Below are 57,671 nucleotides of genomic sequence, written 5' to 3'. Positions count from 1 at the left end.
CTATAGGCTATGGTCAATACCGGCCGGTGGCGGATAACAATCTTCCAGAAGGTCGTGCCCGGAATCGCCGGGTGAAAATAGTGATTTTGTCAGAAGATATGCAATCGCCGGGTGATGAGAGTGAAAAGGCGTTACCAGCATTGCCACAGGCCAATATTGATCTTGATGCACCGCCGAAGGTGGACCAGTTGCTGACTACGCGTGAGCAAGCGAAGCCGACACCGACGCGGGAGGATCAAATGAAATCGGTGATGGATCAGCTTAAGGCCACTGATTCAATGAAAAAGATCGAAGAGCGGGCTCCGCAAACGCCTGCCCAACAAGCTCCGGTAAAGAGTAGATAGCGATGAAAGTGATCGCCATTGCCAATCAAAAGGGGGGTGTGGGTAAAACCACAACAGCGGTTTCGCTGGGTGGTTTGCTGGCAAGGGCGGGGCAACGCACTTTACTGGTGGATATCGACCCGCATGGTTCTTTGACCTCTTATTTTCGCTATAGCCCGGACGATCTGGAAAAGAGTGTATATACTTTATTTCAGGATACTCACATCAGTCCGCAAAGCGTGATTCTGCCAACGCGCTTTGATCGGTTGCGATTGTTGCCAGCGTCAATGGCGTTGGCAACATTGGATCGACAGCTGGGGACCAAGAGCGGAATGGGCTTGGTCATTAAAAAGGCGCTGACTCAACTCAGTGACCAGTTTGATTACGCAGTCATTGATTGCCCGCCGATGTTAGGCGTCTTGATGGTCAATGCCCTGGCGGCGTGTGATCAACTGGTGATTCCAGTGCAAACAGAGTTCCTGGCATTAAAAGGATTAGAGCGGATGGTAAATACATTGACGATGATCACGCGTTCGCGCAGTGTCAAGCTGCCTTACTTGATCGTGCCAACGTTATTTGATCGGCGGACACGTGCTTCGACAGATGCGTTGCAGACATTGCGTGAGCGTTATGCGCCGGATTTATGGAACTCAGTGATTCCTGTAGATACGCAATTCCGGGAGGCCAGCAAGGCCGGTATTCCATTACCGATGATGGAGCCGGGTGCACGCGGAGTTGTTGCCTATCAGCAGTTGCTGGAAGCCCTGAAACTGAATGAGAAAAATGTGACCCGAGCGGTAGCGATATGACGGTGCTTGAAAAACAGGCGGTTGGACAATTGCTTGCGCAGGATCTGGCGCTCAAGGTTTATATCGATGCTTTGCTGGATGATGTTACTGAAGTCGCCATTACGTCTATACCCGCCTTGCAGGTGGTTGAGAGCCAAATGGTTCCGGTGGCTTCATCGCAAGTCGTAGTTGGGCAAAAATCAGAAACTAACGCAGTGGAAGTGGAATTGACGTATCCCGCATGGGCGGACAGTCAATTCGATTGCGTCTTATATAAGGTAGCCGGGGCGCTGACGTTGGCGGTGCCCTTGATCGAACTGAATGGTATTGTGAGATGGAATAATCAAGTGACCGCCTTGCCAGGACGTCAGGATTGGTTTCTTGGGTTGATGCCGGTGCGGGGGCGGCAGGTAAAGGTGATTGATGTGGCCCGCCTCGTGATCCCCGAGCGTCATCGGGCGCGTGAGGCCTTGGCGCAGTCACGTCCCTTCACACACATCATCCTGGTGGGCAATGGCGAATGGGGACTGGCCTGTGAAAGTATGGGTAAGGTCCTAAAATTGACACGTGACAAGATACGCTGGAGAAGGGATAGGAGCCAGCGGCCATGGCTGGCCGGGATGTTGATCGACCAAATGTGCGCCCTGCTGGATGTCGAGCGCCTTATCGGATTAGTGAGTCCGGGTACAACTAAAGAAACTCGTCGCGGAGACGACATATGATCTGTAGGGACTGGTCTCAGAGATCGGTCTGCGCTGTTTGTGGGGGGGTAGCTACCTCTAAGGATTGTGGGAGCACACGTTAATGAGCATAAATCATCAGTCGCAGGCACAAGCACAGGATAGTGAAGTAACTCAATGGGTTACCTTTCGCCTGGGGGAAGAAACCTTCGGTATTAATGTCATGCAGGTACAGGAAGTGTTGCGCATGACGGAAATTGCGCCTGTCCCCGGTGCGCCGGATTATGTACTCGGGATTATTAACCTTCGCGGAAATGTGGTTACGGTAGTGGATACCCGCAAGCGCTTTGGGTTGGATCAAAAAGAATCAGATGACTCCACCCGGATTGTGATTATTGAGGCCGGGGAGCAGGTAGTGGGCATCCTGGTCGACAGCGTGGCGGAAGTGGTTTATCTCAAGCAGAACGAGATCGAGAGTGCACCGAGAGTCGGCAACAATGAGAGTTCGCGCTATATTCAAGGGGTCGCTAATCGCGATGACGGTTTGTTGATTCTGGTGGATATTGATAAATTGTTGACTGACGAAGAATGGAAGGAGTTTTCCAGTCTGTAGGGACGATTCATGAATCGCGCTTATCACTTAAGTACCACGTAGGGATACTAATGTTTAATGGCCGAGATTGATAATACACCTCCCGTTGGACCCACTTGGCCCCAGAGACCGTTACGACCCATTGATGACAAGGAAAAGTCGCAGCAGCCACCGCGACAACCCCCAAAAAAGCAACCACCCAAAAAAGACCAAGGGCCGCGCGATGATGGTCAAACGGGGATCGATGAATATGCATAGCACAGGATTTTTGCGATGGATACGATAAGTGCCATCATTGTATTTTCGTTAATTGGAGTGTTGTTGCTGGGCGGGATGATCCTGATTCGGCGGCAGCGACGGTTGAATCGTGAATTAAATTCGGCATGCCTGCGCATCAAGGTGATTGAAAACGAATTGCGGGCTTTGTATGCCGGTGCGGCGGGTGTGGGTACACATCTGGCGCGAGTGGAGTCCAAGTTGGGTAATCTCTCCTATCGTCAGGATCAAATGGATGTGCACGATCCCTCGGTACAGACCTACAATCAGGCCATTGAAATGGCTCAGCGCGGTGCGTCAGTTACTGATCTGATGAAACGCTGCCATTTGCTGCGCGAAGAGGCGGAGTTGCTGGTGCGGTTGCATGGAACATCGGTAGCAGAAGAACTGGTCTGACAGCTTGTTGAAAACGTACTGAGGATTCATGAATCGCCCCTACAATTTCTTTCCCGCCCATCTTTGAATACCTGATCAATGTATTCGAGAGTCTTTTAAGCTCTGTCTGGCGGTATGACGGATACCCGCCCCGAAAGATAATAGGCAAAGGCAATCACTTCTGCGACCGCCCGGTATAACACCTCCGGAATCTCTTCGTCTAATTCAATTTGCGACAAAACACGCGCCAGTTCCGCATTTTCCTGCAAGGGAATGTCGTGTTTGGCCGCAAGGGCGATGATTTCCGCGGCAACGGCACCTTCCCCCTTGGCGGTGACACGGGGTGTGGTGTAACCATCCCATTGCAGGGCGACAGCGGTAGGAACAGGTTGTTCGTCCGATTTTTTCATACGCTGATATCCAGTGACATAGTCTTGGGGCGTGTCTTGAGCGCGGGTGGTGTACCACAAAAGCATTGCAATGCTTTGGGTTCGATGCCTGCATGGCGGAGGCGTTGTCCGAGTTCATCGAGATGTTGATGAATGAGTTTCGTGGTTCCTTGGCGTTCAGCCCAGAATGTTGCAGACACTGCTTCGTCTTCCATGCCCAGCCGGGCATAGGCGGGCCCCAGCTCTTTGAGATCAAAGGCAACGGTGACAGCCCAGCGCTTCTTGTGACGTCGTTTTTTTTCGGAAGCTGCCTCGCCCTCAATAAAAAACTGAAATACATTGACCTGTTCCTGATGGCGAATGGGGAGCTCAAAACTCCATAACAGGGTGGGTTGATCGGGTTGCGGCAGCGAGTTGAGTTGCTGGAGTTGTAAACGTGCCAGACTGCCTTCGCTCTGACGGCCTAATTCATGCATCACCTGTAGCAAGTTACTGAGTTGCTGCATGCTGGCCTCGGCCGCAGGTTCAGCCTTGGGTGTCAAGTGTTGTGGTGGCGGTAAGGCTGCTGCAATGGATGATGGCAAGGGTGGTAAAGCAGTGGTCGTAACATTGGGAGATGCCGCCACGGTGGGTTGGCGTGAGGATGCCGCTTGATTCTGGGTGGTGACATTGAGTAAACGCAGTAACAGCGCCTTGATGTCGCGATCAAACTCCTCAGGGTTTTCACGGCGCTGGGGGTCAACAAGTTTGTGTTCCAACAATAAACCGGAATTGGCAATCGCTGTTTTTAATACGTTGGGTTGAGTAATCTGCTCACTCTTGGTCAACTTATTGAGCAGATCGCGTGCGGCCGCTACTACCGGAGCGGGGAGTAACCGCACCTGCTCGCCTTGTTGAGTCGCAATCGCACTCAGGTTTGCCAGCAATGGCGCCATCCCCGTTTGGCGCGGCAAGGCCTCGCGCAGGGCATGTTGCATCACGGGTGTTTCAGGCGCGGGAAGCAGGATACTGAGGATCGGTTTGGGTCTTAATTGAGTGACCTGTAGTTCCAGGCGTTGACCAGAGGTGAGATGAATAGGGGTCTCGGCCGGAAGCGTTTGCTGGTTGATTTGGAGTAATACAATTTGCGGGCTTAATGGCCGGACAACGGTGGCTTGCAGAATTTGGCCCACGCGCCAGCTATCAACCAGTGTCGTCAATAGTTTCAAGGGCAGAGGGGGCGGTAAGCCGTTGATTTCCATTTTATATATAAAGCATTGGCGGAATATGCCGATAATTCAAGGTATAAGCAGTATAAGACAGGGGCTGGCGGTCGGCTAGTCTGATTGGAAGTGAATCGTGGCAGCGTTATAGTCGAGCTTATGAGCCATCAACTGTGGTACACGCGACGCAACGATGACGTGCGGGGGCCTTTCCCCCAGCGGGTAATTGCCCAGTATTTATTGATCGGTCGCTTACATGATAGCGATGAAGTCAGTCTCGATCGCAAGAGTTGGCAAAAGATTAACGAAGTTGAGGAACTGATCCCCGAAGTGATGAAGGCGGATCTTACTGATCCGATTGCACAGGATCGGCTGGAAGCGGCTCGTCGTGCTGCTGATGAACGATCCCTGGATCGCCGGCAGCAACAGGATAATCCAGATCAGAATCGTCGTGGCACAGATCGCCGTGAGTTTGAATCGCCGGAAGAGGTTACCTATCGCAAAGCCAGATTGGAACGGATGCTGGAGGCGAGGCGTGATCAACCGTCCATGATGTTAGTGATTCCATTTCTCGGAGTGGTATTGGGGGTGATGATATGGGTGATCTGGGAGTACAAGCCGGAGACTCAATTTAGCAATGCGGCGGATTGTGCAGCAGCGCCGGGGCCTAAGGTTAACTGGAACAATTGTTTCATGCAGGGTATCGATCTTCAGCAGATCAATATGCGTGGTGCAGAGGCAATGAATGCTAATTTTTCGGGGAGTAATTTTAGCGGTGTTGTTCTTGCGGATGCCGATCTTTCCTACACCAATCTGAGCATGTCGGAGATGGTTCAGTCTGATTTTCGTTTTGCAAAACTTGTCGGGGCTGCGTTTCAGGGGAGCAATCTGCAAGGTGCGGATTTGAGTGGTAGCGATTTGTCCTACGCCGATTTTTGGGGGGCCGATCTTAGCGGCGCCAAGCTGGAAGGTGCCAAACTCGATCGTGCCATTTGGGTGGATCGGACGATCTGCGCGATGGGTTCGGTGGGCAGGTGTATCCCTGGCGGAAAATTTCCCACGCAGTAGTCAATCACTAAAAGAAAACGTCGTATAGCGTTCAGCCCGCAGGGTTGGCGACCAGTAATCTGCCGGTAAGCCTGCCTTTAATTTCAGTTGCTGGAAAAATTCTTCTGCTGCAGGGAGTGATGCCCATACCGCAGGTAAAAATGTGCCACGGTAGCCATTCTCGCTCAGAATCAAACCATCAATTCCAGGTCGTAATTGACGTAATAAATCGGCTTCAGATCTGAAACTCATCACTGTTGCCGGGCTAAGAACTGAAATGTGGATATCCAGTAGCGAATAGTCCCGTGAACTCACGGGTGCAAAGCGTGGATCGCGGAACGCGGCATTAAAGGCATTTTGAGCGACATCCTGTACCAGGGGCTGGCGCGCTTCCAGTGTGCCGATGCAGCCGCGTAGTTCGCCTTGAATTCTGAGTGTGATAAAACTCGCGCCCTGGGATTGAACTGTGGCTGGATACTGGCTCAGGCTAATTCTTAAAGATTGCTGCTGATCCAATCCGAGTTTTATCGATGTATGGGCTACCGCCAGTAGTTGCAGCTGCGAAGGGCGATCAAGCTGAAATATATGTTCAGTGGTGAGGTTCGAAGACATAGGCGCCATATCCTACGACCTGATCTCGAGGGTCGGCCGTGTCACCAGAGCTTCGTAAATCAATAGTGCGTGCTTGTAAACCATGTTCTTGTGCGGCTAACAATAAACCATTGATGCCATTGCGGCCACAGGCATCATCGTAGAGTATTGTCTCAGGCTTTAGCTGTTCGATGGCTTTTGAAGTCGCCTGATCCATATGTCTGGCGGTATTGTAATCATGATAATGGCTCAGATCAGAACTAATCAAAATCAAGGTCTCATCTCCATCCCAGAGTACATCCAATACTTCGGCAACATCCTGCGGCGAGGCCTCGCCCACGACCAGGGGTACGAGTGTGAAATCATTGAGCACAGTTTGTAGAAACGGCAATTGTACTTCCAGGCTGTGTTCGAGGGTGTGGGCCTGATCCATCAATTTGACTTGAGGTAACTCCAGGAGGCGAGTAATCGCCACTTTATCGAGCGCAATCTGCCCCAGTGGCGTGTTAAATGCGTCGGCGCTGCTGGCGGCGAGGCCAAACAGTGGAACGCGATGTGAAGGGCCGAGTAACACTACACGGCGGATGTTATTTCGCGCGGGCCACAACAGTCGATATGCGCTGGCCGCCACCGGGCCGGAATAAATATAGCCAGCATGCGGCACAATCATGGCCTTGGGGACAGGGGCTGTTTCCTGTGCGGGTTTTAATGGCGCCAGGAAGTTGTTTAACATCGATCGTAGTTCCGCCGCATCGGCGGGATAAAACGTGCCTGCAACGGCTGGATTGCGTAATCGAGTCATGGTTATCTCCTGTTATATAACCAGAAACGTACTATGATTATAAGCTTACTGTTGATAATAAACAGCCTGTCGTCATGACTTGAAGTTAGAGGGGAGGGCCCCTATCTTTAAACAAAGAGGTGTCGATATGAATTCCCCCGCATTCAAATCGGTAGTACCCACCCATTATTGGCATCTGCTCGACGATGGCCGGGTGCAGTGTGATGTCTGCCCTCGTTATTGCAAGATGCATGATGGGCAGCAAGGCTTATGTTTTGTACGCGCTAATCAAAACAATCAAATCGTGCTCACGACTTATGGCCGTTCGTCAGGCTATTGTATTGATCCGATCGAAAAGAAGCCGCTCAATCAATTTTTACCCGGTACGCCGATTCTGTCGTTTGGCACGGCAGGTTGCAATCTTGCCTGTAAGTTTTGTCAGAATTGGGATATGAGCAAGGCGCGGGAGATGGATATCCTCGCCGACCAGGCACCGCCGGAAGTGATCGCTAAAGCAGCAAAAAAACTGGGCTGTAGCAGTGTCGCCTATACCTATAACGATCCAGTCGTCTTCATGGAATACGCCATTGATGTCGCCAAGGCTTGCCGTGAACTGGATATAAAATCTGTTGCAGTGACGGCCGGTTATATCAATGAAGCACCGCGTAAAGAGTTTTTCAGCTACATGGATGCCGCTAACGTCGATCTCAAAGCCTTCACCGAGGATTTTTATCACAAAATCTGCGGCGGCCATTTGCAAACGGTGCTCGATACCTTAGTCTATCTTAAGCATGAAACTAAGGTGTGGATTGAACTGACGACGCTACTGATTCCCGGCAAAAACGATTCCGAACAGGAAATCGACGCCATGACGAAGTGGGTGGTTAAGAACCTCGGTTCCGATGTGCCGATGCACTTTACCGCTTTCCACCCCGACTGGAAAATGATGGATGTTCCACCGACACCTCCAGCTGAATTAACGCGTTCCCGCACTATCGCCATGAACAATGGCGTGCACTATGCTTACACAGGTAACGTTCACGATAAATCCGGCAATAGCACGTATTGCCATCACTGCGGCAAGATGCTGATTGGCCGTGACTGGTATGTATTATCCGACTGGCATTTGACCGCCGATGGTCACTGCGAATACTGTGGCACAGCCTGTGCTGGAGTATTTCAGGAAAAGGCGGGTACCTGGGGGGCGAAGCGGATGCCGGTGAGGTTGAAGGATTTTGCCGTGAGCTGAATTAATTAACTGAGCCACTGCTGTCCCATTAATTCCCTCTCCCTCAGGGAGAGGGTTGGGGTGAGGGGATCTAATAAACTAACGCTATTAGTTCATCCCTTCATCCTAGGTTTACAACTCAATCCCCTTCTGTGCCTTTATACCTTTCTGAAATGCATGTTTGATTGCACCCATTTCGGTTACGGTATCCGCTAATTCGATAAGTTCTGGCGGTGCCGCGCGACCGGTGATTACCACGTGCTGGTGAACGGGTCTACTGCGCAACGCAGACAGCACATCATCAATGGCGATGTATCCATATTTTAAAGCGATTGTCAGTTCATCAAGCACGACGAGATGGATGTTGCTGTCTGTTAAAAAACGCATGGCCTGTGCCCAGGCCTGTTGCGCAGCCTGCGTGTCACGTTCCCGGTCTTGTGTTTCCCAAGTAAAGCCAGCGCCCATCACATAAAATTCGATATTGGGCTGATGCTTGAAAAAGGCCTCTTCCCCAGTTTCATAAGCACCCTTGATGAATTGCACCACACCGACGCGCATGCCATGCCCCAAAGCGCGGGCGACCATGCCAAAGGCGGAGGAGCTTTTGCCTTTGCCGTTACCGGTATTGACGACCAACACACCGCGCTCGATGGTTGCCGTCGCGATTTTGGAATCGACATGCTCTTTTTTACGTTGCATGCGCTGGCGATGGCGTTCGTCTTTGGAGGAAGAGTCATTCATGGTAAAGTAGTTTATCATCCACAGTGTAATTATCTAGTGCAGTTATCCGATGAGCAAAGCCAAAACAATTTATTCCTGTAGCGCCTGTGGCGCACAGCAGCCGAAATGGGCCGGGCAGTGCCCGGACTGCCTGGAATGGAACACCATGGTGGAGGCCATCGCCGCCCCGGTGTCCAAAGTTAACCCTCGGTTTGCCGGGTATGCCGGTGAATCGGCGGCGGTCACCGTGCAGCGTCTGGGGGAGGTGCAGCTCGATGCCGTGCAGCGGACCCCTACCGGCCAGGGCGAGCTGGACCGGGTGCTGGGCGGTGGTCTGGTGCCGGGGTCGGTGATCCTGATCGGCGGTGATCCTGGCATCGGCAAATCGACTTTGTTATTGCAGACGGTAGCACTACTCAGCGAGCAGATGAATACCTTGTATGTGACCGGTGAAGAGTCGCTGCAACAGGTGAGCATGCGCGCCCACCGCCTGAATCTGCAAGCGGATCAGGTGCGGTTGCTGGCGGAAACCGGTGTCGAAGCCATCATCAATCACGCCAATCGAGAAAAGCCGCAAGTAATGGTGATCGATTCGATACAAACGATTTACACCGAACAATTGCAATCAGCGCCCGGTTCAGTGGCGCAGGTGCGTGAGAGCGCGGCGAAACTGGTGCGTTTTGCCAAGCAAACGGGTACGGCGCTGTTTCTGGTGGGCCATGTCACCAAAGAAGGCACCTTGGCAGGGCCGCGTGTGCTGGAGCACATGGTCGATACGGTGCTCTATTTTGAGGGTGACACCAGCAGTCAGTTCCGCGTTGTGCGTGCGATTAAAAATCGTTTTGGTGCGGTGAATGAACTCGGTGTGTTCGCGATGACCGATAAAGGTCTGCGCGAAGTGACCAATCCCTCGGCCATCTTTTTATCGCGACATCAGGAACAAGTCACCGGCAGCGCGATTATGGTCACGCGTGAAGGCAGTCGGCCGTTGTTGGTGGAGGTGCAGGCCTTGGTGGCCGAGAGCCACATGGCCAATCCACGTCGCGTAACATTAGGGCTGGATCAAAATCGGTTGTCGATGTTGTTGGCAGTGTTGCAGCGGCATGGGGGCATCACCACTTACGATCAAGATGTGTTCATCAACGTCGTGGGTGGCGTGCGCGTCACGGAAACCGCTGCCGATTTACCGCTAATCCTGGCCGCATTGTCGAGTCTGCGGAATCGGCCTTTGGCGCAGGATTTAGTAATCTTTGGTGAAGTCGGTCTGGCCGGAGAAATTCGACCGGTGCAGGGTGGCCTGGAGCGCTTAAAAGAAGCCGCTAAACACGGATTCAAGCGTGCAATTGTCCCCAAGGCCAATGTCCCGAAGCGTGGATTGGAAGATTTGGAAATCGTCGCCGTGCAGCGTTTGGGTGATGCGATTGATGCGATGTAGTCACAGTAACTTCATTTGCTATTGATGCGGCATGAATATGTTTGAAATTGCTCCCTCTCCCCAACCCTCTCCCGCAGCGCGGGAGAGGGAGTATCCGTGCCGATCAAAGTTAAAACTTCATCAGGCTGGATCAATAGTATCTATCTTAAACAATTTGGGTGCGGTTCCCATAGTGCATATCACCCCCTCTCCCGCTTGGCGGGAGAGGGATGGGGAGAGGGCCAATCATTACAAAGTTTTTTCACCCTCTCCCTAACCCTCCCCTCAAGAGGGGGAGGGAATGAGAATGGGATAGTTTTTATTTGATTTTTTACCGGTTGAAAACATGAACATACTGCTCGCGCCCATGGAAGGCGTGATTGATCACCACATGCGTGAGCTGCTGACCGCGCAGGGCGGTTACCACCGCTGTGTCACCGAGTTTGTGCGGGTGACCGATCAGCTGTTGCCAGGGCGGGTGTTTCGTAGATTATGCCCTGAGCTGGCAAATGGTGGCCGCACACGCGCCGGTACACCGGTCGTCGTTCAATTATTAGGTGGCATTCCCGAGGCCATGGCGGCCAACGCGCAACGCGCAGCGGCCATGGGTGCACCTGGTATCGATATCAATTTCGGGTGTCCCTCGAAATTCGTGAATCGTAACGCGGGTGGCGCGGTGTTGCTCAAAGAGCCGCAGCGCATCCATGATATTGTCCACGCTGTGCGCAATGCCGTGGCAGCAGAAATCCCGGTCACCGCCAAAATTCGATTGGGTTATGACAATACCGATCTGGCGCTGGACAATGCCCATGCCGTGCAGGCAGCGGGTGCCGATTGCATTACCGTGCATGCTCGTACCAAGACGGATGGTTACAAGCCACCGGCACGATGGGAATGGTTGGCGTGCATCAATGAAGCTTTGACTATTCCAGTGATCGCCAATGGCGATATCAACAGTGTGGAAGATTATCAGCGTTGTCGCGAGATCAGCGGTTGTGAACATGTGATGATCGGTCGCGGTGCGATTGCATGCCCCAATCTGGCGCACCAAATACAATCTTATCAGCAAAATCTGCCATACGCGGCGATGCGTTGGTCAGAGGTGCATAGCTTGATATTGAGCTTAGCCACGGCAATGCAAGAAAATGTCGAAAGCCGTTATATTGTGGCGCGCATTAAGCAATGGTTGAAGATGTTAAAGGGTCAGTACCCAGAGGCGCAACGTTGTTTTGAGTGGGTGCGCGTCGTTGATAATTATGCGGATATGGAATGTTTTCTGCGTGGTGAGCAGTGCCTTAAATAATGTGCGCGTGGCCCCTTATCCCATCGATCCGTGCTGCCCAACTTTTGCACGGCTCATGCGGAATAACTGCTCCCCATGATCAGCGAAACACTGATCACGGGGGCAGGTTGGCGGATGGAATGATAGAATCAGGTCGTACTTGTTTCAGTAACTTTACGTCGGCCGTAGACCAATCCCATTAATCCACTGCCGAGCAGGAATACGGTGCCAGGTTCGGGAACTGTATAGTCATTGCTGGTGCCAGTGAGAACCATATTGTCACCAACAGTAAATGTCTCATTGACATAAATTGTCTGGTAGCCTGCCAAACTGTTTGATCCCGCATGGCTCCCATTGGTGCTGGTTAGTGTGGTGATCAGGTTTGTCATGTTCAGATCACTAAAAATTTCCTTGATTACAGTTGTGTCAGGCGGGTGTCCGCCAAGTACGGTCGAATCTAGGCCTACGTCGAGAAATTTTTCATCCGCAAGTTGAATCGAATATTTAAGGTTATATTTACCCACTCCTAGACCACCCAAGTTCGGGTTTACCGGCGTAAAATCAATCGTAGCACTATAGTAATCTTTTCCACCGAGTTCTATTTCGCTCAGCACTACTTTTGCTGGGTCGAGGACAGCATCATAGGCGAGCAGAGTCCAGAGCGAGTCGTTGTCGGCATCCACCACCGGGCTATCAATGCCCCATTGCGTTATGGTGTTGTTGTAAAACACTACTGCTTGTGCTTGTCCCGCCATTGCCAACCCTAATATCAAGGCAGAGGCTGTTCCGATTTTCTTGAACTTAATAGTCATGATTGTTTCTCCTTAAATCAGCCGATTTAAAGTAGATGGCCAGAATTCCTTGTGTTCCCTCCTTAGAACCTTGCCACCACTCCATGGAAACAGACGACTTGCAATCTGATTCTCGTAGTTGATAAGGCATGAATTGTGCCGTAAATATATTTCCAATGTTTATCAACATGTTAAAAGTATATGTACGCTTTCAATTCCGCGGTACTGTAAAAGTTTTCGACAGATGTGAAGGACTGTGCGGGGTTAGTTGGTTGCGTTTAACAAGTATGTGTTTGTAAAATAGAAGTTTTTATAGATTAAACCATGCGTGTAGTGATGTAAAAAATTCCGACACTACTCAGAATGTTGTAGTGTGTTGCGAGAGCGACTTTATTTATTCATTCAACGCCTGCAAAATTGGCTTAATACTGCCAAAATTTGAAAGGGTCGGGGCAAGTAGTCCGGATGAAGTAAAACGTAATCAGGAGTTCACTGGGCGCTCATTATCCCTACCTGAATTAAATCTGATCAGATTTTATTTCCAGTGTAACGCGCCCAACTCGCGTTCCAGCAGCGTTGAATCACCCAGATTCAGTTCAACCAGACGTCGCAGGTGGCTGACACTTTCAATATCGATGTTGATGATGCGGAAGCCAACATGTTCTTTTTCACTATGGGCGACGGCGACATCGGCACTGATCAAGTTGCCGCCGTTGGCGAAGATGACTTCGAGCTTGAAGTGTTCACCCATTGCAGCATCCCAGTGGGCGGGGGTTTTGATGAGTACGCCGTTAAGCGAGATATCCAATAGGTGGCTGCGCCATTCCTTGCCGTTTTGAATCAGGACGGCATCGGCATCAAAGGCGATGCGGCTGAAACGGCGTTTGTTGTCATCTTGTTGTTTAGTCACGCGCTTAGACTCCCAATGGGTTGAACAAACTTGAATTTAGCTTAGCAGTTTTTCCAATATCCGTTCATAAATATCGGACAAATCATCCAGATCTGCAATGCTTACACATTCATTAAGCTTATGAATTGTGGCATTTAGTGGGCCGAGTTCGACGACCTGGGCGCCGGTGGGTGCGATAAAGCGGCCATCGGAGGTGCCGCCGGAGGTTGAAAGCTCGGTCTCAAGTCCTTTGACGGAACGAATCGCGCTCCGGATGGCGTCAACCAAGTCACCGGGTGGGGTGAGGAAGGGGTTGCCCGAGAGCGACCAGTCGATCTGGTAATCAAGGCCATGGCGGTCACACACGTCATGTACGCGGCGCTGCAAGCCTGCGGCGGTAGATTCGGTCGAGAAGCGGAAGTTGAATACTACCTCCAGTTCGCCGGGGATGACATTGGTGGCGCCAGTGCCAGCCTTGACGTTCGAAATCTGGAACGAGGTCGGCGGGAAAAATTCATTGCCGCGATCCCATTCAATGGTGGCGAGTTCGGCCAAGGCCGGGGCCGCCAGATGCACCGGGTTTTTGGCCAAGTGGGGATAGGCGATATGACCTTGCACACCGCGCACCTTGAGAATGCCATTCAGCGAGCCACGACGGCCATTTTTTATTACATCGCCGAGCTGATTGACGCAGGTGGGTTCACCCACCAGGCACCATGTCATTTTTTCCTTACGTGCTTCCAGCCACTCGACGACCTTTACCGTGCCATTGATGCTCGGGCCTTCCTCGTCGCTGGTGATCAGAAAGCCGATCGAGCCTTTATGCTTGGGGTGCTTGGCAACAAAACGCTCACAAGCGGTCACCATTGCCGCCAGACTACCTTTCATGTCGGCCGCGCCACGGCCATAAAGGTGACCATTGTGAATGTGTGGCTGGAAGGGCGGCGAATCCCACTTCTCCAGCGGGCCTGTCGGCACCACGTCAGTGTGGCCGGCAAAGACGAACAATGGGCCGCTTTTGCCGCGCCGTGCCCAGAAGTTATCGACATTTTCAAAGCGCAAGGGCTGGCAGTCAAAGCCGATCGTTTGCAGACGACTCATCATGAGCGCCTGGCAGCCTGCATCCTCGGGTGTGAGGGAGGGGCGGCTGATTAAATCTTTGGCTAAATCGACAGTGGCAGACACATGAAACCTTTCATTGATTAATAGGGCCCAGCTATGGTTGATGCTCAAGGCACGTTAAACTGATTTTACCTGTCTTGGGCGCTCACGGCTAATGAGAATGAAGTTCTCAGTGCGGATGATGATCATTGTTTTGCAATGGGCGCTAAGTTTCCCGTTGCTGGCGGCCGATCGTTACCTGACGGTCTATGCGGGCAAATATACGGATGACCGCCTGGGTGAGGTTTTGTTGAGCAGGCCGATTACCTATGAGGATTCATACCTTGGGGTAGTGGCGCTGGCACGGGCCTTTCCTCTGACTTCATCCAAGCATCGTTGGGAGTTGGAAGGACAGCTCGGTAAGCATTTTCAGGGCCAGGATAACTGGGAGTTTAATCTGCTGGCGATTTACCGTTGGCAGCAGTTTCCGTGGAACCATTTGCTGCGGACCAGTGTTGCGGTGGGGGATGGTTTGTCTTACGCCAGTGACGTGCCGCGGATTGAAAGCGCTAGTCATTCCAATACTGGCGCCACACGTTTGTTGAATTACATTTTGGTGGAGGTTGAAATGGCACCACCGAAAGTTCATGACTGGAGCCTAGTGACGCGCGTTCATCACCGTTCCGGTGTTTATGGCGTATTCGGTGATGTGCGGGGTGGATCGAATTTGATTTGTGCAGGGGTGAAGATACCCTTCTGATGACTATTTATTATTGAAAAATTGGCTGTACTCGCCGTCACTAAAACCGATATGTAGTTTTCCTTTAACGTCCAGCACTGGGCGCTTGATCAGACTATTATTGGCTAACATCACCTTGATCGCTTTGGCTTCATCGAGATTGGCACGATCTGCTTCCGATAATTTTCGCCAAGTGGTGCCGCGTTGATTGACGAGCGGTTCCCAGCCGACTTGCTTGATCCAGGACTTGAGCAACTTTTCATCAACCCCGGATTTTTTGAAATCATGAAACTGGTATTCAACGCCATGATCATCAAGCCATTGCATAGCTTTCTTCATAGTGTCGCAGTTTTTGATGCCGTAGATCGTAGTCATGTTTTTTCAAATGTAGGGTGGGTTAGCGGCGTAGCCGCGTAACCCACCAAGCGTTGCGTAGCAACACAATTCGTTTCTTAAATATCGCGCAACAATTCGTTGATGCCGACCTTGCTGCGCGTCTTTTCGTCCACTTGTTTGACGATCACAGCGCAATAGAGGCTGTATTTTCCGTCTTTTGATGGCAGGTTACCGGAAACAACCACCGAGCCGGCAGGAATGCGACCATAAGTGATTTCGTCAGTTTCGCGGTTATAAATGCGGGTGCTTTGGCCAATGTAAACGCCCATTGAAATCACGGAGCCTTCTTCGACAATTACGCCTTCTACAACTTCTGAACGGGCGCCAATGAAGCAGTTGTCTTCGATGATGGTCGGTGCCGCCTGCAAGGGTTCCAATACGCCGCCGATGCCTACACCGCCGGAAAGATGCACGTTCTTGCCAATCTGTGCGCAAGACCCAACCGTGGCCCAGGTGTCGACCATTGTGCCGCTATCAACATAAGCACCGATGTTGACGTAAGACGGCATCAGCACCACGCTCGGTGCAATATAAGCCCCTTTGCGCACGGTGGCGGGGGGCACAACGCGGACGCCGGATTCATGAAAGTCGCGCGAGCTGTAATCGGCGTACTTCGGCGGCACTTTGTCGAAATAGTTGGTGAAGCCGCCCTTCATGAAGTAGTTGTCCTGAATGCGGAACGAAAGCAGCACGGCTTTTTTCAGCCATTGATTGACAACCCACTGGCCGTCTTTTTTCTCTGCAACGCGCAACTTGCCGCCATCAAGCAGGTTAAGTGCTTCAAGCACGGCTTCTTTGACGTGGGTATCAACCTTACGCGGATTGATGTCAGCGCGGCGCTCAAAGGCTTCTTCGATGATGGTTTTTAATTCGGCCATAATGTGAACTCCAGTATCGTTAATTATAAATGGTCAAGAAAATTACGAATTCGTTGTGCGGCTTCAACGCACTCTTCCAGCGGAGCCACCAGCGCCAGACGCACATGATGTTGGCCCGGATTCAGGCCATGTGCCTCACGTGAAAGATAGCTGCCCGGTAGCACGGTGACATTTTGTTCGGCAAACAGGCGCCGTGTAAACTCGGTATCGCTGATCGGCGTGCGTGGCCAGAGATAAAATCCGGCATCCGGCTGTTGCACTTCAATACTATCGCCCAGTATTTCGAGCATAGCCGCGAATTTTTGGCGGTAGAGATCGCGATTCAGTCGTACATGCGCCTCATCGGCCCACGCCTTGGTGCTGGCAGCTTGGTGATACGGCGGCATGGCGCAGCCATGATAGGTGCGATAAAGCAAAAATTGTTTGATGACTTCAGCATCACCCGCCACAAAGCCTGAACGTAGTCCCGGCAAATTAGAACGTTTCGATAAACTATGAAACACCACGCAACGGTGATAATCGTTTAAGCCCATGGCTTGCGCGGCTTGTAGCAGTCCAACCGGCGGATTGTTTTCATCCGGATAAAGTTCTGAATAACATTCATCGGAGGCGATGATAAAATCATAACGCTGTGCCAGTGTGATCAAATGTTGTAAAGTCGCTTGATCAAGCACCGCACCCGCAGGATTGCCTGGTGTGCAGATGTAAAGTAACTGACAGCGGCGCCAGGCAGATTCCGGTACTGCATCGAAGTCGGGACGGTAACCGGTCGCCGTCGTGGTATTCAGAAAATAAGGTTCCGCACCCGCAAGCAGGGCCGCGCCTTCGTAGATTTGGTAAAACGGATTCGGCATCATCACCAGTGGCTGAGCGCTACGATCGACTACGGCCTGAGCGAAGGCAAACAGCGCCTCCCGGGTGCCATTTACCGGCAGGATGTGGCGCTCCGGGTCGATGTTGCTGGCCGGCAACTGGAAACGCCGACACAACCAATCGGCAATCGACTGCCGCAATTCGGTAGTCCCCTTGGTGGTGGGGTAATTCGAAGCTGTGTGCAAATGAGTGACCACTTCGTTCACAATGAATGCAGGCGCGGCGTGTTTTGGCTCACCGATCGACAGCGCAATATGGCTCAGTCCAGCCGGGGGAGTAATGCCCGCCTTGAGCTTGGCCAGTTTTTCGAACGGATAGGGCTGTAATTTCTGTAAATCTGGATTCATCTGCCGATCTATATGGGGAGCGCAGATCGCTCTCTCAGGGTATCCACGCGTAGGCCAAGGATAAAAAGGGACATTATAACATTCTTATGACGCCAAACCGTGTCGATCGCATTTTACCGATTCTTTGTCTGCTGACCACAGCTTCTATTTGGGGGGTGATGTGGTATCCCCTCCGGCTGCTGGATGCGCAGGGCCTGAATGGGGTCTGGACGACGCTGATCGCCTATGCCACGCCACTGATTATCGGTATCCCCCTGGCCTGGCGCCATATGCGCGAGTTCAAACAATATCCTTTCTACTTTGCGCTGGTCGGATTGGCCAGCGGCTGGTGCAACCTGGCGTTTATCCTGGCAGTGCTGGATGGAACCGTAGTGCGCGCACTGCTGCTGTTTTATCTGTCGCCCGTGTGGGCGGTGCTGCTCGGGCATCTGGTGGTCAAAGAACACATGACACGCTCCGCTAAAGTGGTGGTGGTTGTGGCGATGAGCGGTGCCCTGTTAATGCTCTGGGAACCCGAAATCGGCGCGCCCTGGCCACGATCAATCAGTGATTGGTTTGCAATTTCATCGGGCTTTGCCTTCGCACTCTCCAACGTGTTTGTGCGCAAGCGTCAAACTGTTTCCGTCGCCAGCAAAACAATTACCGTTTGGTTGGGCGGCGTCGTGCTCGCTGCTGGATGGTTGATTCTGACGCAGGCGTCCTGGCCGGTGGTCGTTAGCGGAGCGTGGATTGGTGCGGTGTTGATGGGTATTTTCATGCTCGGCCTCGCCACACTTGCGGTGCAATACGGCGTTACCCATTTGCCCGTGCATCAATCGGCGGTGATTTTGTTGTTTGAATTGATCGTTGGTGCTGTTTCGTCGGAACTACTCACTAATGAAGTGGTGCGGCCGATTGAGTGGATTGGTGGCGCGTTGATTTTGTATGCGGCGTGGGTGGCGGCAAGGGAGCAGATGGATTAACTGTATTAGTTCAGACTTGATCTGCCAGACGGTGTCAGATGTCTTTTTGTCCCAAGTGGCTGACACCGACCCCTAGCGGTCATTCAATGTTTGAGGTGAGGGCGGGCGGTTGCCGGATTAGTACCTTTTCTCTTTTCTTTTTCTCAAGATTTCTGCGAGTAGCTCCTGATTCTTCACTGTGGGATCAATGCCACGAATGATTTTTCTCGGCAGCTCCTTATTAACGCACATATTGAAATTATCGAATGCTGGTTGCGCTATCCATATCTCAACATCAGCATCAGGTTGTTTCCCGATCGCTTCCGCCACATCCATGATTGACAGGCTCGAACGTGCACCGATGATGACCTCGCGTAACTTCATACCATTGTTAAATGGGTTGTAGTAGATGCCGTCTCGCTGTTCTCGCAAACTGACCCGCAGCCGACGTTCTTTCTCGTATTTCCAGCCGCTATGCTTAACGTTCAAACACTTAGTTAACATCGCCTCGTCAATACCTCCAAGCGGCTTGCTGAAATCAATCGGGCTGGGAATCCGCTTCGAAACGTAGTCGATCTTCGTCAAATGTGGACCATCTTCAATCTCGAATCCAAGGCACATCCCTTTGTGCTTGTCGCCGTAGTGCGCCCACATCAATGTTGATTTCCATGACTCCGAAAAGCACAGCACGCCATGTCCTTGGGATAAAGCGCTAACAACCATATTTATGTGAACCCGCGCGTCCTTGTCTTTCTGCTGGAATGGCAGCAGTTCGAAAGGGTCGTTCAAGTCGGCGTACTCGGCGATCTTTAATCGCTTCTCCCATAATGACTTCATGCCCCATTGCTTTGCGGTGTAGTAGTACAGGCGCATACAGAGTCTCCAACTAATAGAATGCCCCGCATTGTTGGGGCGTATACAGTCTACTAAACTCTCAAGAGTCTGTAAGCAGGCCAACCAAGCCGACAATACAGCAGCCTGTTGGGTCCAGTTTTAATCAGGCTGCTATTGGTCTAACTCGGTCATATCGAGATATGACGCATATCTGTCAATTATAGTCTGAACCACTACAATTTTTAAACCAAACGCGATTGGAATAAAAGCATCAACACCACATCCTCGGCCGACACAACAATCCCGCAATCAACCCACCCATCGCCCCATAAAGATGGGCAACGGTAACGACCGGGCCATCGGCCATTTCTGCGCTGCCGGGGAGGGGGCCGAAGTATTGTTCCCAGATCAGTTTGAGCGCGACGGCGGCGAGCAGTGTTGCTTCACGCCAGTCACCGCGGCGTAATCCGCCAACAAGTCCTGCGACAAAAATGCCGTGCAGCAGGCCTGACAAGCCGACGTACCAATGAATTTCGGGGCTTAGCAACAACAAGCCGAAGCTGACGGCGAGGGTGCTGGTTATGGTGATAATTATCCACGCTAAAATCGAAAACGATTCGCGTAACAAGCTCCAGATTAGCGCCAAGCCCAGCAAGTTCATCACCAGATGTCCGAAACCCAAATGGACAAAGTTGCCGGTGATCAATCGCCACCATTCGCCGTTCTGGATCGCTTGTGCCTGGTATTGCAGGGCAACCTTGGCAGCGTCACCGCCGAGCGCGATGGCGATGGAGATGATGGCCATTGCTAATGGCAAAATATGTCGCGACAGGCTTTGGCGGAGCGATTGGGGAGTGAGGGAGTTCATGCCTAGAACCTATCTCAAAATTGGAATGAGATCAAAAACAATTTGAATCCAGTTTCGCCAGTAGGTATCACCCCCTCTCCCGCTTGGCGGGAGAGGGATGGGGAGAGGGCGGGGTGCAGAGTTTTTTCGGGTTTTTCACCCTCTCCCTAACCCTCCCCCTCAAGAGGGGGAGGGTACGATAATAGGTGCTCCCAGTATTATCGGGCCGATATAACCAATTTGAGATAGGTTTTAATAATAGCCGAAAATTGACCGTTAATCGCTGGCATCGAGATAACTGACAATCCGTTCCCGCAATTGCAGCAGCTTGGCGTCATCGAGAATGGGGCGATTATCGCGGTCGGAAATAAAAAACACATCCTCCACCTTCTCGCCAATAGTGGCGATCTTGGCGTTCTGCAAATAAATATCGCATTCCATCAATGCGCGTCCGATACGAGACAAGAGGCCTGGGCGGTCGGCGGTTACGAGCTCCATGACAGTGCGTTGTTTGCGTGTATCCTGAATGTAGCTAACCTGCGTGGGGGTGCGGAAGTGTCTGAGCTGGCGCGCCAGTCGGCGGCTCGATTTCTTCGATGCCCAGTTGGGGTCACGCAACTCATGACGCAATTGATCCAGAATTTCCTGGATGCGAAGTTCGCTGCTGATAGTGTCGCCGGAGGCTTCAAGAACGACATAGGTGTCAAAGGTGTAGCCGTCACTGGAATGAATAATTTTGGCATCGACGACCGTCAGGCCCATTTGATCCAGGGTTTGGGTGGTGGCGGCGAACAGGTGTTTGGCCAGCAGAGCGTGAATGAATATTTCCGTGCCGCCGCGCTCTGTTTCCTGCTGTACCAACACCAAGGGCATTTCCTGGCCTGCATTGTGAATCACGGATTGGGTTTGCCAGGCAATTTCCTCGGCGCTGTGGCGCAGGAAATAATCGTCGCCCAAATGTTTCCAAAGTTGAGCAATTGCGTCGCCAGAAATCCCGATTTCAACCAGGTAATCGCGCACCAGTTTTTGGATTTCCGCGATATGTTCGGCTTGATCCACGGGGTTAGCCAAGCCGCGCGCCAGGGTGCGCTTGGTGCTGATATAGAGTTCGAGCAGCAAAGAATCTTTCCAGGCATTCCACAACGAAGGATTAGTGCCTCGCACATCAGCGATAGTTAACAAATAGAGATAATCGAGGTGCGTTTGATCACCAACAGTGGTGGCGAATTCAAGAATCACATCCGGGTCACTGATGTCTTTGCGTTGAGCGGTACTCGACATGATTAAATGATTGCGTACCAGCCATGCCACATAGCGGGCATCGTGATTACTCAAGCCATGGAGGATGCAAAACTCATAGGCTTCATCGGCGCCGAGTTCAGAATGATTGCCGCCACGTCCTTTAGCGATGTCGTGAAACAACGCACCAAGATACAGGATTTCGAGTTTTGGGATCGTCTTGATCAGGTCGCTGCAAAAAGGGAGTTCATGATTATGTTCGGCGACGGTCAGGCGGCGCAGATTGCGCACCACCATCAGTGTATGTTCGTCCACCGTGTAGACATGGAACAGGTCATACTGCATCAGGCCGGAGATTTTGCCAAAGGCAGGGATGTAGTTGGCCAGAATACCGTAACGATTCATGCGTCGCAGTTGGTGAGTGAGCCCCATTGGCTGGCGCATAATCTCCATGAACAGGCTACGATTGCGAATGTCTTTGCGAAAATTTTCATCAATCAGGTAACGATGATCGCGGATCAGGCGGATGGTGGCGGCGCGAATCCCTTTGATCTCTGGATTTTGCTGCATGAGCAGGAAAATCTCGAACAGTGCAAAGCGATAGCGCCGAAACACCTGATTATGGGTGACTTCGATAAATCCTTTACGGATTTGAAAACGGCGATTTAAGGGGATCGGTTGCGCTGGATCGTCGGCGTAGAGGATGGCTTCCTGGAATAATTGCAACAGCATTTCATTCAACCGGTTCAATTCGGCAACCGTGCGGTAATAACGCTTCATGAACTGCTCGACGGCAAGTTCGGTGCGGGCGTCGGTATAGCCAAAGCGATCGGCAAGCGGGCGTTGATAGTCAAATAACAATCGATCTTCACGGCGGCCTGCGGCAATGTGCAGCGCGAACCGGATTTGCCACAGCAGGTTTTGGCCTTCGATCAGTTGCGCATATTCGCGTTCGGTCAGAAATCCATGTTTGACCAGGTCATGCAAGGTATTGGCATTGAAGTGACGTTTGGCGACCCAGCCGATCATCTGAATGTCGCGCAACCCGCCGGGTCCTTCCTTGATATTCGGTTCAAGGTTGTATGAGGTATCGTGAAACTTGTGATGACGCTGGATTTGTTCCTGCCATTTGGCTTCAAAGAATTCACGGCTCGGCCAGAGGCGTGGCGGCGCGGTCATGTCACGCATCGCATTGAATAAATCCTGCGGGCCGGCAAGCAGTCGCGCTTCCATTAAATTAGTGGCGACGGTGATGTCGCGTTCCGCCTCTAGAACACAATCGCCCAGGGTGCGCACGCTGTGGCCGATCTCAAGACCAATGTCCCACAGAAACATAACCAATTGTTCGATGGTCTCGCGATGGCCGTTGGTGTGCGTATCGCGCAATAAGACCATGAGGTCGATGTCAGAGCCCGGATGTAATTCGCCGCGGCCATAACCGCCAACGGCGATCAAGGCCAGGCTGTCATCATTTGCCTTGAAATAAGTATTCCAGGCCTTTTTGAGAATGTGATCGATGACCGTGGCGCGGCCATGCACCAACACTTCGACTTCGACACCTTCATCAAATAAGGTCTTCAGTTGGTCCTGTAATCGCTTTAATGCAGAGCGAAAAGCCTTGACCGGTTTTTCACCGGTGGCCAGCGCTTGATCCGGTGTGGCGGACGTTAATAGTTTGTCGATGACCGTGGTCATGCCAGATATCCGGCGATTTTAAAATTCTTCATCCGGGCGTCGGGTCAGAACTTCCACTCCAGTGGCTGTTACCAAAACAGTATGTTCCCATTGTGCCGAGAGACTATGGTCGCGGGTGACTACGGTCCATTGGTCGGGCAATACTTTTACATTGCGTTTTCCGGCATTGATCATGGGCTCGATGGTAAAGGTCATTCCCGCCTTGAGCGCTTCGCCAGTGCCCGGCGTGCCGTAATGCAGTACCTGCGGTTCTTCATGGAAGTTAACGCCGATGCCGTGGCCGCAGTATTCGCGCACTACGGAGAAGCCGTTGGTCTCGGCATGCTTCTGGATGGCATGACCGATATCGCCAAGCCGCACGCCAGGTTTTACCATCTTGATCCCCAGACACATGCACTCATAGCTGGTCTGGCTCAGGCGACGGGCCAGCACCGAGGGTTCGCCGATAAAGAACATCTTGCTGGTATCGCCATGGTAGCCGTCCTTGATGACAGTGATGTCGATGTTGACGATGTCACCCTTCTTCAGCACCTTGGGCCCTGGGATGCCGTGGCAGACCTGGTGATTGACCGAGGTGCAGATCGACTTGGGAAAGCCATGGTAATTAAGGGGGGCGGGGATGGCCTGCTGCTCATTAACGATGTAATTGTGGCAAATAGTGTTCAATTCCTCGGTAGTCACGCCGGGGCGAACATGTGGGGCGATCATCTCCAATACCTCCGCAGCCAGGCGGCCCGCAGTACGCATTTTCTCGATCTCTTCCAAGCTTTTGATAGTAATAGTCATTTTGTCCACGGTGATCGCTCGTTCAGGGCAGACGGCATTTAAATCGCCGCTTGCGGGTCCAAAGGCGAATATTAGCCTCAGAGGCATGTCATTGTCAGCACAAGATTTTTTGGGGTTCTTGCTAGGGCTTTTCCCTCTCCCGCCCCTCCGGGGCACCCTTTCCCGCGAGCGGGAGAGAGAACGTTGATTCGGCCTTCGGCCGCGGGTTTTGTAGGTAAGAGATTGAGCAAACGGGCCTTTATATGATATAAAGCGCGCCAACTGCCGGAATTTTCTGGCAGTCCTTAGGTCGCCGGCGTAGCCGGTAAAAAATCCACACACGCACCGGCACATCTCGCCCGGGTGCCCCACGTATTCAGTAGTGGGGTGGCGAATGGGGTGCGTGGAGGCCATAACCCAACAGTTAGGAGTAAATCATGTCTAATGTTTCTATGCGTCAAATGCTGGAGGCCGGTGTTCACTTTGGCCACCAGACCCGTTACTGGAATCCGAAGATGGCCCCGTTCATTTTCGGTGATCGGAACAAGATTCACATCGTCAATCTGGAAAAGACCCTGCCGCTGTACAACGATGCAATGAATTTCATCAGCAGTCTGGCGGCCAAGAAAGGCAAGATTTTGTTCGTGGGCACCAAGCGTGCCGCGCAAGATGTTGTTCGCGAAGAAGCACTACGTTCCGACATGCCTTACGTCAACCACCGTTGGCTCGGCGGCATGCTGACCAACTTCAAGACCATCAAGCAGTCCATCAAGCGTCTGAAAGACCTTGAGGCAATGGAGAAGGAAGGCGGTCTCGATCGTTTTAACAAGAAAGAAGCCCTGGGTCTGAAGCGCGATATGGAAAAGCTGGAGCGCAGCCTGGGCGGTATCAAAAATATGGATGGTCTGCCGGAGGCCATTTTCGTGATCGATGTGGGTCATGAAAAGATCGCTGTTGCAGAAGCCAAGTCGCTGGGTATTCCGGTCATTGGCATTGTCGATACTAACAATAATCCGCGTGGCATTGACTATGTGATTCCTGGTAACGATGACTCTGCCCGCGCCGTTGCATTGTATGCGCGTGGTGTCGCCGATGCGGTGATTACCGGTCGCGCCTCTGTGGTGAATGCTGGCAGCGCCGACGAGTTTGTCGAAGTCGAAGAAGAAGCTGGCAAGAAATCGGTGAAGACCACCGTCAAGCGGACCCGTAAGGGTTCTGCGGCTGGCGATGCCGCTGACGAGGGTTAATCCTCGTTGAAGTAATGAAGTCTTAGGAGCCGCCCGCAATGGGCGGCTCGTTTTATCCCGGATTTGTTTTGTTAACAACAGGATTGATAGAGAGGTTAGCGCTATGTCTATTTCAGCAGCAATGGTCAAAGAACTGCGTGAGCGTACCAACGCCGGCATGATGGAGTGCAAAAAGGCACTGACTGAAACCAATGGTGACATCGAAGCTGCTGTTGAGCTGATGCGTAAGAGTGGCGCTGCCAAAGCCGACAAGAAGGCTGGCCGTATCGCGGCTGAAGGTATCATCGCGATGGAAGTCGGCGCCGGTAACAAGAGTGCGGTGTTGGTGGAAGTGAATAGCGAAACCGATTTCGTTGCCAAGGGTGACGATTTCCGTGGTTTTGCGGCCGCAGTGGCTCATCAGGTGCTGGCCGGCAAGCCTGCAGACCTGAATGCATTGATGGCGCTGCCGGTCGAGAAAGGTTCCGATGCCACGATCGAAACTCGTCGTCGCGACCTGATCTCCAAGATTGGTGAAAACGTGAATGTGCGCCGTTTTGCCCGTTATGAAACGGATGGTGTTGTTGGCGCTTATCTGCACGGTAACCGCATCGGCGTACTGGTCGAAATGAAGGGCGGTGATGCCGAACTGGCGAAAGATATCGCGATGCACATCGCGGCCAGTCGTCCAGTGTGTGTCAGTTCCGAGCAAGTCCCTGCGGAGCTGATCGCCAAGGAAAAGGAAATTTTCGCGGCTCAGGCGGCGGAAAGCGGCAAGCCTGCAGATATCATCGAAAAAATGGTATTGGGTCGTGTGGCTAAATACCTGAAGGAAGTGACCTTGCTGGGCCAGCCTTTCGTCAAAAATCCAGAGGTGATGGTAGAGAAGCTGCTGGCAGAGAAGAAAGCCACCGTCTTGCGTTTTGAGCGCATCGAGGTCGGCGAGGGTATCGAGAAGAAAGAAGAGGATTTTGTCGCGGAAGTGATGGCTCAAGCGAAAGGAGCCTGATCCGTGCCTAAAGCCGAATCGAAGAAGCCAGTTTACAAGCGGGTTCTGCTGAAACTCAGCGGTGAGGCCTTAATGGGGCCGGGGCAGCACGGCATTGATCCGGCCACCATCAATCGCATCGGTGGCGAGATAAAAGAGTTGGTCGATGCTGGAGTTGAGGTTGGTCTCGTCATCGGCGGCGGTAATATCTTTCGTGGCGCTGGACTTGCCGAAGCGGGCATTGAGCGCGTCACCGGCGACCAAATGGGCATGCTGGCGACGGTAATGAATGCCCTGGCGATGCAGGATTCGCTTGAGAAAATGGGTATTTCTGCCCGTGTGATGTCGGCGCTTAAAATCAATCAAATTTGCGAAGACTATATCCGTCGCCGCGCCGTGCGTCATTTGGAGAAAGGGCGCGTTGTGATATTTGCGGCAGGTACCGGTAATCCGTTTTTTACAACAGATTCAGCGGCCAGTTTGCGTGCTATCGAAATTGGTGCTGGGTTGTTGATTAAGGCGACCAAGGTGGACGGCGTCTATTCTGCTGATCCAGTCAAAAATCCAAAGGCAGAGCGGTATACCAGTCTTACCTATGATGAAGTGCTAGACCGGCGCTTGGAAGTCATGGATGCAACGGCGATTGTGTTGTGTCGTGATTACAATATGCCTCTGTGCGTGTTGAATATCAATAAACCAGGTGCTTTGATGGCTGTGATCACAGGTGGTGATGAAGGCACCTTTGTCAGACAGGGAGCTAAGGCATGATCGATACCATCAAGAAAAATGCAACAAGTCGAATGCAGAAGAGCATCGATTCATTGAAGGATGCGATGTCGAAGGTCCGTACCGGGCGCGCGCATACCTCGCTGCTGGATCACATCAAAGTCGACTATTACGGCACTGAGATGCCGCTAAGCCAGGTCGCGACTATTTCAGTTGCAGATTCACGCACCTTGACCGTGCAGCCATGGGAAAAGAGCATGGTACAGCCTATCGAAAAGGCGATCATGACTTCTGATCTGGGTTTGAATCCGGCGACTTCGGGGCAGCTGATTCGTGTGCCATTGCCGGTGCTGACCGAAGAGCGGCGCAAGGACCTGACCAAGGTAGTGCGTCACGAGGCCGAAGGCGCCAAGGTTGCAGTTCGTAATATCCGCCGTGATGCCAATAATGATATCAAGGCGCTTTTGAAAGATAAAAAAGTGAGCGAAGATGATGTGCGTCGCGGCGAGGAAGATATTCAGAAAATGACCGACAAGTACATCGCCGAGATCGACAAGGTATTGGCGGAGAAAGAAAAGGATTTGATGGCAATTTAATTGCCGATAAAGGGGAAGAGGGGCAGCAGTGCCCCTTTTTCAAATCAAGATCCCTATCCATGGATCGAAGAGGAGTAGATGGTTAAGACACAGGCCAAGGATGAGCATCATGGCAAGCTGCCACGGCATGTCGCCATCATCATGGATGGCAACGGTCGTTGGGCCAAGCAGCGCCATATGCCGCGCATCGCGGGCCATCGTGCCGGTGTTGAATCGGTGCGCAGTGTGGTTCAGCTCTGTGGTGCCAAGGGTATTGAAGTTCTGACCCTATTTGCCTTCAGTAGTGAGAATTGGCGGCGGCCAGAGACTGAAGTCAGTCTGTTGATGGAGTTGTTCATGATGGCCTTGCAGCGCGAGGCAAAGCGGTTGAATGAAAACAATGTCCGGCTACGCGTGATCGGTGATCGTTCGCGATTTTCCGCCAAACTTCAGGATGAGATCGCAAAAGCCGAGATGGTGACTCAACCTAACACAGGTTTGACGTTGGCAGTGGCGGCCAATTACGGTGGCCGTTGGGATGTCACGCAGGCGGTGCGGCGCTTGGCAGATGACGTGATTGCTGGCAAGGTGGAACCCGCTGCGATTAGCGAAGAGATGATTCGCGACCGGCTTTCAATCGCCGATTTGCCTGAGCCCGATTTGTTCATTCGAACCGGCGGCGAGCAGCGCATCAGCAATTTTTTGTTGTGGCAATTGGCCTACACCGAACTCTATTTTACCGACACCCTGTGGCCCGATTTCAAGGAAGCAGCGTTTGAGTCCGCACTGAATTCATTTGCGCAACGCCAGCGGCGGTTTGGCCGTACTGGTGACCAAGTGGAGCAAGGGCGCAGTGCTTAAACTCCGGCTGTTGACAGCGGCGGTGTTGATACCGCTGATGATCTGGGCAATTTTCGGTCTGACGTCATCTCAATTCAGTTTGGTACTGGCGGGGATTGCCTTGGTAGGCGCCTGGGAGTGGGCTGGGCTCATTACGCTTACCAAAATCTGGATGCGATTGTTGTATGTGGTGGTGATTGGATTGTTGATCGCAACCATTTTGGCCGTGCCGCTCAGTGATTCCGGACTTCGTTGTTTGTTGTTTATCGCTGCACTGTGGTGGGTGGGTGCGCTGATCTGGGTGTTGCGTTATCGCGGTCAATCCGGTTTGACGTCCAGAGATGTGGTGATCGGTGTCGTCGGCGGTGTCGTGGTATTGGTGCCTACGTGGTTGGGTTTGAGCGAGTTGCATGGTTATAGCGGCAACGGCCCGCAATGGTTGCTGTACGTTATGATTTTGATTTGGTGTGCCGACAGTGGCGCTTATTTCACGGGCCGGCGATGGGGGCGCAACAAGTTAGCGCCGCATGTCAGTCCCGGTAAAAGCTGGGAGGGCGTGTATGGCGCCCTGGCGATCACGTTGCTCGTGTCGCTGGTGGCCAGTAAATTATTTGAACTTTCCACGGCAGATTTAATCTGGTTTTTACCGTTAAGCATGATCACGGTGCTGATCTCGATTGTGGGTGATCTCCTGGAGAGTCTCTTCAAACGTCGGGCCGGGGTTAAAGACAGTGGCCGCATTTTGCCAGGACACGGCGGTGTTCTTGATCGCATCGACAGCTTAACGGCGGCTGGGCCGGTATTTGCCCTGGGTTTGAGTCTGTTTGGAGTGCGCGGATGATTGGCATTACTGTGCTCGGCGCGACGGGTTCTATCGGGGTCAATACCCTGGATGTGATCGCGCGTCATCCGGACCGGTACCGGGTTGTCGCGCTGACGGCTAACCAGGATGTCGAGCGGATGCTGGAACAATGCCGTTACCATCGTCCGGAATATGCGGTTATGGCGTCTGAGGCGGCCGCCACTCAACTCGACGCCAGAATCCGTCAGCAAGGTCCGATGGTGCAGGTATTGCAAGGTGTCGAAGGCCTGTGCCGGGTTGCGTCGCTGCCGCAAGTGTCGATTGTGATGGCGGCTATTGTCGGTGCCGCTGGGCTGTTGCCGTCGATGGCCGCTGCTGCTGCTGGCAAACGCATCCTGCTGGCCAACAAGGAGGCGCTGGTGATGTCTGGGCGCTTGTTCATGGATCAGGTGCAGCAGGGTAAGGCCGAATTATTGCCGGTGGATAGCGAACACAATGCCGTGTTTCAGTGCATGACTGAAGGTTATACTCATGGACTGGCGCAGAAAGGTGTACGCCAGATCCTGTTGACGGCCTCCGGTGGGCCATTTCGAACCCGTAAGCTTTCTGAACTGGATGCCGTTACCCCGGAAGAAGCCTGCGCCCACCCCAACTGGGTCATGGGCCGCAAGATCTCCGTCGATTCCGCTACCATGATGAATAAGGGGCTGGAGGTGATCGAGGCCTGCTGGTTGTTTAATGCCAGTCCGGATCAAGTGCAAGTGGTTCTGCATCCGCAGAGCGTGATTCATTCGATGGTAGAGTATGTCGACGGCTCGGTGTTGGCGCAACTTGGCAGCCCGGATATGCGGACCCCCATCGCCCATGCCCTGGCCTGGCCAGAGCGAATCGAATCTGGCGTCAAACGCCTGGATCTGGTGCAAGTGGGGCAGCTGAGTTTTGAACGCACCGATTTTGAGCGCTTTCCATGTCTACGTCTGGCCTACGAGGCCATGCGTCGTGGCGGCACGGCAACCGCAGTGCTGAATGCAGCGAATGAAGTTGCGGTAACCGCTTTTCTGGAACGAAGGTTGCGTTTTAACGCAATTGCGGATGTGATCGAACATACCTTGGGCGCGTGTTCCGTGCATGAGGCGGATTCTCTGGACGTGGTTCTGACCGCCGATCAACAGGCGCGTCAGCTGGCAGATGAAATGATTAATACAAAATATAGATAACGGGTGTGATGGGTACATTGTTGTCATCGTTGTTTTTCTTTGTGCTGGCCTTGGGCATTTTGATTACGGTCCATGAATTCGGCCATTATTGGGTGGCGCGCAAGTCGGGGGTTAAGGTACTGAAATTCTCCATTGGTTTTGGTAAGCCGTTGTGGTCAAAAGTAGCCGGTCCTGATCAAACCGAGTATGTGCTTGCCGCGATTCCATTAGGCGGTTACGTGCGCATGCTGGATGAGCGCGAGGGCGAAGTGGCGCCTGAAGAACAGCATCGTGCCTTTAATCGTCAAAGTCTGGCCAAGCGCAGCGCCATTGTTTTTGCAGGCCCGTTTTTTAATTTCCTGCTGGCGATCGCGGCCTATTGGCTGATCTTTGTCATTGGCGTCACCGGCATGAAACCCATTGTCGGTGTTATTACCGCAGGTTCTGCTACGGATCGCGCCGGGTTTCATCAGGGAGATTTAATCCTCCAGGTAGGTGATCGCAAGACGCCAACATGGGAAGCTGTCATTGTGACAATGCTCGATCAGGCATTGGATCTCAATGAAGTAACAGTCAAGGTCAAAGAGGTTGAAACGCAAGCCGAAGTAGATCGACATTTGCGTTTTGATTCCCTTCCGGAAGATCTGAATCGCGGTGGTTTCCTCGATTACATCGGTATTCGACCTTATCGGCCGGCGATCCCGCCGGTCATCGGACAATTGGCGCCGGGTGGCGCGGCCGAGCATGCAGGCATGGAAGAGGGTGACAAGGTCGTTGCTGTCGATGGACACACGATGGACGATTGGGAAGCCTGGGTCGATTATGTGCGCACGCGGCCGGAACAGCGGATTGAGGTGCAGATTGAACGGCAAGGCGAGAAATTAACGCTTGAATTGACGCCCGAGCGCTATGTCACCAAGGAAGGCGATATTGGCCGTGTCGGCGCCTCGGTGCAATTACAGGAAATGCCAGCGGATTTGCGTGCTGTTGTCAAATATGGTCCATACGATGCGCTTATCAGCGCCGGTGCCAAGACCTGGGACATGTCGGTGTTGACTCTGCGGATGATGGCCAAGATGGTGGTCGGGGATATCTCGATTTCCAATCTTAGTGGGCCGATCAGTATTGCGCGTTATGCAGGGTATTCGGCCAGTATCGGATTTGTTTCCTTCCTCACCTTCCTTGCGATTGTCAGCATCAGCCTGGGTGTTCTGAATCTGCTGCCCGTACCGATGCTGGATGGTGGACATCTGTTCTATTATCTCATCGAAATGATCAAAGGCACCCCGGTTTCCGAAAAGACGCAGCTGATAGGGCAGAAATTGGGGATCGCAATGCTGGTCAGCATGATGGTGCTGGCGTTCTATAACGATATCTTGCGGCTGTTTGTAAAATAATTGGCGAGAAGTAAATGATTTTCCAGAGAACAAGGATGGTATGTATCTGGGCATGGCTGCTTATTGCCGGGCAGGCGCAGGCACTTGATGCATTTACCGTGAGTGACATCAAAGTTGATGGTGGGCAGCGTATCAGTCAGGGTACCGTTTTCAATTACCTGCCAATCAAAATTGGTGACCAGGCGGATGAAAAGAATTTACGTAATGCCATTAACCAACTTTATGCCACCGGTTTCTATAATGATATTCAATTGTTGCGCGATGGTAATGTGTTGATAGTCAAAGTTCAGGAACGGCCATCGATTGCTAGCGTAAAAATCAGCGGTAACAACGAGATTGGTAGTGAAGAATTGCTTGGCGCCCTGAAAAAAATCGGGTTGGCGGAAGGTAAGATTTTTGACCGTTCATTGCTGGATAAGATCCAGCAAGACTTGCAGCGCCAGTATTTCTCCCGCGGCTACTACTCCGTCGAAGTCGAGACCGAGGTAAAAGATGCGGGAATGAATCGCAGTGATATCCATATCAACGTCAGGGAAGGACTGGTCGCAGAGATTAAACAAATTAATATTGTTGGCAATAAAGTGTTTTCAGAAAATAAATTGATGAAGGATTTTCAGTCCGGAGTCGGCGGGCTCTTTTCTGGTGACGATCAGTATTCCAGGCAAAAGCTAACGGCCGATCTGGAAATCTTGCGTTCTTACTATCTGGATCGTGGTTATATCAATTTCAATATTGAGTCATCGCAAGTCAATATCACCCCTGACCGCCGCGCGGTCTATATCGCGGTAAATGTGGCGGAAGGCGATCAATTTACGGTGTCGGCGGTCGATCTCGCCGGAGATTTTGTGGTTGATAAAGAAGAGCTTCGGAAGTTGATCAAGATCGCGCCTGGCGAAATCTTCTCTCGCCGCAAGGTCACTGAGTCTTCCAATGCCATCACCGAGCGCCTGGGGCGCGATGGTTATGCCTTCGCCAATGTGAATTCCATTCCCGATGTCGATAAAGACCATAAGTTGGTGGCGCTCAATTTCTTTATTGATCCGGGCAAACGCATCTCGGTACGGCGAATCAATGTCAGCGGCAATGCCAAAACCGAAGATGAAGTCGTGCGCCGCGAGATGAGGCAGATGGAGAGTGGTTGGCTGGCATCCGACAAGCTTGAGCGTTCGCGTGTGCGTGTGCAACGTCTTGGCTATATAAGCGATGTGACGGTTGAAACTCCCTTGGTGCCGGGCAGCAACGATGTGGTTGATGTCGACCTATCGGTGACGGAAGAGCCGTCAGGTTCATTGATGGTGGGTTTGGGGTATTCAGGGGACGGGTTGTTGCTGAATGCATCCGTCAGCCAGAATAATTTCCTGGGCACCGGCAAGCGAGTGTCAACGGAGATCAATAGCAGCAAGGTCAGCAAGGTGTACAGCTTTTCCCATACCAACCCCTACTACACGATGGATGGCGTGAGTCTCACCACTCAATTGTATTATCGTCAAACGGATACGTCTGCCACCAGTGTTGCTGAATATGTACAGAATCAGTTGGGTGGGAAACTGACCTATGGAATACCCATTACCGAATATGATTCGATACGGCTCGGCGTGGGGTATGAAGATGCGGAGATTAAGACGTCAACTTTCACTCCGCTGTCCTATGTGAATTATCTGAATGCCAATGGGCATCAATTTACCACTTATCGTCTGACGTTGGGTTGGAGTCACGATACGCGTGATCGTACTGTGTTTCCGACTAGCGGTATTAGTCATAATTTAAGTGGTGATGTGACAGCCCCGGCCAGCGACCTCCATTATTACAAGATTTATTCGGATACCCAGTGGTATTACCCTTTATCTTCGATGTTCACTCTGTCATTGAACGGTGAGCTGAGTTATGGTGAACGCTACGGTGATACAACGGATGTTCCATTCTTTGAAAAATTTTACGCCGGGGGGGCGCACTCGGTACGAGGTTACCGATCCAATTCCTTGGGGCCTAAGGATGGCACACTGGCATTGGGGGGTAATTTCCGAACCGTGGGTAACGTAGAACTGGTATTTCCCCCACCGTTTTCCGAGGATAGCAAGACGGTGCGGCTGAGCACATTTTTCGATATCGGGAATGTATTTAAGGATATTGCCAGTTTCTCAGGGGGTGAATTGAGGCAGTCGGTTGGCGTATCATTATTGTGGTTGTCACCTATCGGCCCGCTGTCTTTTAGTTTGGCGCGCCCCCTGAATGAGCAGGTGGATGACCGCACGGAATCGTTCCAGTTTACCTTGGGTTCCTTTTTTTAGTGGATGATGGGAGATAAAGCGTTGAAAAAATTGATTGCTGTGGTGGCTATGGTAGGAACACTTGCTGTGCCGTTGTGGGCAAATGCTGCGGAGGTCAAGATTGGTTTTGTCAATCGGGTCAAGCTGTTGAAAGAAGCGCCTCAGGCTGAAGAGGCGTCGAAGCGATTGCAGAAGGAATTCGAGCCACGCGAAAAACAATTGATTGCGAGTCAAAAAAAACTCGGTGATAAGGAAGAGCGTTTTGTTAAGGACAGCGAGATTTTGAGTCCGGGGGAGCGCCAGAAACAGGAGCGGGATCTTCTTTCCGAGAAACGCGAGTTCAAACAGGCGGAGACCGATTTAAAAGAAGATTTCGCTATTCGTCAAAGTGAAGAGATGTCGAAGATTCAGGCTTTGTTGATTGATGCCATTCAGCAGGTGGGCAAGGATGAGCAATTTGATCTGATCATGTATGAAGGCGTCTCTTATGCCAGTCCGCGCGTCGATATCACGGACAAGGTGATCGAGCGCTTGAAGAAAAAATGATGAGAGCTTTCAACCCAAAAACCTAACGCAAAGACGCAAAGGCGCGGAGAAAACCAAAAAGCTCTGTCCCGGCACATGTGTTCATCCGGCATCACCTTTGCGCCTTCGCGTTGGATTTTTGTGTTTTTAGAGCATCTGTGAATAGTCAGAAATTAGTTTAATTGGAATCGTGAATGGTTCGAAGTCTGGCAGAGTTGGCCGAATATGTCGGCGCGGAATTGCGCGGTGATGCCCGTTTGCAGATTGAGGGTGTTGCGACGTTGCAAAACGCCGGTCCGAATCAGATCGGTTTTCTGGCGAACTCCCGTTATCGACGTTATCTCGCGGAGAGTGCAGCGGGTGCAGTAGTTCTTGCCCGCGAAGAGGCAGCGAATTGTAAAACCAATTGCCTGATTACCAAGAATCCTTATCTGGCATTTGCCAAGATCGCAACCTTGCTCAATCCTGCATCCAAACAGCAACCGGGCATTGCGCCTTCCGCAGTCATTGCCCCAGGTGCGAAGATTGATGCGAGTGCCCATGTTGGGGCCAATGCTGTTATCGGGAACGGTGTAGAGATCGGTGCCGAGGTTTTTGTCGGCCCGAATTGCGTTATCGAAGACGATGTCGTGATCGGGAACGGGACATGCCTGCGTGCGAATGTGACATTGTGCCGAGGCGTGAAAATAGGCCGTAATGGCCTGATTCATCCGGGTGTAGTCATCGGGGGGGATGGCTTCGGTTTGGCCAATGATACTGGCCGCTGGGTGAAGGTGCCGCAATTGGGTGGTGTGACGCTGGGTGATGATGTCGAGGTAGGTGCCAATACTACGATTGACAGAGGGGCGCTGGGAAATACGGTCATTGAAGAGGGCGTCAAGCTGGATAACCAAATCCAAGTTGCGCATAATGTGATAATAGGCGCCCATACCGCGATCGCAGGCTGTGTCGGGATTGCCGGCAGCACCGAGATCGGCAAGCGGTGTCAGATTGGTGGCGGGGTGGGGATCGTCGGCCATCTCAAGATAGTCGACGATGTGCATATTACTGCGATGTCTCTGGTGACAGGGAATATTACCAAACCAGGTGTCTATTCCTCAGGGACGCCGCTGGAGTTGAATCAGCAATGGCATAAGAACGCGGTCAGGTTCCGTCAGCTGGATGAGTTGGCTCGGCGTATCAAGACGCTGGAGCGGTCTCTGGGCAAAGACGGTTGATAGATGCTAGCAAGAATTGGAAGGTTATGGACACACAAAACACAATGACGACTCTGGATATCCATGAGGTATTGGAACATCTGCCGCATCGTTATCCGTTCTTGCTGATTGATCGGGTGATTGACTATAAAGTAGGTGAGTATTTAACTGCGCTGAAGAATGTTTCATATAACGAACCCTTTTTTCAGGGACATTTTCCGCATCGTCCTGTGATGCCTGGTGTGCTGATTCTGGAAGCGCTGGCCCAGGCGACGGGCATCCTGGCATTCAAAACCACCAATTCTCGCCCCACCAGCAAGTCATTGTATTACTTTGTGGGCATTGATAATGCGCGCTTCAAGCAGCCGGTCGAACCCGGTGATCAACTGATTTTGCACGTCAAAGTGTTGCGTACCGTGAGGGGTGTCTGGAAATTTGAGGCCGAGGCCAAGGTTGACGGTAAGGTGGTTGCGGCGGCCGAAGTCATGTGTGCGGAACGGGAAGTTTAAATGTGATTGATTCACGCGCGGTTATTGATTCCTCAGCGCGCATTGGCGAAGGGGTCACGATTGGGCCTTTTTCGGTGATCGGTCCCGATGTTGAGATTGCTGCTGGCACCTGGATCGGTCCGCATGTGGTTATCAGCGGACCATGCAAGATAGGCCGCGATAATAAAATCTTTCAATTTGCCTCGATTGGCGCGGAACCGCAGGATAAAAAATACAGCGGCGAACCAACCTTGTTGGAGATTGGTGATCGTAACGTAATCCGTGAATGTTGCACCTTAAATCGCGGCACCGTGCAGGGTGGCGGTATTACCCGTATGGGCAGTGATAACTGGATCATGGCCTATGTGCACATCGCGCATGATTGTGTCGTGGGTAACAACACGATTTTTGCCAACAATGCCACTCTGGCAGGGCATGTCACGATTGAGGATTATGCCATCCTGGGTGGGGCAGCACTGATTCATCAGTTTTGTTGTGTCGGTGCGCATAGCTTTACTGCGATGGGCAGTTCAGTGGCCAAAGATGTGCCGCCATTCCTGATGATTTCGGGGCAAATGGCGCAACCTCATGGTTTGAATGTTGAGGGCCTGAAACGGCGTGGGTTCACGGCTGATGATATTTTGGCCTTGCGTCGAGCCTATAAAATTGTCTACCGCTCAAATCTGACAGTGGTTCAAGCATTGGAAGAGCTTAAAGGATTGGCACAGGAAAATGGGCATGTTGCTCGTTTTGCAGAATTTGTTGCCAAATCAGAGCGCGGTATTGTTCGTTAAACCCTGAACGGGCGATGTCACTGCAATCGCCAAGTCTCCTAATTTATAACATCAGCCTGTGACCGTAGAAAAACACCGAGCATTGCGTATTGGAATTGTCGCCGGTGAGGCATCAGGTGATCTGCTGGCAGCGGGGTTGATCCAGTCGATCAAACAGCGTCATCCCACGGCGGAGTTTGAAGGAATCGCGGGGCCGGCGATGATTGCGGCTGGATGTAAGGCGTTGTTCCCTGCCGAGAAGCTGGCCGTGATGGGCTTGGTGGAAGTGCTGGCGCATTATCGTGAGTTGCATGGAATTCGCAACCAGGTACGTGATCATTTTCTGAAGCAACCGCCGGATGTGTTTATTGGTGTTGATGCCCCGGATTTTAATCTGGGTCTGGAGCGTTTGTTCAAAGAAGCTGGAATCAAGACTGTCCACTATGTAAGTCCCTCAGTCTGGGCATGGCGCCAATATCGCGTTAAAAAAATCGCCAAATCAGTGGATCTCATCTTGACGTTATTTCCATTTGAAGCTGATTTTTATCGTCAGCATAATGTTAGGGTAGCGTTTGTTGGACATCCGTTTGCAGATATGATCCCTCTGGAAGCGGATCGGGTTGCCGCAAGAACGAAGCTCGGTTTGCCGTTGGATCGGCCTATTGTTGCGCTCTTGCCCGGCAGTCGCATGAGCGAGGTCAATGCATTAGGAAAGTTGCTGCTGGATACTGCGTCATGGATACATCAACGGCAAAAGGATATTGTTTTTGTGGCACCGTTGGCGACCAAGGCAACTCAGAGTGCATTTGAAGAGTTTGCCAATGAGTTTGTCACATCTGGTATTGATCTTAGAGTACAAGAGGGACAAGCCAGGGATGTCATGGAGGCAGCAGATGTCGTGATTCTGGCATCGGGGACGGCAACATTGGAGGCTTTATTATTAAAGCGACCAATGGTTGTGACATATCGGCTGGCGCCGTTGACGTATTGGATTGCCAAACGAATGATAAAGACACCTTATGTGTCATTGCCAAACTTATTGGCGGGCGAGTTGGTGGTCTCTGAGTTGATTCAGGATCAGGCGACGGCTGACAATCTTGGACAAAAGACGCTGGAATTGCTTCGGAACCCCACGGATTATGATCGGATTGTGGGTATGTTCCAACGAATCCATTATCAATTGCGCCAAAACGCAAGTGAAAGGGCCGCGACCGCAGTTTTGGAATTGATAGAACATTAAAGAGAATTATTGAAATGGACGCGAATTCGACTTCAAAGTTATTCAAGGCGACCCTGTTTGCACTGCTGATCGCAGTGGCAGGGTGTGGTGTGGATCGGAATGCTGCTAAATATGATGAGCGACGCTACAAAGAGCTGCAACGAGCAAGTTGTACCGAGATGGCCTCTTTGTTGTCATCTACCTTGATTGCGGAGAAGCCAGAAAATTACGGCCAGGCCATGAAGCGCTGTCAGGATCTGAAAACCCTGACCTATGAAGAATATGTGCGCTACGCCGATGCCGCGCGGGCAAGTGGCAATTGGGATATCTATCAGCATTTTCCTGGGAAGAGGACAAAATCGCAATGATTGATCGTCACATCGCGAAGGTTATGGCCGGTTTTCTGGTTGCGCTGACAGGGTTGGGCATAGTGTTGCCGGCTTGGGGACAAGTCGCTGATCCGGCGACGATAATTGATGCGGAACAGATGATTGATCTGATCAACGCAAAGCCGGATTTATTGATCATAGATTCACGTTTGGCGGCGGATCATAAAAGGGGGTTTATTGAAGGTTCGGCAGCATTGACGGATACTGATACAAATTGCCGTTCTTTAGCAACATTGATTTCGAGCAAACATCGACCATTAGTGTTTTATTGTAATGGGCCTAAATGCAAGCGCAGCAAGGCCGCTATTGCTATTGCCAAGTCATGCGGTTATGACCAGTTATATTGGTTTCGCGGCGGCATGGAAGAATGGATACAGAAGAAATACATCTATAATAAAAATGAATAATAGATCTGGACGATAAGGTTAACATGGGCCTGCATAGAATATCGCTGCGAACCTTGGTTACTATTTTGCTGGTGATTTTGAGCATGACCATTGTGCTCTTCGCCTGGGAGACCTATCACGATCTTGCATTAGATAATCAGCGTAAACTTCTGAAAGCCGAGCTTCAGGATAGATCCTCTCAAGTTGTTGCAGAGATGGAAGGTTATGTCCTGGATGTTGCTCTCCATCTACGAGAGCTGACAAAGTTCAAAGATTCTTTTAAAAAGCAGGATCGAGAGGCATTAGCTCGTCTGTTGGACGACCAATTCCAGCAATATTATGTCAGTGCTGGACTTGTCAAGTTATTTCAAATCTATGTGTATTCGCCTGGGTTTGATCTGGTTTCGCAATCGAATGGCGGAATACGCGCACACCGCAGGGTGGATGTATTGTGTGCCGATCTTGTGAATGTGGCCAGTTTGAGGTCGGGGCATGATCGATTAAAGTCAATTTCTGGTTTGTGTGCGAGTTCGGGTCGGGTTTATTATTCTCTGATTATTCCAACGGATTCGTTTGTGGCAAATGGTTATCTACAGATTGTGATAGATCCATTTGTGAACCTGATTGAAATCGAGAAGCGTATGGGTATGCCCATCGCAATTAGTTCTCCTAACAAGGAGGATATTTACCGTGGGTCCCGGTGGGCGGACAGCAATAATGATGTGATCACTGCTGATGTGTGGCTGGAAACTTTTGATCAACGGCCATTGCTCTTGCTCTCAGTGGAGCAGAGTATTGCTAACTTTGCAGGCGAAATAGGAGCCGCGCGCAATAAATTGATCCTGTTTGCGGGTGGTATTACGCTGTTATCGGTGATTTTGGCGTTTTGGTTGTTGCAGCGTACTACCCTGAAGCCATTGCAGCGTTTCATTGAGCAATTATCGGATGTACGTCGAGACTGGCGACAGCTGGGCGCGGCGATTGATTTTAAGGGGAATGCCGAGCTGACGAAACTCTTCAATGTATTTAACGATATGAGTACTGAGTTAGCCAGGCTCTATGATGAATATGAAAAGATGGCTTTCACGGATCAGCTAACCAACCTGCCGAATCGGGCGTTGTTTAATGATCGTTTGGCGCAGATGATTTTGTCGAGCAAGCGCCGTGGTGAAAAATTGGGTGTTTTGTTGCTGGATTTGGATGGCTTCAAGGAGGTCAATGATACCCTTGGGCACCATGTGGGAGATGTGCTTTTGCAGCAAGTAGGGGAGCGTTTGCAAAGGATTCTGCGTGCATCTTCTACTCTGGCGCGGGTAAGCAGTGAAGATGAGCCTTATTATCCCGATGGGCAGACGGCTGATGATGTTTCGACAGTGGCGCGCTTGGGTGGCGATGAGTTCGCTGTACTTTTGCCGGCGCTGAAAAATGTCGATGGTGCAATCAAGGTAGCCAAGAGGATTGTTGAAGTGCTCGATTCTCCAATTGAGATAGAGGGTAACAATGTTATTGTCACGGGCACACTGGGTATCGCAATGTATCCTGAGCATGGTGAAGATGGGGCGACCTTGTTGCGGCGGGTAGATATTGCGCTTTATGTGGCCAAGAATATCCAGAGCTCATTTTCGGTTTATGATGCTGCCTATGATCGGCATAGCGTAAATCAACTGGCGCTAAAGGCGGAATTACGAGCGGGTATTGAGCAAGATCAGATGATCTTGTTTTATCAGCCAAAATTGAATATCGCTCGGGGCTGTGTCACCGGGGTCGAGGCACTGATTCGGTGGCGGCATCCGGAGCGTGGCATGATTCCGCCGGATCAATTCATTCCCTTGTCTGAGCAGCGTGGTTTGATAGGGCCGTTAACGGACTGGGTTATCAGGCGTGCTTTGCTTCAATACAAAGAGTGGCAGCGTCAGGGGATTGAGCTGCAGGTCGCTGTCAATCTGTCATCGCGTGTCTTATATGATTTATCACTTCCGAATCGGATAGAAAGTACATTGCGTGATCTGGAGTTGCCGCCATCGGCATTGTGTCTGGAAGTGACTGAACAAGCGACGATGCAGGATCCGAAGCGTGCAATGGAGATCCTGAATCGTCTGGATCAAATGGGTGTCAGCCTGTCGATCGATGACTTTGGCACGGGTTATTCGTCGTTGGGTTATCTCAAGAACTTGCCGGTGGATGAGATCAAGATCGATAAATCATTCGTCATGGAAATGGAAAAGTCCGAGAATGACGCCAAGATTGTGCATGCCACCATCGATTTGGCGCACAATCTGGGGCTGCGCGTGGTGGCGGAAGGAGTGGAGAATGAGCTGGTGTTGAAAATGCTGCGTTCTCTGAACTGCGATTATGTGCAAGGATATCATTTGGCGCGGCCATTACCGCCTGAAGATTTGGTGGAATGGATTCGAAAATCAGAATGGGTTTGCGGAGTGTAGTCGATGGCGTCGGGATTAGAAGCCATGCTGGTAGCAGGGGTCGATGAAGTGGGGCGCGGCCCGCTGGCGGGGCCAGTGGTAACGGCAGCGGTAATTTTAGATCCCGCGAATCCGATCGAGGGACTGCGTGATTCCAAGGCATTGTCTGAGGCGCAGCGTGAGCGGTTGGCGATTGAGATTCGTGCCAAGGCTCTGGCCTGGTCTTTGGGCCGGGCCGAGGTTGAGGAGATTGACCAGCTCAACATCTTGCATGCGACGATGTTGGCGATGCAGCGAGCGGTCGCAGGACTGACCGTGGCGCCGTCAAAAGTGCTGATTGATGGTAATCGTTGCCCCATCTTGTCGTATCCAGCGCAGGCCATCGTCAAGGGTGATCAATCTGTGCCTGCCATCTGTGCCGCTTCGATCATTGCCAAGGTGGCGCGCGATCAGGAAATGGTGGCCTTCGATCAGACCTATCCTGGCTATGGCTTCGCTAAACATAAGGGGTATCCCGCGCCCGTGCATCTTAAGGCCCTGCAACAGCTCGGCGTTACCCCCATCCACCGCCGCAGTTACGCGCCGGTGCAGCGGGCGATGGCGAATTCACTGAACAAAGAAAGCGTGTGATCAATGATTTGCCCACCCTGCACTGGGTACGGTTTATGTGCTTACAGGGAAGTGAACGCAGGATTAAAACAGGGGCAGTGAAATAACCATGTCCCATTGCAGCCTCGCCAATGTAACCAGAGGCACATTTTTCTTAATCTTGATGACCTTGATGCCAGTGCAGCCGATGGTTGCTGGAGAGATGAGCTTCATCATCACCCTGGATCGTGCCGATATGCAGCGTCGAGTGGAGCGACTATTTCCCATCACGCGTGAAGACAGCATGGTCAGCATGCAATTGCATCATCCTGAAGTGATGTTGCGTGAAAACAGTGATCGCATCGGTTTACGCCTGCGGCTAGAGGCGACGGCGGTTCAGCAAATCGCAATTTCCGGTTTCGCCGAAGTGAATGGAAAACTGCGCTTCGAACGCAAGCGCGGCGAATTTTATCTGGATGATGCCCGCGTCGAGAAGCTCACGCTCGTCGATATTGCGCCGCCCTTAGTCGAGCAAATCCGGCAGTTCGCCGAGGTGGTCGTTCGGCAGGCGCTGCAAGGTTATCCCATTTATGCCCTGGGCCAGACAAGCGAACCCCAACGGTTTATGGGTAGCGAGATCAAGTCCGTCATGGTGCGCGATGGCAAGCTGATTATCGAGCTGGCGATGCCGTGAGGGCGTATAAGCATCGTGCTGAAAAGAGCCGACGCAAAAAGTTGCGCCCCTTTTGCGGGTTAACACTTAGATTATATTAATCAATGAGTAAAGTTGATATTTTGATTTAAATTCTCAGGTGGTGAGGCCTGCAAGGCCACGCTACAATAGCCCGATGTCATCACCCTCATTCGTTCATCTCCGGGTTCACAGCGAGTACTCACTGGTTAACGGTGTGGTGCGGATCAAGCCGCTGGTCAAGGCGGTCGCCGCGGGTGGGATGGGCGCCGTGGCGCTCACCGATCAGTCCAATTTGTTTGCCATGGTCAAGTTTTACAAGGCGGCCATGGGCGCAGGGATCAAGCCGATCATCGGCTGTGACGTCTGGATCCATCGCAACATCAATGGCGGGCAGCTGAGCCGCTTGGTGCTGTTGTGTCTGAACCGCGAGGGTTATCTTAACCTCAGCCGCCTCATCACGCGCTCCTATATCGAGGGCCAGCATCGCGGTGTGCCGACCCTCGACTATGAATGGTTGGCGGGTCACAGCGACGGTTTGATTGTGCTTTCCGGTGGCCGTGGCGGCGATGTGGGGCAAGCGTTGTTGGCAGGTCATCCGGAGATGGCCCGTGAGCTGGCGTCGGGTTGGGCGCAATTGTTTCCGGATCGTTTCTATCTAGAGTTGCAACGCACAGGCCGTGATCATGAAGAAATTCATGTTCAGGAATCCCTGATCCTGGCGCTGGAACTTAATCTGCCGGTCGTGGCCACCAATGACGTGCATTTTATCAAGGCCGATGATTTCGAATCGCACGAGGCGCGGGTGTGTATTCACGATGGCCGAACGCTCGATGATCCGCGTCGACCGAAACTGTATTCCAACCAGCAGTATCTGCGCAGTGCCACCGAAATGGCGGCGTTGTTTGCTGATATTCCTGAGGCGCTGGTAAATTCTGTAGAGATTGCGCGCCGTTGTAATCTGGAATTCAAACTCGGCAATCCTGTGTTGCCGGATTTCCCGGTGCCAGCGGAAATGACGATTAGTGATTATTTTCGCCATCGTTCGCGCGAAGGCTTAGCGGCGCGTTTACCTCTATTGTTTGATCCCGCTGCTGCGCAGTATGCATCGCAGTGTGAACCCTATCGTCAGCGTCTGGAAACTGAACTTGATGTCATCATCAAGATGGGATTCCCCGGTTACTTTCTCATCGTTTCTGACTTCATACGCTGGGCCAAGGAAAATGGCATCCCGGTCGGGCCGGGACGTGGTTCGGGCGCAGGCTCATTAGTGGCCTATGCGCTGCTGATTACCGATCTTGATCCGCTGCGTTATGATCTGCTGTTCGAGCGATTCCTGAATCCGGAACGTGTGTCCATGCCCGACTTCGACGTCGATTTTTGCATGGATCGGCGTGATGAGGTCATCGACTATGTGGTGCACAAATATGGCCGCGATCAGGTGTCGCAGATCATCACCTACGGCAGTATGGCGGCTAAGGCGGTGGTGCGCGATGTCGGTAGGGTATTGGGGCATCCTTATGGTTTTGTCGATCAAATCGCCAAGCTGGTGCCCTTTGAATTAGGCATCACGCTGGAAAAAGCGCTGGAACAGGAAGAAGTCCTGCGCCAGCGCTATGAACAGGATGAAGATGTCAGAACTCTGATCGACATGGCAATGTCGTTGGAAGGGCTGTCGCGCAACGCCGGTAAACATGCCGGTGGCGTGGTGATCGCGCCGACACCGCTGACAGATTTTTGTCCGCTCTATTGTGAAGCAGGCGGCCACGGCGCTGTCACTCAACTCGACAAAGATGATGCCGAATCCGTTGGACTGGTGAAGTTTGACTTTCTCGGTCTGCGTACGCTCACGATTATCGATTGGGCCTTGAAGACGGTTAATGCGCTTCGCAAGCAGGCGGGTGAAGACGCGATCGATATCAACCTGATTCCACTGGACGATCCGGCCGCATATCGCCTGTTAAAGAATTGTGAAACGACTGCGGTGTTCCAGCTGGAATCTCGCGGCATGAAGGATCTGATTAAGCGCCTGCAGCCGGATTGTTTCGAAGACATTATTGCGCTGGTGGCCTTGTTCCGCCCCGGTCCCTTGCAATCGGGGATGGTGGATGACTTTATCAATCGTAAAAAAGGATTGGCCAAAGTCAGCTATCCGCACCCGTTGCTGGAACCCGTACTCAAGCCCACCTACGGCGTTATTGTGTATCAGGAACAGGTCATGCAGATTGCGCAGGTGCTGTCCGGTTACAGCCTTGGCGGCGCCGACTTGTTGCGGCGCGCCATGGGTAAAAAGAAACCCGAGGAGATGGCCAAGCAGCGCGACATCTTTACCAAGGGCGCGCAAGAACGCGGTATCGCGCCGAACATTGCGACGCCGATTTTCGACTTGATGGAGAAATTCGCGGAATACGGTTTCAATAAATCGCATTCGGCCGCTTACGCGCTGGTGTCCTATCAAACGGCCTGGCTGAAGGCGCATTATCCGGCGGCGTTTATGGCCGCGGTGTTGTCGGCGGATATGGACAATACCGATAAAGTGGTAACACTGATTGAAGAATGCCGCACCATGAAGCTCGAAGTGTTTTCGCCGGACATTAATACCTGCGATTCTTCGTTCACTGTTGCTGATGATAAAACTATTCTCTATGGTTTGGGTGCGATCAAGGGTGTTGGCGTGGCAGCGCTGGATACCGTGATTGAAGAACGCCGCAAGAACGGCACATTTAAAGATATTTTTGATTTCTGCCGTCGCATCGACTTGCGCAAGGTCAACCGCCGTCTACTGGAAGCAATGATACGCGCCGGTGCGCTGGATAAGCTCGGCCCCAATCGCGCCACGATGATGAATTCGTTGACTACGGCGATTCATTTGGCTGAACAACACAACCAAAACCAAAACGCCGGTTTTGCCGACATGTTCGGTTTTGAAAGCACCAAGCTCCAACAAAGTCCTACCGAATATAACGTGATACCCGAATGGCAGGACGATGAGCGTTTGCAGGGCGAAAAAGAAACGCTTGGGCTTTATCTCACTGGTCATCCGATCACGCGTTATGAGCCTGAACTGAACAAGTTTGTTAGTGCTCGTTTGGCGGATCTTAAGTCGGATAAGAATCAAGCGATCGTGGTCGCCGGTCTCGTCATTGGTGTGCGTACCATGCAAAGCAAGCGCGGTGATCGCATTGCGTTTGTCACGCTCGATGATCGTACCGGACGGGTTGAGCTGGCGGTGTTTTCCGAAAATTATCAGAGGTATCGTGATCTTCTGGTGAAAGATAAATTGCTGGTGGTTGAAGGCGCGGTCAGTGTCGATGATTACTCCGGTTCATTCCGCATGAGTTGCGAACACATCTTTGACATTGAGCAGGCGCGAGAACGTTTCGCCAAGCGGCTCGAAATTCGTCTGGAGCAATCCGAGGCGGCGAACGGCTTTGTCGATTCACTCAGTCAATTGTTGAAGCCTTATCGTCAGGGCGGATGCCCTGTGTGGTTGAGTTATGAAGGCGAGGGTGCTCGGGCCAAGCTGGCACTCGGGGCGGAGTGGCAGGTGCGGCCAGCGGACGAGTTGATCCATCGGCTCAATGAATTGGCGGGGAAAGAGAGAGTCCGGGTCGTTTACCCGTAGGGGCGTCACGAATCGCCCTGTTTAGTTGCGGGTTCCCCCACTGGCTACATCCGGGTAAAATAGCCGCACGTCTATCAATTAGGTCATCAATCCATGCGTTTTTTAGATTTTGAACGACCAATCGCCGAACTTGAAGCCAAGATCGAAGAATTGCGCCACGTTGGCAGCGATAACGAATTAAACATCGAAGGCGAGATCAAACGACTGGAAGACAAGAGTAAAGCCCTGACGACTCAGATTTTCAAGAATCTGAACGCCTGGCAGATCTCGCAGTTGGCGCGTCATCCGCAGCGCCCGTATACCCTGGATTACATCGCCCGGATTTTCACCGACTTTGAAGAGCTGCATGGTGATCGCGCCTTTTCCGACGACGCCGCCATTGTCGGCGGTGTGGCGCGGCTGGAAGGTGAGCCGGTGATGATCATCGGTCAGCAAAAGGGCCGTGACACCAAGGAAAAAGTCCGCCGTAATTTCGGTATGCCGCGGCCGGAAGGTTATCGCAAGGCCTTGCGCCTGATGCACATGGCGGAACGTTTTAAATTGCCGATCCTCACCTTTATCGACACGCCGGGCGCCTATCCGGGTATCGATGCCGAAGAGCGTGGCCAGAGTGAGGCCATTGCCCGCAATCTGTTTGTGATGGCCGAATTGCGTACGCCGATTATCTGTACCGTGATTGGTGAGGGTGGTTCCGGCGGTGCCTTGGCAATCGGCGTCGGTGATCGGGTGATGATGTTGCAGTACAGTACTTATTCGGTCATTTCGCCGGAAGGGTGTGCCTCGATTCTGTGGAAGAGTGCGGAAAAAGCGTCTGAAGCTGCCGAGGCCTTGGGGTTGACTTCCGATCGCCTGAAAAAATTGGGCCTGATTGATCACATCATTCCTGAGCCGCAAGGCGGCGCCCATCGGAATCCAGATGTGATTGCCGTGCAATTGAAAGAAGTTTTGCTGGAGCAGGTCAGACAACTGCGCAAGGTGAATATTGATACCTTGTTGCAAACGCGTTATCAGCGTTTGATGGGCTATGGCAAGTTCACCGAGAGTACAAAGTCGTAAAAAGTATTATGGCTTCTTTGGGCCAGCGGTTGGGTGAGCAATTATCGTTTTTGCCCCCCGGCGCCTGTATCTGGGTGGCCTACAGCGGTGGTATGGATTCGCATGTGTTATTGCATCTTTTGGCACAGTTACGCGAATCCTTGTCAGTCAATCTTCGTGCGGTATATATCAATCATGGGCTGAGCCCGCACGCCAGCGACTGGGCACGGCATTGCGAGCAAGTCTGTAATGCGCTCTCGGTGCCATTTAAATCCATTAGTGTCACCGTAGTCTTGAAGGCAGGCGCAAGCCCAGAGGCCGCCGCGCGCGAGGCACGTTATCAGGCCTTTTTGGACCTGATTCAGTCAGGGGGATATCTCTGTACTGCCCATCACCAAGACGATCAAGCGGAAACAGTATTGCTGCAATTATTGCGTGGCGCAGGGCCTAAAGGCTTAGCAGCAATGGCGCCACAGACGCCGTTTGGCGCAGGTACATTGCTACGGCCACTGCTGCAATTTACGCGCGCTGAACTTGCTGAATACGCTAGTGTTTATAATTTGCAGTGGATTGATGACGAGAGCAATTTCGATACCGATTATGATCGCAATTTTTTGCGTCATGAAATCATCCCACGCTTGCGCGAGCGCTGGCCATCGCTGACCAGAACGCTGGATCGCAGTGCGCGTTTGTGTGCTGAATCAGCGCTGTTGCTGGACGAGTTGGCGCAGCAAGATCTGCTTCATCTTCAAGAAGCGAAGTCAGATGTAATTTCAATTGCCGGTTTAAAGATGTTAACACCAGAACGGCAGCGAAATGTGCTGCGTTATTGGGTGCGGCAACAGGGGTTTGCACTACCCACTGATATCAAGCTTCAGCATGTGCTGTCAGATGTGGTGGCAGCGGGCGAGGATCGCCAGCCCTGTGTCCACTGGCCGGGGGCCGAGATGCGTCGTTATGCCGGTTATTTGTATCTGATGCCGCCGCTGGCCGAATTTCAGTTCGATCTCGTTATTCCCTGGGATAACCTGGAAAAACCACTGTTACTGCCGGATGGTCGGCGCCTGGTCTGTAGCCAGCTCAAAAAAGCGTCACTGGGTCAGCAAGCGGTGTCTGTGCGCTTCCGCCAGCGGGGAGAGCAGGTTCAGGTGATGGGAATGAATCACGCCACATCGTTAAAAAAGCTGCTGCAAGACCTGGAGATTCCGCCGTGGTTGCGTGATCGGGTGCCGCTGGTCTATCTCGGAGATGAGCTGGTCCAGATCGCCGGCATTCCCTTGTGGGGGCCGTTTATCGCAGCAGTGGAGAAGGCAGGGTTCCAGGTTGAGGTGGCAGGAGAGGTTGCAGCAGGCCAAGAAAAACTCCCCGCCCTCCGGGCACCCCTCCTCATGTCATGAGGAGGGGAGGAAAATAGCGGGTGACAGCCGCCTTAAGGCGGCACCTGGTTTTTCAGGCGCCTTTGAGGCGCTCACCCAATAAGCCACACCGGCTGCCGGTGGTCATTTAACTTCTCTGTGTCCTCCGTGCCTCCGTGCCTCTGTGGTGAATCGTGACCGAGTGCTTGTTTCCATTGAGTAAATTCGGCCTTTCTGGTAATCTGCCCTCCCGTCCTGATCGTTTTTCTTCCACGGCGAAGCTTATCGTAACTCTATGACTAAATACATTTTTGTAACGGGCGGGGTAGTATCCTCATTGGGCAAAGGGATTGCCTCGGCTTCGCTGGCGGCCATCCTCGAGGCCCGTGGTCTGAAGGTTACTCTGCTCAAGCTCGATCCCTATATCAACGTCGACCCCGGCACCATGAGTCCGTTCCAGCACGGCGAGGTCTATGTGACCGAAGACGGCGCCGAGACTGATCTCGACCTGGGCCACTACGAGCGCTTTGTGCGCACGACCATGACCAAGGCCAATAACTTCACCACTGGCCGTGTTTATGAGCATGTCATTCGCAGGGAACGGCGTGGGGATTACCTCGGCGGCACCGTGCAGGTGATTCCGCATATCACTGACGAGATCAAACGCCTGATTCGTGAAGGTGCCAAAGGTGCCGATGTGGCGATGGTCGAAATTGGTGGCACCGTGGGCGACATTGAATCGCTACCGTTCCTGGAAGCCATCCGCCAAATGGCGGTCGAACTCGGTCGCGACAACGCTCTGTTCATGCATCTGACGCTGTTGCCCTATATTCCAACGGCGGGTGAACTGAAAACCAAACCGACGCAGCACTCAGTAAAAGAGCTGCGCTCGATTGGTATCCAGCCGGATATTTTATTGTGTCGTGCTGATCGACTGATACCAGAAGATGAGCGGCGCAAGATTGCACTGTTCACTAACGTTGAAGAAAAGGCGGTCATTGCCGCGATCGACGTCGATACCATTTATCGCATTCCACGTTTGTTGCACGAGCAAAGTCTGGATGAAATCGTTACTCAGAAATTGCACATCACTGCGCCTGCTGCAAATCTTGCGGAGTGGGATAAGGTGGTGCACGATCTGACCCATCCGACGTCAGAAGTGAACATCGCCATGGTCGGCAAATACATCGATCTCACCGAATCTTACAAGTCGCTGACCGAGGCCTTGATCCATGCGGGGATTCATACTCGTACCAAAGTAAAGATTACGTATATCGATTCTGAAGACATTTACAACGAAGGCGCGGCGCGTCTGAAAGATATGGATGCGATCCTGGTGCCGGGTGGTTTTGGTGAACGTGGCGTCGAGGGCAAGATCCGTACCGTGGAATTTGCCCGCACCCATAACATCCCTTACCTTGGGATTTGCCTGGGGATGCAGGTAGCGGTGATTGAATATGCGCGCAATGTCGCCGGTCTGGAAAAGGCGCACAGCACTGAATTCAAGGCTGAAACGCCGCACCCGGTGATCGCGTTGATCACGGAATGGACTACAGGTGAAGGCAAGATCGAACGCCGCAGCCAGGATTCCGATCTCGGCGGCACCATGCGCCTCGGTGGCCAGCAGTGCCGTTTGCAACAAGGCACTCTCGCGCGCCAACTCTATGGTAAAGATGTGATCGTCGAGCGTCATCGTCATCGTTATGAATTCAATAACGGTTATCGCGAGGTTCTGGCCAAGGCGGGCATGGTGTATTCCGGTGTGTCGATGGACGGCAATCTGGTTGAAGTCATTGAGCTGCCCGCGCATCGCTGGTTTGTCGCCTGTCAGTTCCATCCTGAATTCACGTCGACACCGCGTGACGGGCATCCGCTGTTCAAAGGTTTTGTCGAGGCCGCAGTGGCTTATCGCCGTGAACAATGCAAAGAGGTGGTGAACGCATGAAGCTGTGCAGTTTTGAAGTTGGACTCCAGCAGCCATTGTTCTTGATCGCCGGAACTTGTGTGATCGAGAGTGAAACGCTGGCGCTCGAAACCGCCGGTGTGCTCAAGGAGATTACTACGCGGTTGAAAATTCCGTTCATTTATAAATCTTCTTACGACAAGGCGAATCGTACCTCAAGCAAGAGCTTTCGCGGGCCTGGCATCGAAGAAGGTCTGCGGATTTTGGAAAAGGTGAAGCAGCAGATCGGTGTGCCGGTGCTGACCGATGTCCATGAAGATTCGCCACTGAATGAAGTCGCCGCCGTGGTGGATGTGTTGCAGACGCCGGCATTTCTGTGTCGTCAAACCAACTTCATTCAAAACGTGGCCCGGCAGGGTAAGCCCGTAAACATCAAAAAAGGCCAGTTTCTGGCGCCGTGGGACATGATTAATGTCGTCGCCAAGGCCAAAGAGGTGGGGAACGATCAGATTATGGTCTGCGATCGAGGGGTATCTTTCGGGTACAATACGCTCGTTTCTGACATGCGCGGACTGGCGATTATGCGCGAAACCGGTTGTCCGGTGGTGTTTGATGCCACGCATTCGGTGCAGCAACCCGGTGGCCGGGGCGAGAGTTCCGGTGGCCAGCGCGAATTCGTGCCGGTGCTGGCGCGGGCGGCAGTCGCGGCGGGAATTTCCGGCTTGTTCATGGAGACTCATCCCAACCCGGAACAGGCGCTCAGCGATGGCCCGAATTCCTGGCCCTTGGGACAGATGGCAGCGTTGCTCGAAACATTGAAACTGATTGACGATGCAGTGAAATCGCGTGGCTTCCTGGAAGATACGGTATAAGTTTTATCGCTGAGACATGAAAAATCTCAAAAATCCAACGCGGATGCGCGGAGACGCAAAGGTAATGCAGGATAAACGCACGGCTGGGGTGGATGTTATTTTGTTTTCTCCGCGTCTTTGCGTCACTGCGTTGGATTTTTTTGGGTTTTGGTGAATTGTTCGCAATAGTTGAATAATAATTGAATGAAACGGAGAAAATAATGTCCCAGATAGCGGATATTCGTGGGCGCGAAATTATCGATTCGCGCGGTAACCCGACAGTAGAAGTCGATGTCATTTTGAATTCAGGTGCAATGGGACGTGCCGCCGTGCCGTCCGGTGCCTCCACCGGTTCGCGCGAAGCGATCGAGCTGCGCGATGGTGATGCCAAGCGTTATCTTGGCAAAGGTGTGCTGAAGGCCGTTGAAAACGTCAACGAAGAGATTCGTGAAGCACTGCTCGGCCAAAACGCCAACGATCAAGCCAAGATCGACCAGATCATGATTGATCTTGATGGCACGCATAACAAAGAACGTCTCGGCGCCAATGCCATTCTCGGTGTTTCGATGGCCGTCGCCAAGGCCGTGGCTGCTGAAGCGCATGTTCCTTTATATCGCCATCTTGGCGGTCAAGGCCCGTTCCAACTGCCGGTACCGATGATGAACATTATCAACGGTGGTGCGCACGCCGACAACAGTGTTGATATGCAGGAATTCATGATCCTGCCCGTGGGCGCGCCCAGCTTTGCTGAAGCCCTGCGCTACGGTGCTGAAGTGTTCCATAACCTGAAAAAGGTGTTGCACAAGAAAGGTTTGAATACTGCTGTCGGTGATGAGGGTGGTTTTGCGCCGGATTTGCCATCCAACGAATCAGCGATTGAAATCATTCTTGAGGCGATTGAAAAAGCCGGTTACAAGGCTGGTAAAGATATTTTCATTGGTCTTGATTGCGCCAGTTCCGAATTCTACAAAGACGGCAAGTATGTCCTGGAATCCGAAGGCAAGAGCCTGACTTCCGAGCAGTTCGTCGATTATCTCGCCGCCTGGGTTGATAAGTATCCGATTATCAGCATTGAAGATGGCATGGCTGAAGGCGACTGGGACGGCTGGGCAAAGCTGTCGCAGCGCCTGGGCAAGAAAGTGCAATTGGTTGGCGATGATTTGTTCGTCACCAATACCAAGATTCTGAAACAAGGCATCGACAAGAAGATCGCCAACTCGATCCTGATCAAGGTTAATCAGATCGGTACGCTGACTGAAACCTTCGCTGCGATTGAAATGGCGAAGAAAGCCGGTTACACCGCCGTCATGTCGCATCGTTCCGGCGAAACTGAAGATACCACCATCGCCGATTTGGCGGTGGCGACTAATACCGGACAGATCAAGACCGGTTCCATGTCACGCTCGGATCGCGTGGCCAAGTACAACCAATTACTGCGTATTGCCGAGGAACTGGGCGACAAGGCCAGTTACCCCGGTCGCGCAGCGTTCTATAACCTGAAATAACAGTGAGGTGAAAGGCACAGCCACGGTAACGTGGCGTGCCACCCGATTATGAAGGTGCTGATTGCCATCTTGGGTGTGCTGCTGCTGGTCTTGCAGTTCAAGCTCTGGTTTGGCTCGGGCAGCTTTATGGAGGTCTACCAGTTGCATCAGGCCATCGATGCGCAGCAACAAAAAAACGCTCTGCTGCGTGAACGTAATGCGGCGCTCGATGCCGAAGTGCAAGATCTCAAACACGGCGTCGAAGCGATTGATGAACGCGCCCGTGCCGAGTTGGGGATGGTGAGCAAAGACGAAACCTTCTTCCAGATCGTCGATGAGTGAAACAACGCGTTATTGGGCGGTGATCCCGGCGGCGGGAATTGGCACCCGTATGGGGGCAGTTCAACCCAAACAATACCTCACGCTGCGTGGTAAAACCATCCTTGAGCACAGCATTACTCGTTTGGTGGCGCATCCACGCATCTCGGGTGTGATGGTCGCGCTCAGTCCACAGGATGAGCTGTGGCCAACGCTCATGTTGACTCATATCAGTAAACTGATTTACACCACCGTGGGCGGTGCTGAGCGTGCGGACTCGGTGTTGAATGCAATTACGGCCTTGAGCAAAGTTGCTGCTGAGAATGACTGGGTGCTGGTGCATGATGCCGCACGGCCATGTTTGCGTAGTAGCGATATTGATCGTCTGATTCAGCAATTGGCGCAACATCCGATTGGTGGATTGCTCGGTCTACCGGTGGCTGACACCATGAAACGCACCAATGCCCAGGGCGAGATTATCGCCACCGTGCCGCGCGAACATTTATGGCGGGCACTCACGCCGCAAATGTTTCGTCTTGCGGTGTTGCGTGATGCACTGCGACAGGCTGCCAGCCGCGGCTTGCACATCACCGATGAAGCAGCAGCGATGGAAGCGGCAGGGTATATGCCGATGATGGTGGAAGGTCATCCCGACAATATCAAAATTACCCGCCCGGAAGACTTGGCTCTGGCGCAGATGTATCTCGAACAACAGGAGCGCAACGCATGAGAGTAGGACACGGTTACGACGCCCATCGTTTCGCACCAGGCCGACGCTTGGTGCTGGGGGGCGCCACTATTCCTTACGATCAAGGCATGGCCGCGCATTCCGATGGTGACGTGGTGTTGCATGCGCTGTGCGATGCATTGCTCGGTGCCGCCGCCATGGGCGATATCGGCGGCCACTTTCCCGACACCAGCGCCGATTACAAAGACATCGATAGTCGAATTTTGCTGCGTCATGTGATGAAGCTGTTGCAAGCACGTGGCTATCGCGTCGTGAACGCCGACCTCACCATTATTGCCCAGACACCCAAACTCAAACCCTATATTCAACAAATGCGCGACAACATCGCGGCCGATCTTGGTGTAACCAGTGAAGAGGTTAACGTCAAAGCGACGACTACCGAAGGCATGGGTTTTGCCGGACGTAAAGAAGGCATTGCAGCGCATTCTGTGGTGCTGATTACAAAATAGAAGTTGTAGGATGTGGTGAGCATGGCGAACCGCATCAATCGCGAAGAGCCTGCCCCGCGAAGCGCTTTGGGCACGATGCGGTTCCTTCGTCACCGCATCCTACATAATCCGATATCAATCTGCAGGTAAAAACTCCAATGAATCTTGCCTATGCTTACGGCCAACCCATCGCCACTGGCGTAATGCGTCAATCCCCCGAAGACTTCATTGTCGAAGAAGAGTTAGGCTTCGAGCCAGAGGGCGAGGGCGAACATATTTGGCTGTGGATCGAAAAAAGCGGCCTCAACACCGAGCAACTTGCCAAGCGCCTGGCACAAGTCGCCAAGGTGCGGATAAATGATGTCAGCTACGCCGGACTCAAGGACCGCCACGCGATCACTCGCCAATGGTTCACGTTGCATCTCAAAAATGTTGATCCAGAAGAATGCAAGCAATGGACTGAAAACGGCTGGCGCGTACTCAATGCCACTCGCGGCCGCCGCAAGCTGCGCCGTGGCGGTCTGCGCGGCAATCGTTTCATTATCACCCTGCGCGATGTGCAAGGCGATCGCGATGCGATTGAAGAACGTTTAAGACTCGTCGCCACGCGCGGTGTGCCTAATTACTTCGGCGAGCAACGTTTTGGCCACGACAATCTCGCCAATGCCGAAGCCATGGTGCGCGGTGAGCAGCGCGTACCAGATCGTCATTTGCGCGGTATCTATCTCTCCACCTTGCGCTCCGCCATCTTTAACACCGTACTTGATCGCCGCGTCCGTGAAGGCACTTGGGAACAAGCGCTACCCGGTGACGCGCTTAATCTCAACGGCAGCCGCAGCTTTTTCATCGCCGATGAGATCGACGAAACCATTCAACGGCGACTGGCGGAACACGACATTCATCCCACCGGCTCGCTGTGGGGCAAAGGCGAATTGCCCACCCGCGGCCAGGCACTCGTCCTCGAACAAGAAATCATCGCCAGCTGCCCACCGCTCTGGACCCAAGGTTGTGAAGAGGCCGGGATGGACCAGGAACGCCGCCCTTTACGTCTTTGCCCCCAAGGACTCCTCTGGCAATGGGATGAGAACAGCCTTCAGCTCAGCTTTAGCCTCCCGGCCGGGGCTTATGCAACTACGGTGGTGGGGGAAGTGGTTCAGAGTCGGTAAGGAAGGACCGTACGCCATGTCGCGCACACCGATAACGCAAATGGCGATGTCGAACGCTTGGTTGGCCGCACAGGGCTTGGTGTCGATCAAAGATCAGTGGGTCCGTTTTCATTATCCTGCTTCAACCGCCTAGTGCGGACCCGCATGCTAGGTGGTGTGGGGAGGGCGAGAGAGAAACTCGCCCTTACCCGATTATGCATTCTCAACTTCAATACCGAACTTTTTCACTCTGCGCCGATTCAACTCGCTTTCGTCAGCGATTCGCCTTAGAGCGCCAATCGCTCTGCTGGCGATTTGTTTCTGTTGTTCGCTTGCATTTCCGAACTGCCCGAATCGCAGGCATGTACGGATGTATTTCGACAGATGATCTCCCTTTTCGGATTTGAATATGTCGTAGTACTCATCCTCAGTGGTATTCGCCAGAACAATTTCGTCCTTCTGATTCCATCCATCCTTCCCCGAAATCCTCGCAAGCACCATACGTGCATCTTCGACGGCCACAGATTTCTGGAAATGGTTGTTAAATTTGTCGACAATTTCCTGATCTCGAATATCACCAAAAAAGTTATTCTCTGCCATATTGAATAGTTCTTGTTCCTCCTTTCGTGTGGATATGTAGTGATCAATAATTATCGATGCCTTTTCTGACTCTCCCAATTCCCTAAAAAGTCTAACGGTCCCGTTCAGGTTTATTGGCGTGATGTTTTTTGCGTTCTTAAGGAAGCTCTCGTACAACTTGCCGACCAACTCATGCTGATTGTCGTCGAAGCTGTTGTGATACAGCTCCCATGTTTTACTGAACGAGCCCTCTGCTTTCGCCGCCAGCAATTCATCATTTTTTTTGGCCGCCCGCTCCTGAAAGGATTTTTCAACAAAATATCCAGAACGGACCGCCCCTGCCAAGATCAAATCAAGTTCATCAGTCTGCGTATAGCCATACGTGCCAATATCGGTCTTCCACTTCTTTTTCTCGTCGTCGTTGCTGGCATCATCTTCATCGCCTATTCCCCAAGAACTGAAACCTAGATTAGTGACGAAATCTAGATGTGGCGCGCCTTCGCTGTTGCAGTAATAGCACCACGAAAACAAGACTATTGAATGCGCAACTTGGTGGGATATCTCGGGCTCGTACCCCCGAAGAAGAGGTTGAGCGAGCGTTACTAATCTTTCAATTTTCTTTAGGACGCGGATGTTTCTGATGTTTAACTTTTCTGTCAGCTCCGGCAGGCCGCGCGTCGTGTCACAGTTAGGATCGAAAGCGATTTGTGAACACTCTCTTGCCGTAGGCGCAAAGGCCAGCTCGATATCTATGACTTTTTCGCGGTATTTCTGGTAATCCTCCAACCCGTCTTCCTTGTCATTCAGTAGCAGAACAATTTTGCATTCCTTTTGTTCTTTCAACTGAGAAACAAGGCCAAGCACATCCTTTATGGATAGCCCAGTTCCTCTGCGCTCCAGGTCGTCGATGCAGATGACCGATTTGTTCAGCGAGAGAAATGAAAGCGACTCTATGGCTGGTGTAAAACCTTTTAGAAGCGAAGCCCCCCTAAATATCCCTAGGGATTTCCGGCCCATGCTTTCAAGAAGAGTTGTGGTATTGCTTTTGAAGGTCTCGATGCTGGCGTCAGTACCAATAATGTCTCGGCTAATGACGTTCTCAAATATTGCATATTTGAGTGCGTCAAGAGAATTGATGCCAAATAACGAAACGTAGGAATAACGCTTCAGTGCGATCTCTTTTGACAGTTTGGCAGCAAAGAGGAATTGCTTCCAACTGTATGTTTTTCCAACACCCCACGCACCCTTTATGGCGATAACTTCTGGCTTCTCGGTCGCGAGGAAGGCATTAATCTGGTTCTTTACCACGGCTATTGACATGAGAGCGCAGCTTCCTTTGGTGCATAACGACGCTGTAGAAAAACCCCATTCTGAAAACCTGTTTCAGCTTTGGGTGGATTTTTTTCAAAACAAACCGTTGTCTTCATTTTCGGTTTCCTGTTTTTCTAAAATAATTTCATTGCAAACCTGCCTGATCTGGCAAGT

Annotated in this window: 56 protein-coding genes (1 of these 56 running past the window's edge); 40 read left to right on the top strand and 16 right to left on the bottom strand. The window is 52.1% G+C overall.

Translation table 11 applies throughout. The features are described from left to right. The 5 genes from motD to HY272_00820 all read left to right on the top strand — a co-directional run. Positions 1–344 carry the final stretch of a flagellar motor protein MotD gene (gene motD, locus HY272_00840; GenBank protein ID MBI3771241.1) on the top strand. It extends 745 nt beyond the left edge of the window, so only the last 344 of its 1,089 coding nucleotides appear in the window; the start codon falls outside the window, past its left edge; it ends in the stop codon at positions 342–344. A 2-nt stretch (positions 345–346) separates the two neighbouring features. Further along, the gene (locus HY272_00835; protein ID MBI3771240.1) at positions 347–1,132 is read left to right on the top strand and encodes a ParA family protein; all 786 of its coding nucleotides are present in this window, start codon (positions 347–349) and stop codon (positions 1,130–1,132) included. Beyond that, positions 1,129–1,833, top strand: coding sequence for a chemotaxis protein CheW (locus tag HY272_00830; GenBank protein MBI3771239.1), 705 nt, complete (start codon positions 1,129–1,131; stop codon positions 1,831–1,833). The genes HY272_00835 and HY272_00830 overlap by 4 nt, the downstream gene beginning before the upstream one ends. 82 nt (positions 1,834–1,915) lie before the next feature. Further along, entirely contained in the window at positions 1,916–2,404 is a 489-nt protein-coding gene (locus HY272_00825) for a purine-binding chemotaxis protein CheW (GenBank protein ID MBI3771238.1), read from the top strand. A 252-nt stretch (positions 2,405–2,656) separates the two neighbouring features. Then, the gene (locus tag HY272_00820) at positions 2,657–3,055 is read left to right on the top strand and encodes a DUF2802 domain-containing protein (protein ID MBI3771237.1); all 399 of its coding nucleotides are present in this window, start codon (positions 2,657–2,659) and stop codon (positions 3,053–3,055) included. Positions 3,056–3,150: 95 nt separating this feature from the next. On the opposite strand, the gene HY272_00815 is transcribed toward HY272_00820, so the two are convergent. Then, entirely contained in the window at positions 3,151–3,444 is a 294-nt protein-coding gene (locus HY272_00815) for an EscU/YscU/HrcU family type III secretion system export apparatus switch protein (GenBank protein MBI3771236.1), read from the bottom strand. Beyond that, entirely contained in the window at positions 3,441–4,664 is a 1,224-nt protein-coding gene (locus tag HY272_00810; protein ID MBI3771235.1) for a flagellar hook-length control protein FliK, read from the bottom strand. Before HY272_00810 ends, HY272_00815 begins: the two co-directional genes overlap by 4 nt. A 120-nt stretch (positions 4,665–4,784) precedes the next feature. On the opposite strand from HY272_00810, the gene HY272_00805 reads away from it, so the two are divergent. Then, complete coding sequence (locus HY272_00805) at positions 4,785–5,693, top strand: pentapeptide repeat-containing protein (protein MBI3771234.1); 909 nt, start codon at positions 4,785–4,787, stop codon at positions 5,691–5,693. On the opposite strand, the gene amrA is transcribed toward HY272_00805, so the two are convergent. After that, positions 5,694–6,284 carry an AmmeMemoRadiSam system protein A gene (gene amrA, locus HY272_00800; GenBank protein MBI3771233.1) on the bottom strand — a complete coding sequence of 197 codons (591 nt, stop codon included), beginning with the start codon at positions 6,282–6,284 and terminating at the stop codon, positions 5,694–5,696. Continuing rightward, complete coding sequence (gene amrB / locus HY272_00795) at positions 6,262–7,065, bottom strand: AmmeMemoRadiSam system protein B (protein MBI3771232.1); 804 nt, start codon at positions 7,063–7,065, stop codon at positions 6,262–6,264. The genes amrA and amrB overlap by 23 nt, the downstream gene beginning before the upstream one ends. A gap of 127 nt (positions 7,066–7,192) precedes the next feature. On the opposite strand from amrB, the gene amrS reads away from it, so the two are divergent. Beyond that, positions 7,193–8,293: an AmmeMemoRadiSam system radical SAM enzyme gene (gene amrS / locus HY272_00790; protein ID MBI3771231.1), complete on the top strand. Its 1,101-nt coding sequence runs from the start codon at positions 7,193–7,195 to the stop codon at positions 8,291–8,293. Positions 8,294–8,404: 111 nt separating this feature from the next. Here amrS and cobO read toward each other — a convergent pair whose 3' ends face one another. Then, the gene (cobO, locus tag HY272_00785; GenBank protein MBI3771230.1) at positions 8,405–9,013 is read right to left on the bottom strand and encodes a cob(I)yrinic acid a,c-diamide adenosyltransferase; all 609 of its coding nucleotides are present in this window, start codon (positions 9,011–9,013) and stop codon (positions 8,405–8,407) included. A gap of 49 nt (positions 9,014–9,062) precedes the next feature. Here cobO and radA point away from each other — a divergent pair, with 49 nt between their 5' ends. Both radA and HY272_00775 read left to right on the top strand, forming a co-directional pair. Further along, a complete protein-coding gene (gene radA, locus HY272_00780; GenBank protein MBI3771229.1) occupies positions 9,063–10,427 on the top strand; it encodes a DNA repair protein RadA in 1,365 nt (454 codons plus the stop codon). A gap of 325 nt (positions 10,428–10,752) precedes the next feature. Next, complete coding sequence (locus tag HY272_00775; GenBank protein MBI3771228.1) at positions 10,753–11,709, top strand: tRNA-dihydrouridine synthase; 957 nt, start codon at positions 10,753–10,755, stop codon at positions 11,707–11,709. 128 nt (positions 11,710–11,837) lie between these two features. Here HY272_00775 and HY272_00770 read toward each other — a convergent pair whose 3' ends face one another. The 3 genes from HY272_00770 to dapE all read right to left on the bottom strand — a co-directional run bounded on the left by HY272_00770 (position 11,838) and on the right by dapE (position 14,553). Further along, positions 11,838–12,500 (bottom strand): PEP-CTERM sorting domain-containing protein, encoded by a 663-nt coding sequence (locus HY272_00770; protein MBI3771227.1) that lies wholly within the window; start codon positions 12,498–12,500, stop codon positions 11,838–11,840. 514 nt (positions 12,501–13,014) lie between these two features. After that, positions 13,015–13,389, bottom strand: a complete 375-nt coding sequence (locus HY272_00765) for a PilZ domain-containing protein (protein ID MBI3771226.1) — start codon at positions 13,387–13,389, stop codon at positions 13,015–13,017. 36 nt (positions 13,390–13,425) lie between these two features. Continuing rightward, on the bottom strand, positions 13,426–14,553 hold the full coding sequence (dapE, locus tag HY272_00760; GenBank protein MBI3771225.1) for a succinyl-diaminopimelate desuccinylase: 1,128 nt from the start codon (positions 14,551–14,553) through the stop codon (positions 13,426–13,428). A 97-nt stretch (positions 14,554–14,650) separates the two neighbouring features. On the opposite strand from dapE, the gene HY272_00755 reads away from it, so the two are divergent. Next, entirely contained in the window at positions 14,651–15,229 is a 579-nt protein-coding gene (locus HY272_00755; protein ID MBI3771224.1) for a hypothetical protein, read from the top strand. A gap of 3 nt (positions 15,230–15,232) precedes the next feature. Here the strand turns inward: HY272_00755 and HY272_00750 are convergent, their stop codons facing one another. The 3 genes from HY272_00750 to dapC form a co-directional block, all read right to left on the bottom strand. After that, positions 15,233–15,583 carry an ArsC family reductase gene (locus HY272_00750; protein ID MBI3771223.1) on the bottom strand — a complete coding sequence of 117 codons (351 nt, stop codon included), beginning with the start codon at positions 15,581–15,583 and terminating at the stop codon, positions 15,233–15,235. A gap of 77 nt (positions 15,584–15,660) precedes the next feature. After that, entirely contained in the window at positions 15,661–16,482 is an 822-nt protein-coding gene (dapD, locus tag HY272_00745; GenBank protein ID MBI3771222.1) for a 2,3,4,5-tetrahydropyridine-2,6-dicarboxylate N-succinyltransferase, read from the bottom strand. Between the two features lie 23 nt (positions 16,483–16,505). Continuing rightward, a complete protein-coding gene (dapC, locus tag HY272_00740) occupies positions 16,506–17,702 on the bottom strand; it encodes a succinyldiaminopimelate transaminase (GenBank protein MBI3771221.1) in 1,197 nt (398 codons plus the stop codon). Positions 17,703–17,788: 86 nt separating this feature from the next. On the opposite strand from dapC, the gene HY272_00735 reads away from it, so the two are divergent. Further along, positions 17,789–18,664, top strand: coding sequence for a DMT family transporter (locus HY272_00735; protein ID MBI3771220.1), 876 nt, complete (start codon positions 17,789–17,791; stop codon positions 18,662–18,664). 117 nt (positions 18,665–18,781) lie between these two features. Here the strand turns inward: HY272_00735 and HY272_00730 are convergent, their stop codons facing one another. The 4 genes from HY272_00730 to map all read right to left on the bottom strand — a co-directional run bounded on the left by HY272_00730 (position 18,782) and on the right by map (position 24,044). Next, positions 18,782–19,516 (bottom strand): DUF2971 domain-containing protein, encoded by a 735-nt coding sequence (locus tag HY272_00730; protein ID MBI3771219.1) that lies wholly within the window; start codon positions 19,514–19,516, stop codon positions 18,782–18,784. 232 nt (positions 19,517–19,748) lie between these two features. After that, positions 19,749–20,345: a rhombosortase gene (gene rrtA / locus HY272_00725; protein ID MBI3771218.1), complete on the bottom strand. Its 597-nt coding sequence runs from the start codon at positions 20,343–20,345 to the stop codon at positions 19,749–19,751. 255 nt (positions 20,346–20,600) lie between these two features. Continuing rightward, positions 20,601–23,258, bottom strand: a complete 2,658-nt coding sequence (gene glnD, locus HY272_00720) for a [protein-PII] uridylyltransferase (protein MBI3771217.1) — start codon at positions 23,256–23,258, stop codon at positions 20,601–20,603. An 18-nt stretch (positions 23,259–23,276) separates the two neighbouring features. Then, positions 23,277–24,044 (bottom strand): type I methionyl aminopeptidase, encoded by a 768-nt coding sequence (map, locus tag HY272_00715; protein ID MBI3771216.1) that lies wholly within the window; start codon positions 24,042–24,044, stop codon positions 23,277–23,279. A 416-nt stretch (positions 24,045–24,460) separates the two neighbouring features. Between map and rpsB the strand changes: the two genes are divergently transcribed. The 29 genes from rpsB (at position 24,461) to truD (ending at position 55,628) form a co-directional block, all read left to right on the top strand. Beyond that, a complete protein-coding gene (gene rpsB, locus HY272_00710; GenBank protein ID MBI3771215.1) occupies positions 24,461–25,270 on the top strand; it encodes a 30S ribosomal protein S2 in 810 nt (269 codons plus the stop codon). A 103-nt stretch (positions 25,271–25,373) separates the two neighbouring features. Further along, positions 25,374–26,258 (top strand): elongation factor Ts, encoded by an 885-nt coding sequence (locus HY272_00705; protein MBI3771214.1) that lies wholly within the window; start codon positions 25,374–25,376, stop codon positions 26,256–26,258. Positions 26,259–26,261: 3 nt separating this feature from the next. Then, a complete protein-coding gene (pyrH, locus tag HY272_00700; GenBank protein MBI3771213.1) occupies positions 26,262–27,005 on the top strand; it encodes a UMP kinase in 744 nt (247 codons plus the stop codon). After that, positions 27,002–27,559 carry a ribosome recycling factor gene (gene frr, locus HY272_00695; GenBank protein ID MBI3771212.1) on the top strand — a complete coding sequence of 186 codons (558 nt, stop codon included), beginning with the start codon at positions 27,002–27,004 and terminating at the stop codon, positions 27,557–27,559. Before pyrH ends, frr begins: the two co-directional genes overlap by 4 nt. A gap of 78 nt (positions 27,560–27,637) precedes the next feature. Beyond that, complete coding sequence (locus HY272_00690; GenBank protein ID MBI3771211.1) at positions 27,638–28,399, top strand: isoprenyl transferase; 762 nt, start codon at positions 27,638–27,640, stop codon at positions 28,397–28,399. A gap of 37 nt (positions 28,400–28,436) precedes the next feature. Further along, on the top strand, positions 28,437–29,219 hold the full coding sequence (locus tag HY272_00685; GenBank protein MBI3771210.1) for a phosphatidate cytidylyltransferase: 783 nt from the start codon (positions 28,437–28,439) through the stop codon (positions 29,217–29,219). Continuing rightward, positions 29,216–30,397, top strand: a complete 1,182-nt coding sequence (locus HY272_00680) for a 1-deoxy-D-xylulose-5-phosphate reductoisomerase (protein MBI3771209.1) — start codon at positions 29,216–29,218, stop codon at positions 30,395–30,397. Before HY272_00685 ends, HY272_00680 begins: the two co-directional genes overlap by 4 nt. Before the next feature lie 8 nt (positions 30,398–30,405). Continuing rightward, the gene (gene rseP / locus HY272_00675) at positions 30,406–31,773 is read left to right on the top strand and encodes a sigma E protease regulator RseP (GenBank protein MBI3771208.1); all 1,368 of its coding nucleotides are present in this window, start codon (positions 30,406–30,408) and stop codon (positions 31,771–31,773) included. A 14-nt stretch (positions 31,774–31,787) separates the two neighbouring features. Further along, positions 31,788–34,061, top strand: coding sequence for an outer membrane protein assembly factor BamA (bamA, locus tag HY272_00670; protein MBI3771207.1), 2,274 nt, complete (start codon positions 31,788–31,790; stop codon positions 34,059–34,061). A 21-nt stretch (positions 34,062–34,082) separates the two neighbouring features. After that, positions 34,083–34,586, top strand: coding sequence for an OmpH family outer membrane protein (locus HY272_00665; GenBank protein MBI3771206.1), 504 nt, complete (start codon positions 34,083–34,085; stop codon positions 34,584–34,586). Positions 34,587–34,759: 173 nt separating this feature from the next. Continuing rightward, on the top strand, positions 34,760–35,782 hold the full coding sequence (lpxD, locus tag HY272_00660) for a UDP-3-O-(3-hydroxymyristoyl)glucosamine N-acyltransferase (protein ID MBI3771205.1): 1,023 nt from the start codon (positions 34,760–34,762) through the stop codon (positions 35,780–35,782). Between the two features lie 44 nt (positions 35,783–35,826). Further along, positions 35,827–36,270: a 3-hydroxyacyl-ACP dehydratase FabZ gene (gene fabZ, locus HY272_00655; GenBank protein ID MBI3771204.1), complete on the top strand. Its 444-nt coding sequence runs from the start codon at positions 35,827–35,829 to the stop codon at positions 36,268–36,270. 2 nt (positions 36,271–36,272) lie between these two features. After that, positions 36,273–37,043: an acyl-ACP--UDP-N-acetylglucosamine O-acyltransferase gene (gene lpxA / locus HY272_00650; GenBank protein ID MBI3771203.1), complete on the top strand. Its 771-nt coding sequence runs from the start codon at positions 36,273–36,275 to the stop codon at positions 37,041–37,043. Between the two features lie 58 nt (positions 37,044–37,101). Beyond that, on the top strand, positions 37,102–38,262 hold the full coding sequence (gene lpxB, locus HY272_00645) for a lipid-A-disaccharide synthase (GenBank protein MBI3771202.1): 1,161 nt from the start codon (positions 37,102–37,104) through the stop codon (positions 38,260–38,262). 14 nt (positions 38,263–38,276) lie between these two features. Further along, a complete protein-coding gene (locus HY272_00640; protein ID MBI3771201.1) occupies positions 38,277–38,609 on the top strand; it encodes a hypothetical protein in 333 nt (110 codons plus the stop codon). Continuing rightward, positions 38,606–39,037, top strand: a complete 432-nt coding sequence (locus HY272_00635; GenBank protein MBI3771200.1) for a rhodanese-like domain-containing protein — start codon at positions 38,606–38,608, stop codon at positions 39,035–39,037. The genes HY272_00640 and HY272_00635 overlap by 4 nt, the downstream gene beginning before the upstream one ends. 83 nt (positions 39,038–39,120) lie before the next feature. Next, on the top strand, positions 39,121–41,457 hold the full coding sequence (locus tag HY272_00630) for an EAL domain-containing protein (protein MBI3771199.1): 2,337 nt from the start codon (positions 39,121–39,123) through the stop codon (positions 41,455–41,457). A 3-nt stretch (positions 41,458–41,460) separates the two neighbouring features. Continuing rightward, entirely contained in the window at positions 41,461–42,066 is a 606-nt protein-coding gene (gene rnhB, locus HY272_00625) for a ribonuclease HII (protein ID MBI3771198.1), read from the top strand. An 88-nt stretch (positions 42,067–42,154) separates the two neighbouring features. Next, positions 42,155–42,718 (top strand): DUF1439 domain-containing protein, encoded by a 564-nt coding sequence (locus HY272_00620; protein MBI3771197.1) that lies wholly within the window; start codon positions 42,155–42,157, stop codon positions 42,716–42,718. A 154-nt stretch (positions 42,719–42,872) separates the two neighbouring features. Further along, positions 42,873–46,340, top strand: coding sequence for a DNA polymerase III subunit alpha (gene dnaE / locus HY272_00615; protein ID MBI3771196.1), 3,468 nt, complete (start codon positions 42,873–42,875; stop codon positions 46,338–46,340). Between the two features lie 93 nt (positions 46,341–46,433). After that, on the top strand, positions 46,434–47,396 hold the full coding sequence (gene accA, locus HY272_00610) for an acetyl-CoA carboxylase carboxyl transferase subunit alpha (GenBank protein ID MBI3771195.1): 963 nt from the start codon (positions 46,434–46,436) through the stop codon (positions 47,394–47,396). An 8-nt stretch (positions 47,397–47,404) separates the two neighbouring features. Beyond that, positions 47,405–48,772, top strand: a complete 1,368-nt coding sequence (tilS, locus tag HY272_00605; protein MBI3771194.1) for a tRNA lysidine(34) synthetase TilS — start codon at positions 47,405–47,407, stop codon at positions 48,770–48,772. 253 nt (positions 48,773–49,025) lie between these two features. Continuing rightward, on the top strand, positions 49,026–50,675 hold the full coding sequence (locus HY272_00600) for a CTP synthase (GenBank protein ID MBI3771193.1): 1,650 nt from the start codon (positions 49,026–49,028) through the stop codon (positions 50,673–50,675). Then, positions 50,672–51,505 (top strand): 3-deoxy-8-phosphooctulonate synthase, encoded by an 834-nt coding sequence (kdsA, locus tag HY272_00595; GenBank protein ID MBI3771192.1) that lies wholly within the window; start codon positions 50,672–50,674, stop codon positions 51,503–51,505. Before HY272_00600 ends, kdsA begins: the two co-directional genes overlap by 4 nt. A 200-nt stretch (positions 51,506–51,705) precedes the next feature. Then, positions 51,706–52,989 (top strand): phosphopyruvate hydratase, encoded by a 1,284-nt coding sequence (gene eno, locus HY272_00590; GenBank protein MBI3771191.1) that lies wholly within the window; start codon positions 51,706–51,708, stop codon positions 52,987–52,989. Between the two features lie 48 nt (positions 52,990–53,037). After that, the gene (gene ftsB, locus HY272_00585) at positions 53,038–53,310 is read left to right on the top strand and encodes a cell division protein FtsB (GenBank protein MBI3771190.1); all 273 of its coding nucleotides are present in this window, start codon (positions 53,038–53,040) and stop codon (positions 53,308–53,310) included. Further along, on the top strand, positions 53,303–54,016 hold the full coding sequence (ispD, locus tag HY272_00580; GenBank protein ID MBI3771189.1) for a 2-C-methyl-D-erythritol 4-phosphate cytidylyltransferase: 714 nt from the start codon (positions 53,303–53,305) through the stop codon (positions 54,014–54,016). Before ftsB ends, ispD begins: the two co-directional genes overlap by 8 nt. Continuing rightward, positions 54,013–54,483, top strand: coding sequence for a 2-C-methyl-D-erythritol 2,4-cyclodiphosphate synthase (gene ispF / locus HY272_00575; GenBank protein ID MBI3771188.1), 471 nt, complete (start codon positions 54,013–54,015; stop codon positions 54,481–54,483). The genes ispD and ispF overlap by 4 nt, the downstream gene beginning before the upstream one ends. A 137-nt stretch (positions 54,484–54,620) precedes the next feature. Continuing rightward, entirely contained in the window at positions 54,621–55,628 is a 1,008-nt protein-coding gene (gene truD / locus HY272_00570) for a tRNA pseudouridine(13) synthase TruD (protein ID MBI3771187.1), read from the top strand. A gap of 192 nt (positions 55,629–55,820) precedes the next feature. Here the strand turns inward: truD and HY272_00565 are convergent, their stop codons facing one another. Beyond that, positions 55,821–57,506 (bottom strand): hypothetical protein, encoded by a 1,686-nt coding sequence (locus tag HY272_00565; protein ID MBI3771186.1) that lies wholly within the window; start codon positions 57,504–57,506, stop codon positions 55,821–55,823. Positions 57,507–57,671 lie beyond the last annotated feature (165 nt).

Source organism: Gammaproteobacteria bacterium, assembly GCA_016200485.1.
Lineage (GTDB): Bacteria > Pseudomonadota > Gammaproteobacteria > Tenderiales > Tenderiaceae > JACQEP01.
Note: the sequence above shows the minus strand (reverse complement) of the source record. Positions and strands in the feature narration are given on the sequence as shown.

Coding starts and splice junctions, on each gene's coding strand:
- HY272_00600 (MBI3771193.1), top strand. CDS start 49,026: ATGACTAAATACATTTTTGTAACGGGCGGGGTAGTATCCTCATTGGGC.
- HY272_00635 (MBI3771200.1), top strand. CDS start 38,606: ATGATTGATCGTCACATCGCGAAGGTTATGGCCGGTTTTCTGGTTGCG.
- amrS (MBI3771231.1), top strand. CDS start 7,193: ATGAATTCCCCCGCATTCAAATCGGTAGTACCCACCCATTATTGGCAT.
- ftsB (MBI3771190.1), top strand. CDS start 53,038: ATGAAGGTGCTGATTGCCATCTTGGGTGTGCTGCTGCTGGTCTTGCAG.
- HY272_00685 (MBI3771210.1), top strand. CDS start 28,437: ATGATCTGGGCAATTTTCGGTCTGACGTCATCTCAATTCAGTTTGGTA.
- HY272_00820 (MBI3771237.1), top strand. CDS start 2,657: ATGGATACGATAAGTGCCATCATTGTATTTTCGTTAATTGGAGTGTTG.
- ispD (MBI3771189.1), top strand. CDS start 53,303: ATGAGTGAAACAACGCGTTATTGGGCGGTGATCCCGGCGGCGGGAATT.
- cobO (MBI3771230.1), bottom strand. CDS start 9,013: ATGAATGACTCTTCCTCCAAAGACGAACGCCATCGCCAGCGCATGCAA.
- HY272_00770 (MBI3771227.1), bottom strand. CDS start 12,500: ATGACTATTAAGTTCAAGAAAATCGGAACAGCCTCTGCCTTGATATTA.
- tilS (MBI3771194.1), top strand. CDS start 47,405: ATGGCTTCTTTGGGCCAGCGGTTGGGTGAGCAATTATCGTTTTTGCCC.
- map (MBI3771216.1), bottom strand. CDS start 24,044: ATGACTATTACTATCAAAAGCTTGGAAGAGATCGAGAAAATGCGTACT.
- radA (MBI3771229.1), top strand. CDS start 9,063: ATGAGCAAAGCCAAAACAATTTATTCCTGTAGCGCCTGTGGCGCACAG.
- rpsB (MBI3771215.1), top strand. CDS start 24,461: ATGTCTAATGTTTCTATGCGTCAAATGCTGGAGGCCGGTGTTCACTTT.
- HY272_00690 (MBI3771211.1), top strand. CDS start 27,638: ATGGTTAAGACACAGGCCAAGGATGAGCATCATGGCAAGCTGCCACGG.
- HY272_00805 (MBI3771234.1), top strand. CDS start 4,785: ATGAGCCATCAACTGTGGTACACGCGACGCAACGATGACGTGCGGGGG.
- HY272_00640 (MBI3771201.1), top strand. CDS start 38,277: ATGGACGCGAATTCGACTTCAAAGTTATTCAAGGCGACCCTGTTTGCA.
- ispF (MBI3771188.1), top strand. CDS start 54,013: ATGAGAGTAGGACACGGTTACGACGCCCATCGTTTCGCACCAGGCCGA.
- lpxD (MBI3771205.1), top strand. CDS start 34,760: ATGGTTCGAAGTCTGGCAGAGTTGGCCGAATATGTCGGCGCGGAATTG.
- rrtA (MBI3771218.1), bottom strand. CDS start 20,345: ATGAACTCCCTCACTCCCCAATCGCTCCGCCAAAGCCTGTCGCGACAT.
- HY272_00835 (MBI3771240.1), top strand. CDS start 347: ATGAAAGTGATCGCCATTGCCAATCAAAAGGGGGGTGTGGGTAAAACC.
- HY272_00735 (MBI3771220.1), top strand. CDS start 17,789: ATGACGCCAAACCGTGTCGATCGCATTTTACCGATTCTTTGTCTGCTG.
- rnhB (MBI3771198.1), top strand. CDS start 41,461: ATGGCGTCGGGATTAGAAGCCATGCTGGTAGCAGGGGTCGATGAAGTG.
- HY272_00620 (MBI3771197.1), top strand. CDS start 42,155: ATGTCCCATTGCAGCCTCGCCAATGTAACCAGAGGCACATTTTTCTTA.
- fabZ (MBI3771204.1), top strand. CDS start 35,827: ATGACGACTCTGGATATCCATGAGGTATTGGAACATCTGCCGCATCGT.
- dapD (MBI3771222.1), bottom strand. CDS start 16,482: ATGGCCGAATTAAAAACCATCATCGAAGAAGCCTTTGAGCGCCGCGCT.
- HY272_00705 (MBI3771214.1), top strand. CDS start 25,374: ATGTCTATTTCAGCAGCAATGGTCAAAGAACTGCGTGAGCGTACCAAC.
- kdsA (MBI3771192.1), top strand. CDS start 50,672: ATGAAGCTGTGCAGTTTTGAAGTTGGACTCCAGCAGCCATTGTTCTTG.
- HY272_00755 (MBI3771224.1), top strand. CDS start 14,651: ATGAAGTTCTCAGTGCGGATGATGATCATTGTTTTGCAATGGGCGCTA.
- HY272_00680 (MBI3771209.1), top strand. CDS start 29,216: ATGATTGGCATTACTGTGCTCGGCGCGACGGGTTCTATCGGGGTCAAT.
- HY272_00825 (MBI3771238.1), top strand. CDS start 1,916: ATGAGCATAAATCATCAGTCGCAGGCACAAGCACAGGATAGTGAAGTA.
- HY272_00750 (MBI3771223.1), bottom strand. CDS start 15,583: ATGACTACGATCTACGGCATCAAAAACTGCGACACTATGAAGAAAGCT.
- frr (MBI3771212.1), top strand. CDS start 27,002: ATGATCGATACCATCAAGAAAAATGCAACAAGTCGAATGCAGAAGAGC.
- truD (MBI3771187.1), top strand. CDS start 54,621: ATGAATCTTGCCTATGCTTACGGCCAACCCATCGCCACTGGCGTAATG.
- eno (MBI3771191.1), top strand. CDS start 51,706: ATGTCCCAGATAGCGGATATTCGTGGGCGCGAAATTATCGATTCGCGC.
- rseP (MBI3771208.1), top strand. CDS start 30,406: ATGGGTACATTGTTGTCATCGTTGTTTTTCTTTGTGCTGGCCTTGGGC.
- HY272_00810 (MBI3771235.1), bottom strand. CDS start 4,664: ATGGAAATCAACGGCTTACCGCCCCCTCTGCCCTTGAAACTATTGACG.
- HY272_00815 (MBI3771236.1), bottom strand. CDS start 3,444: ATGAAAAAATCGGACGAACAACCTGTTCCTACCGCTGTCGCCCTGCAA.
- HY272_00730 (MBI3771219.1), bottom strand. CDS start 19,516: ATGCGCCTGTACTACTACACCGCAAAGCAATGGGGCATGAAGTCATTA.
- HY272_00830 (MBI3771239.1), top strand. CDS start 1,129: ATGACGGTGCTTGAAAAACAGGCGGTTGGACAATTGCTTGCGCAGGAT.
- bamA (MBI3771207.1), top strand. CDS start 31,788: ATGATTTTCCAGAGAACAAGGATGGTATGTATCTGGGCATGGCTGCTT.
- HY272_00775 (MBI3771228.1), top strand. CDS start 10,753: ATGAACATACTGCTCGCGCCCATGGAAGGCGTGATTGATCACCACATG.
- amrB (MBI3771232.1), bottom strand. CDS start 7,065: ATGACTCGATTACGCAATCCAGCCGTTGCAGGCACGTTTTATCCCGCC.
- dnaE (MBI3771196.1), top strand. CDS start 42,873: ATGTCATCACCCTCATTCGTTCATCTCCGGGTTCACAGCGAGTACTCA.
- dapC (MBI3771221.1), bottom strand. CDS start 17,702: ATGAATCCAGATTTACAGAAATTACAGCCCTATCCGTTCGAAAAACTG.
- HY272_00630 (MBI3771199.1), top strand. CDS start 39,121: ATGACCATTGTGCTCTTCGCCTGGGAGACCTATCACGATCTTGCATTA.
- accA (MBI3771195.1), top strand. CDS start 46,434: ATGCGTTTTTTAGATTTTGAACGACCAATCGCCGAACTTGAAGCCAAG.
- HY272_00565 (MBI3771186.1), bottom strand. CDS start 57,506: ATGTCAATAGCCGTGGTAAAGAACCAGATTAATGCCTTCCTCGCGACC.
- glnD (MBI3771217.1), bottom strand. CDS start 23,258: ATGACCACGGTCATCGACAAACTATTAACGTCCGCCACACCGGATCAA.
- amrA (MBI3771233.1), bottom strand. CDS start 6,284: ATGTCTTCGAACCTCACCACTGAACATATATTTCAGCTTGATCGCCCT.